The following is a 45,819-nucleotide window of genomic DNA, read 5'->3' as shown; positions in this document are numbered from 1 at the left end:
GTAGCGCGAGATTGGCAAGGACCGTCCGAAGTTCGTTCTGCATGACGGCCCTCCGTATGCCAACGGCACGATCCACATCGGTCACGCACTGAACAAGATTCTCAAGGACATGATCATCCGCTCGAAGACCCTGTCGGGTTTCGACGCGCCGTATGTTCCGGGTTGGGACTGCCACGGCCTGCCGATCGAGCACAAGGTTGAAGTGACCCACGGCAAAAATCTGGGCGCGGACAAGACCCGCGAACTGTGCCGTGCCTACGCCACCGAGCAGATCGAAGGGCAGAAGTCCGAATTCATCCGTCTCGGCGTGCTGGGCGACTGGGCCAACCCGTACAAAACCATGGATTTCAAGAACGAGGCCGGTGAAATCCGTGCCCTCGCGGAAATCGTCAAGGGCGGTTTCGTGTTCAAGGGCCTCAAGCCTGTGAACTGGTGCTTCGACTGCGGTTCGGCCCTGGCTGAAGCGGAAGTTGAGTACGAGAACAAAAAGTCCTCGACCATCGACGTTGCGTTCCCGATCGCTGACGAAGCCAAACTGGCTGCCGCGTTCGGTCTGCCATCGTTGAGCAAGCCTGCCTCGATCGTGATCTGGACCACCACCCCGTGGACCATCCCGGCCAACCAGGCACTGAACGTTCACCCGGAATTCAACTACGCACTGGTGGATGTCGGCGACAAGCTGCTGGTGCTGGCTGAAGAGCTGGTTGAAGCCTGCCTGGCGCGCTACGGCATCGAAGGTTCGGTCATCGCGACCACCACCGGTAAAGCGCTGGAGCTGATCAACTTCCGTCACCCGTTCTACGACCGTCTGTCGCCGGTGTACCTGGCTGACTACGTTGAACTGGGCGCTGGCACCGGCGTGGTTCACTCCGCTCCGGCTTACGGCGTAGACGACTTCGTGACCTGCAAAAAATACGGCATGGTCAACGACGACATCCTCAATCCAGTACAAAGCAACGGCGTTTACGTGCCGTCGCTGGAATTCTTCGGCGGCCAGTTCATCTGGAAGGCCAACCCGGCCATCGTCGACAAGCTGACCGAAGTCGGTGCGCTGATGCACACCACCGTCATCGAACACAGCTACATGCACTGCTGGCGCCACAAGACTCCGCTGATCTACCGCGCCACCGCGCAGTGGTTCATCGGCATGGACAAAGAGCCAACCAGCGGCGACACCCTGCGAGTACGTTCGCTCAAAGCAATCGAAAACACCAAGTTCGTGCCGGCCTGGGGCCAGGCGCGTCTGCATTCGATGATCGCCAACCGTCCGGACTGGTGCATCTCGCGTCAACGCAACTGGGGCGTGCCGATCCCGTTCTTCCTGAACAAGGAAAGCGGCGAGCTGCACCCACGCACCGTCGAGCTGATGGAAGAAGTTGCCAAGCGCGTTGAAGTCGAAGGCATCGAAGCCTGGTTCAAAATGGACGCTGCCGAGTTGCTCGGCGACGATGCGCCGCTGTACGACAAGATCAGCGACACCCTCGACGTCTGGTTCGATTCGGGCACCACGCACTGGCACGTCCTGCGCGGTTCGCACCCGATGGGTCACGAGAGCGGCCCGCGCGCCGATCTGTACCTGGAAGGTTCTGACCAACACCGTGGCTGGTTCCACTCGTCGCTGCTGACCGGTTGCGCCATCGACAATCACGCGCCGTACCGCGAACTGCTGACTCACGGTTTCACCGTCGACGAAGCCGGCCGCAAAATGTCCAAATCGCTGGGCAACGTGATTGCGCCGCAGAAAGTCAACGACACCCTGGGCGCCGACATCATGCGTCTGTGGGTCGCGTCGACCGACTATTCGGGTGAGATGGCAGTTTCCGATCAGATCCTGCAACGCAGTGCGGACGCCTATCGTCGTATCCGTAACACCGCGCGCTTCCTGCTCTCGAACCTGAGCGGTTTCAACCCGGCCACCGACATTCTGCCGGCTGAAGAAATGCTCGCGCTGGATCGTTGGGCGGTCGACCGCACCTTGCTGCTGCAACGCGAGCTGCAAGAACACTACGGCGAATACCGTTTCTGGAACGTCTACTCGAAGATCCACAACTTCTGCGTGCAGGAGCTGGGCGGTTTCTACCTCGACATCATCAAGGACCGTCAGTACACCACTGGCGCCAACAGCAAGGCTCGCCGTTCGGCGCAAACCGCGCTGTTCCACATCTCCGAAGCGCTGGTGCGCTGGATCGCGCCGATCCTCGCTTTCACCGCCGACGAACTGTGGGAATACCTGCCGGGCGAGCGTAACGAATCGGTCATGCTCAACACCTGGTACGAAGGCCTGACCGAACTGCCAGCTGACGTTGAACTGGGCCGCGACTACTGGGAACGCGTGATGGCGGTCAAAGTAGCGGTCAACAAAGAAATGGAAATCCAGCGCGCGGCCAAAGCCGTCGGTGGCAACCTGCAAGCCGAAGTGACGCTGTACGCCGAAGACGCCCTGAGCGCCGATCTGGCCAAGCTGAGCAACGAACTGCGCTTTGTCCTGATCACTTCGACGGCCAGCGTTGCGCCTTTTGTCAGCGCACCTGAAGACGCGGTCGTGACTGAAGTCAGCGGCCTGAAGCTGAAGATCGTCAAATCGGCCTTCCCGAAGTGCGCCCGTTGCTGGCACTGCCGTGAAGACGTTGGCGTGAACCCGGAGCATCCGGAAATCTGCGGTCGTTGCGTCGACAACATCAGCGGCGCTGGCGAGGTTCGTCACTATGCCTAATGCCGTTGGCCGTTTCGGACGGTTGAGCTGGCTCTGGTTGAGTTTGCTGGTTCTGGTCATTGACCAGGCCAGCAAGTTTTACTTCGAAGGCAAGCTCGAAATGTTCCAGCAGATCGTGATCATTCCTGATTACTTCAGTTGGACACTGGCGTACAACACCGGCGCTGCCTTCAGCTTCCTCGCTGACAGCTCCGGCTGGCAGCGCTGGCTGTTTGCCCTGATCGCCATTGTTGTCAGTGCCGTGCTGGTCGTCTGGCTCAAGCGCCTGGGCCGCAACGAAACCTGGCTGGCCGTCGCTTTGGCGCTGGTGCTGGGTGGCGCGCTGGGCAATCTGTACGACCGCATTGCCTTGGGCCATGTGATCGATTTCATTCTGGTGCACTGGCAGAACCGCTGGTACTTCCCGGCGTTCAACTTCGCCGACAGCGCGATTACCGTTGGCGCGGTGATGCTGGCACTGGACATGTTCAAAACCAAGAAAACCGAAGAGGCCGTTCATGACTGAACAGGTATTGGCTGAGCAACGCATCGGCCAGAACACGGAAGTCACTTTGCACTTTGCATTGCGCCTGGAGAACGGCGACACCGTCGACAGCACGTTCGACAAAGCCCCGGCGACCTTCAAGGTCGGCGACGGCAACCTGCTGCCGGGTTTCGAAGCGGCGCTGTTCGGCTTCAAGGCCGGCGACAAGCGCACGCTGACCGTCGAGCCGGAAAACGCTTTCGGCCAGCCGAACCCGCAGAACGTACAGATCATCCCGCGCTCGCAGTTCGTCGACATGGAGCTGTCGCCGGGTTTGCTGGTGATCTTCAACGATGCGGCCAATACTGAGTTGCCGGGCGTGGTGAAAGAATTCGACGACACGCAAGTGACCATCGACTTCAACCACCCGCTGGCAGGCAAGACGCTGACCTTTGACGTCGAGATCATCAACGTCAAAGCGATCTAACTGACTCTATGAAGTCAAATGTGGGAGCGAGCTTGCTCGCGAATGCGGTGTGTCAGCCAACAGTAATGTTGCAGGTGATGGCCTCTTCGCGAGCAAGCTCGCTCCCACAGTGTTTTTCATTGTTTTCGCGCGCAAGACACGAGGCATAGCATGCAAATCAAACTCGCCAATCCCCGTGGCTTCTGCGCCGGTGTGGACCGGGCGATCGAAATCGTCAACCGCGCCCTGGAAGTCTTCGGGCCACCGATCTACGTGCGCCATGAAGTGGTGCACAACAAGTTCGTCGTTGAAGACCTGCGCAGTCGTGGCGCGATTTTCGTCGAAGAACTGGATCAGGTGCCGGACGACGTCATCGTCATTTTCAGTGCCCACGGTGTTTCCCAGGCCGTGCGTACCGAAGCTGCTGGCCGTGGTCTGAAAGTCTTCGACGCCACGTGCCCGCTGGTGACCAAGGTGCACATCGAAGTCGCGAAATACAGCCGCGATGGTCGTGAGTGCATCCTGATCGGCCACGCCGGTCACCCGGAAGTCGAAGGCACCATGGGCCAGTACGACGCCAGCAATGGCGGCGCGATCTACCTCGTTGAAGACGAAAAAGACGTCGCCGAATTGCAGGTGCATAACCCGGAAAAACTCGCTTTCGTCACCCAGACCACGCTGTCGATGGACGACACCAGTCGCGTCATCGATGCCTTGCGCACACGCTTCCCGGCCATCGGCGGCCCGCGCAAGGACGACATCTGTTACGCCACGCAAAACCGTCAGGACGCGGTCAAGCAACTGGCCGACGAGTGCGACGTGGTTCTGGTAGTCGGCAGCCCGAACAGTTCCAACTCCAACCGCTTGCGCGAACTGGCCGAGCGCATGGCCACCCCGGCCTACCTGATCGACGGCGCCGAAGACCTGCAAAAGAGCTGGTTCGACGGTGTCGAGCGTATCGGCATCACCGCTGGCGCCTCCGCACCGGAAGTGCTGGTGCGTGGCGTGATTCAGCAACTGCAAGCCTGGGGCGCGACCGGCGCCGATGAGCTGGCCGGGCGCGAAGAGAACATCACGTTCTCGATGCCGAAAGAGTTGCGCGTTCGTTCGATCTGACGTTTTTGGCTTTCTGACACAACGCCTGTTCAGCGCTTTTGCTGCTCAGGCGCACGCGACCGGTCGCCGCCAGCACCACCTGGCGCTGGCTGACCGGCTCGTGAGCCGAGCAAATATGTAATGTCCCTGCCTGAAACGCCCGCCCGGGCATCAGCGGTTGTCCCAGACTGCTGAAGCGCACGTATCGACTCACTGATCGATTACCGACAATCGGCACCTTTGCGTCACTCGCACGTTCTGCCAACAAGGGATTGCTGCTGTCCGCAGATCCTTTGCCGCTGATATCCACAATGATCCGCCAGCCCTGACTCCAGTCACCGTTGATGCCATGAATCACCACGCTCTGATTGCGCGTGATGGCCAGGCTGCGTGCGTTGCGAATACCGTCGAGCAGCGATTGCGCGGCGAGATCCCGCTGGTTCGATTCGCGCAGCGTTGCGAACGCCGGATTGACCAACAGCAGAACAATTGCGCCGATCGCCAGTCCCATAAGCAGTTCTATCAGGCTGAAACCGTGTTGCGTCATGAAAACTCCCTCCGTGGAGTGTGATGAGCGGCGCGATCCTTACGCCGCGCAGGGCAAATCAACCGACGCGGGTCGGTTGAATGTTCTAGCGTGTAGAAGCAGGTATAGCCGACGGCAACGGAGGGCATCGATGGATCTTCGTACAAAAGGTTTCACGCTGATCGAGCTGTTGGTGGCGATGGCGATCTTCGTGGTGCTCATCACGCTTGCCGTGCCGGCGTTCACCAAGTCGATCCAGAGCAGCAAGGCCGATACCGAAATGGGCGATCTGCAACGGGCAATCAATTTTGCCCGGCTTGAAGCGATTGATCGTGGCGTGACCACTCGCTTGCGCCCGAGCGCCGGCGGCAACGTCTGGACGGGTGAATTGGCGGTTTACGACAGTACTGGCACGCCGGCGAATGTATTGCGGGTTGTTCCAGCGATGAGCAGCGGCGCCGCTCTGACGCTACCCTTTGGAGTGACCGCGCTGGATTTCAACAATCTCGGCGGTCTGGCGGCACCGTCCACGGCGGTGATCATCAGTTACACGCTGGGCACGCAAAGCAGGACGCTGAACGTGTGTTTGAACGGACGAATTCAATTGGGTGGAATTTGCGGATGAGGGCAGGGAGTCAACACGCACAGGAGGGCATGACGCTGATCGAGGTGCTGGTCGCGTTGCTGATTCTGACCGTCGGGTTGTTGGGCGCGGCGGCGGTGCAACTGAATGCGCTGAAGTACACCGACAGCTCGCGCATGACCAGTCAGGCCAGTTTTATCGCCTATGACATGATGGATCGCATTCGCGCCAACTCCGGCGCCGACTACACCGTGATGCCGCCGACCTCGGCCAATCTCAGCGTCGCCCGCGATCAGGATCTCTACGATTTCACCACCAACATCATTGCTTTCGGCGGGCCGACCGCCACTGGCAGCATCACGCTTAATCAGCGGGTGTACACCATCACCATCAACTGGAGTGACGCGCGGGCCGCCAACACCGCCAGCGCGCCGCGCAGTTTCGTCCTCAGCAGTCGCGCGGCGGTCGATCCGGTGGCCACGCCATGAAGCGCAATAACCGGGGTTTCGGCCTGATCGAATTGCTCGTGGCTCTCGCGCTGGGTCTGATCATCGTGCTGGGTGTCGTGCAGATTTTCATCGCGGCGAAAAATACCTATGTCAGTCAGAACAGCGCCGCCGCGATGCAGGAAGACGCGCGTTTTGTGCTGAGCAAAATGATTCAGGAAATCCGCATGGTCGGCATGTTCGGTTGCCTCGGCACGATTACCGATTCGAGCACGGCTGGGGATTTCAATGCCGCGCAGATCGCTCCGATCGGCTGGGATAACGCCAACCTCAAACTGACGCTGGTGACCGCCGATATCGGCAGCGGTGGTGGCACGCCGACCTGGACGGTACTCTCCGATTGCCGCAACAGCGCCACGGCGTATACCGGTTTACGAACGGCGGCGACCGGGCAGATTGCCTTTCCGATTCGCCGATTGATCTACAGCTTCAGCAACAACCAGATACTCATGGGCACCGGCAGCGGCACGCCGACCCAGCAGGTGCTGGTGAACAACGTCAGTGCTTTCACCGTCACCTTCGGCCTGGCGAGTTCTGCGACCGATGTGGCCGCTTCAACTTACAGCGCCAATCCCAGCGATCCGGCACGCATCCGCAGTGTGCGCCTGAGCCTGACCTTGCTCGACCCCAACAGCCGGGTCGCCCCACAAACCTTCAACGTGGTTGCCGCTTTGCGCAACCGCTTGCAGTGAGGGCCAGGGTGATGCGGATTTCTCTTCACAACAGGAAGGCCCAGCGCGGCATGGCATTGCTGGTCAGTCTGGTGTTTTTGTTGTTGCTGACGCTGATTGGTTTGTCGTCGATGCAGAGCGCCAACCTGCAGGAAAAAATGGCCGGTAGTGTGAGTTTGCGTAATCAGTCGTTTCAAACTGCCGAGGCCGCGTTGCGGGTGGGCGAAAGTGCGGTGCAACTCGATACTTACACCTTGGCGGTGTGCAGCGGCACGACGCAATGTGCGCCGCCGGCGGAATCTTCGGTGGTCAGTGCGGCAGGGCTCAATTCCACCTCGGGGGTGACGTGGATCGCGACCGGTAATGGTTTCTATGGTGTGCAAAACATTGGCACCACACTCACGGCGGTGAACGTGCCGAGCAATACCTCGGCAACGTTGTATCGAGTGACCGCCGTCGGCATCGCCGGCACTTCGCGCAGTGTGGTGGAGAGTGTTTATGCGAAGTATTGAGCGCTATGGATCGCTGCTGCTCGGCCTGTTGCTGAGCTTTTATCTGACGGCACCGGCGTATGCGTTCACGCCGTCGGACTCGCCGTTGTTGAGCGCTGCAGCGGTTCCGCCAAACGTGATGCTGTTGATCGATGATTCGGGGAGCATGAACAGCATCATCTATGCGTCCGGTTTCAACCCCGCCGACAATCCCACACCCGCACGACAATGCAACGCCTTGCTCGGCTTGTGTCTGAGTTCGACAGCGATCACCGGTGACACGATCTTTCTGTCGAGCCTGCCGACATCCGGCTGTTCCGGTGGCGCCTATGCGTTCTACAACAACAGCATCGCGCCGCTGTGCCTGAAACTGCCGGATCCCGTGGGCAGCGGCAACACGCGTTATTCGGGCGATTACATTTCTTACGTGGTCAGTCTGGCCATCAACAACGGCACCCGCGATTTCACCACCGGGGCGATTCCCAACGATTACCGGATCAACGTGGCGCGCAACGTGTCGACGGCACTGGTGACCAGCAACCGCACCTTGCGAATGGGTCTGTCGACCTTCAATCCCGCCACCAGCAACAACTCCGGCAATGGCGGATACATCGCGCGATCGATCAGCGATCTGGCACCGGTCTCCGGCAGCGTGACTCAGGCCCAGGCGGATACCAACTACAACGCGCTGATCTCATCGATCAACGCTTTGAGCGCCGTGGCCAACACGCCGTTGGCGGAAACCTATTACGAGATCACCCGCTATATGCGCGGCATGGCGCCGTACTACAACAGCACGCCAACGACCTACACCAGCCCGATTCAGTATCGCTGCCAGAAAAACTACGGCGTGGTGATCACCGATGGTTTGCCGACGTTTGACCGAACCTTTCCGACCAACGACCCGTTGGGCGGCACTCGTTTACCGAACTGGGATGGCGTCAATAATGACGGCAACAACCTCAATGGCGACAATGAGGGCGACACGCTGTATCTGGACGACATCGCCAAATTCGCCTTCGACATCGACATGCGTTCGACCGGCACCGACGCGGCGGGCAAGAGCTGGAACGCGGTGGATTTTCCCAAGCAAAACTTGAACACCTACACAGTCGGTTTCACGGCGGCCAACGACATGTTGTCGGATGCGGCCAGTTATGGGCAGGGCAAGTATTATCAGGCGACGGACAGCACGGGGCTGAATGCGGCGCTGTCGTCGGCGTTGAGTGATATCACTTCCAAGGCGGGCTCCGGCGGCAGCGGCGTCGCCAGCGGCACCACGCTGGCGAGCGGCACCAGCTATTTCCAGACCAGTTACGACCCCAAGGATTGGCGCGGCACCATCAAGTCTTTCGGCTTCACGTCTTCCGGGGCGGTGAATACGTCGACCACGCTTTGGACGACTGATACGACCATAGTGCCCGGAGCGACTGCGCCGACTTACCAATCCTGGAACACCACGAGCAACGCCGCCGTGACGCTGGCTTACGGCAACTTTTCCCCTGCGCAACAAAACACGCTCAGTCAGAGTCTGCCCACCGGAATCACCGGCAATGATCTGGTGGAGTGGAGCAAAGGCACCAACAAAACCGGGCTCAAGGTTCGCAACGTATTGCTCGGCGACATCATCAATTCGCCATTGGTGCTGGCGGCCCCCATGGACAAGACCGCTGCCGACTTGTCCGGCGATAGCACTTATAGCGCTTATCTGACGACCAAAGCCGCGAACATGAACGCCAATCTGGTGGTGAATGCCAACGACGGTTTCGTCAACATCATCAACTCGGCCAATGGCACCCGGCGATACGCCTACATGCCGTCCAGTGTGTTGCCGTCGCTACGGCTGATTGCTGATCCGACCTACATCAATGGCGTCAGCCACAAGTTTCTCGTCGACGGGCAGGTCGGAGTATTCGACGCGCAGTCCGGCACGGCCTGGAAAACCCTGGCCATTGGTGGCACGGGTGCCGGAGGTAAAACGTTCTACGGGCTGCAGTTGTTTGATGCATCAGCGGGTAATGTGATCAAGGCCTTGTGGGAAGTCAGTGCGCCGACCACCGCCAACAGCGCCAACGCTTTTAATGATCTGGGTTACGCCTACGCCCGACCAGAAGTGGCACGCTTGGCCGACGGGCGCTGGGCGGCGTTTATTTCCAACGGTTACGGCAGCAATTCTGGTGTGGCCGCGCTGTATGTGCTGGATGTACGCGACGGTTCGCTGATCAAGAAAATCGTCATCGACAGCACGGAAACCACCAACGGTTTGTCCTCGGTGAAGCTCAAGGTCAACTCTTCCAATGTCGTGCAGGCCGCGTACGGCGGTGACTTGAAAGGGCGCCTGTGGAAATTCGACCTGAGTGCGACGTCGACCGACAGTTGGGGCGTGGCGTTTTCCGGTAAACCGCTATTCACCACGGCGGGCGGCGCGACTCAGCCGATCACCGCGCAACCGTTACTGGCGGACAACTCAGTCGGCGGCAAACAGATTTTCTTCGGCACCGGCAAGTTCAACGAAACGGCGGACAAGACCAACAAGGATTTGCAGGCGTTCTATTCGGTGTGGGATGCCGATGGCGGTTCCGGACAATTGACCGTCAGCAGTTTGCAGGCGCAGGCAGTCACGGGCGTGTTCTCCGGCAGTAGCGGGCAGTTCGTGACAACGACGCAGAACGACACGACCTATCCAGGAGAGAAGGGCTGGTACTTGCCCTTGGTGTATAACAACGCGCTGATCGGTGAGCGCGTGATCAATCAGGCCAGTCTGGTGCTTGGGCGAATCGTCTTCACCACCGCCAGCGTCGATACCACCGATCCCTGTTCTAGTTTCGGAACCGGCAAAGTGGCCGAGCTCGATGCGTTCAGCGGTAAGATGCTCAACTATGCGGTGTTCGATACCAACGGGGATGGAGTGGTTGACAGCAGCGACACGATTTCCAGTGGTGTGATATTTACCGGTGGCATTCCGACCCTGAACGCCATCGTCAACGGCGCAACACGCAAAATTTTTAACGATTCCAGCGGTAACATCACTACCTTGGTGGAAAAGGGCGGCGGCGGCAGCCGTCGTATCATGTGGCGACAAATACAGTAAGTGAGAGTTTGAGGCATGCGCAGATCCAACCGCGGATTCACCCTGATCGAAATCATGATCGTGATTGCGATTATCGGGATCGTCATCACCATCGCCGCACCGAGCTACACCGAGTACCTGAAAAAGGGCCGCCGCGCCGAAGTGGTGTCGTTACTCTCGGAGCAGGCGCAGTCCCTCGAACGCTTCTACACCAAGAACAATGTCTACACCGGCATCACCGGGCTCAGCACGGGCAATGATTTCTACACCATCACCCCGACCATCGCTGACCAGACTTTCCTGCTGACCGCGACGCGTAAAACCGGTACGACCATGGCCACCGACAAGTGCGGGGATTTCACCCTGACCAACACCGGTGTCAGAAGCATGAACAACGCGACCACCGGGCTGACCACCAAGGATTGCTGGGGCCGCTGAGGCGCTTTCTTTCGGGCGCCTTTTGCGCCCACTGTCTTTTTTACGGTTGGATCAAACATGACCAGGCAACAGCAAGTGGTGATAGTCGGTGGCGGGGTGATTGGCCTGCTGACCGCCTACAACCTCGCCTCCGAAGTGCGCAGCGTGGTGCTGCTCGATCGTTCGAACCTCGGCCAGGAATCGTCCTGGGCGGGCGGCGGTATCGTTTCGCCGTTGTACCCGTGGCGCTACAGCCCGGCAGTCACCGCACTGGCGCACTGGTCGCAGGATTTTTATCCACAGCTCGGCGAGCGTCTGTTTGCTGATACCGGGGTTGATCCTGAAGTCCACACCACCGGCCTGTACTGGCTGGATCTGGACGATGAAGCCGAAGCGCTCGCTTGGGCTCAACGCGAGAACCGTCCGCTGCGGGCTGTGGATATCTCGGCAGCGCACGATGCGGTGCCGGTACTTGGCGGTGGGTTCGCGCGGGCGATCTACATGGCTGACGTTGCCAACGTACGTAATCCGCGCTTGGTGAAGTCGTTGAAAGCGGCGCTGCAAGCGATGCCGAACGTGACGATTCATGAGCAGTGCGAAGTCAGCGGGTTTGTTCGTGAAGGTGGGCAGGTCATCGGCGTCGAAACCTCCGGCGGCGTGATCAAGGGCGATCAGGTCGTGCTGACGGCGGGTGCATGGAGCGGTGATCTGCTCAAGACGCTGGATCTGACACTGCCGGTTGAACCGGTGAAAGGGCAGATGATTCTCTACAAGTGCGCGGCGGATTTCTTGTCGAGCATGGTGCTGGCCAAGGGGCGTTACGCGATTCCGCGTCGTGACGGGCATATTCTGATTGGCAGCACGCTGGAGCATGAAGGCTACGACAAAACGCCGACCGATGTGGCGCTGGAGAGCCTCAAGGCTTCAGCGGTCGAGCTGATTCCGGCATTGGCGGATGCCGAAGTGGTCGGGCATTGGGCGGGGCTGCGTCCGGGTTCGCCGGAAGGGATTCCGTACATTGGCCGGGTGCCGGGGTATGAAGGCTTGTGGCTGAACTGCGGGCATTACCGTAACGGATTGGTGCTGGCGCCGGCGTCGTGTCAGTTGTTTGCAGATGTGATGTTGGGTCGTGCGCCGATTATTGATCCGGCGCCTTATGCGCCTGCGGGCCGCATTTAAAGCAAGATCAAAAGATCGCAGCCTTCGGCAGCTCCTACCTTGGAATGGGTTTCCTGTAGGAGCTGCCGAAGGCTGCGATCTTTTGCGATCTAATCCAGACCGAGTTTTTTCAGTCTGTACCGCATCGACCGAAACGAAAGACTCAAGCGCTGCGCCGCCGCCGTGCGATTCCAGCGTGTTTCCTCCAGCGCCTGCAGAATCAACTTCCGCTCAACGTTCTCCAGATAATCCTCAAGATTGTCGATCTGCGTCAGATCCGCAATCCCGCCTTCCGCCGCGCAATTACCCTCGCTCAGGCGTAAATCCCCAGCCTCGATCGTGCGGTTCTCGCACAAGGTGTGCGCGCGTTCGAGCACGTTTTCCAACTCGCGCACATTCCCCGGAAAGCGATAATTCTTCAGCGCTTCCAGCGCCTGCGCATGCAAGCGTGCCGCCGGTTGCCCGGTGTCCTTGGCCAGACGCTTGAGCATGTGCGCCGCCAGCACTTCAATGTCATCGCGCCGTTCACGCAGGGACGGCACACGCAATTCAATGACATTGAGCCGGTAATACAGATCCTGCCGAAACCGCTCGGCAGCCACTTCCGCATCAAGATCCTTGTGCGTCGCGCAAAGAATCCGCACATCGACCACGGTTTCCTGCTGCCCACCGACGCTACGCACGGCTTTTTCCTGAATGGCGCGCAGCAGTTTCACCTGCATCGACAGCGGCAAGTCCGCCACTTCATCGAGAAACAAGGTGCCGCCATTCGCCGCCTGAAACAGTCCCGGCTTGTCTTCAACTGCGCCAGTAAAACTGCCTTTGCGATGGCCGAAAAACTCGCTTTCCATTAGTTCCGACGGAATCGCCCCGCAGTTCACCGGTACAAACGGCTGACTCGCGCGTGGCCCTTGTTCGTGGATCAGTCGTGCGACCAGTTCTTTACCGCTGCCGGACTCACCGCTGATGTACACCGGCGCCTGACTGCGGGCGAGTTTGTCGATTTGCTTGCGCAAGCTACGCATCGGCAGGGAGTCACCGAGCAAACGTCGATCAATCGACGTGCACACGGCGCCCGCCACCGGCATGCGCAGCGCGGTGGCGACCAGTTCGCGCAAGCGGGTGAGATCCACCGGTTTGGTGAGGAAGTCGAACGCCCCGGCCTTCAGCGCATTGATCGCCGTTTCAAGGCTGCCGTAAGCGGTGATCATCGCCACCGGCAGTTGTGGATAACGTTGTTGAATGTGCTGTACCAGATCCAGCCCCGTGCCGTCGGGCAGGCGCATGTCGGTCAGACACAGATCGAATTGCTCGCGCTGTAACAGCGCTTGGGCTTCAGCCAGATTGCGCGCGCTGAAGGTGTCGAGTTTCATCCGTCCCAGGGTGATTTCCAGGAGTTCGCGGATATCCGGTTCGTCGTCGACGATGAGAATTTTTTGCCGTGGGCTCGTGTTCAACTTTGTTTCCGTCCGTGAGCAAAGGTGATGCGAAAGCAGCCGCCGCCTTGGCGTGGTTTGAAGTCTAGGCGCGCTTGGTTGCTTTCGCACAGCTCACGGGACAGATAAAGCCCAAGGCCGGTGCCCTGGCTGCTGGTGGTGAAGAACGGTTCGAACAGATGCGCCTGCTCATCGACGGGCACGCCGGGGCCGTTGTCCTGCACTTCGAGCACTGCCAGTTGGCTTTCGGTGTCGACAAACAACGCCAGCCAGACCTCGGCCTGCTCGTGCAGCAGGGCGCTGTGGCGCCAGCCATTACGCAGCAGATTGTCGAGAATTTGCGTGAGCTGCGCAGGATCCATCAGCGTGGTGAAATCCCCAGAATTGATCCGCAGATGAATCTGTTGCTGTTCATTGGCCTGCTCGCGGCTTTCGTTGACGAAGTTTTCCAGCCACGGCTTGAGATCCAGCCGTTGCGGTGCGCTTTGCTGGCGGCGGGACAGTTGCAGGACGTTTTCGATGACTCGATTCATGCGTTTGGAGTGATCTTGAATGATCTGCGTCAGACGCCGGTCGGCGCCATCGAGTTCCTCGGATTCACCCAATAGCTGCGCGGCATGGCTGATGGCGCCCAATGGATTGCGGATTTCGTGGGAGATGCCGGCGGTCAGTCGCCCGAGCGCGGCGAGTTTGAGTTGCTGCGCTTGTTGAGCGATTTGCGCGAGGTCTTCGAGAAACACCAGGGTTTGCTGGTTCGGGCTCTGTTCGAGAGCGATAAAACTCGGCTGCAACTCCAGACCGTTACCGGGAATCTTCAGGCTTTGTGGGCGCAAGGTCGGGTTGTTCAGCCACAGTTGCAGGCGATCGACGAGGGCGGGCGAATAGTCGTCGATCAAATGGCCCTGAAGGTGTGTGCGCGCCAGCAAGGTCTGCGCGCTGTGATTGGCCAGTTGCACGCGGCGTTGTTCGTCGAGCACCAAAATGCCGGTGCGCATGCGTTGCAGGATCAGCGCATTGAGCGCCTCAAGTCCGACGACTTCGCTGGCGCGTTGTTCGGCCAGGGTCTCGCTGACCTCTAGGCGACGGATCAAGCCTTGCACCAGCAAAGCAGCGGCAAAGCACAACGCTCCAAGCGTGCCGGCCTGCAGGTATTCGTTGGCGCTGAGGGGATGGCTGAAACTCAGCAGGAAGCTCGAGCCGACAATGCCGAGCGCGCCAATGGCGGCAATCAGTAAACCGATGCGTCTGCGCAGCAGGGTGTTGCTGATCGCCACAGAAACGATCAGCAAGTTGCCGATGGCGCTGGCAACCCCGCCAGCGGCGTAGAACAAACCGCACAGCAGCAACACGTCGACCAGCGCGAGGCTGAACAACTGCGCCGGGCGCCGGGTGCTTTCGAGGAACACCACCAGCAGGATGTTCAGCACCAGGTACAGCCAACTGCCGCTGCGCAGCAAATCGTCGTCAATCGACGTCAGCAGGCGGTTGTCCATATTGCTGGAGATCAGCAGCACCAGCATGATGCCGACGCTTAAACGGTAGAGGTGATAAAGGCGCAGCAGGCGCTGAGCCTGTTTGCTGTCGGCGTTGGCCTCAGCGATCACGGGGGCCCGGGCCTTGCTCAAGGTGAGCCTGGCTGCAATACCACTGTTGTTGAACGCTCAATGCACGGTCGCGCGGCAGGTGCACGCCGCAGTGGGCGCAACGCACCATCGGCGCGGCGTCCTGTTCGCGAGGGGCGCGATTGGATTGATTGGCGGCGGGCGCCTTGAATTTACGCCACAGCCAGACAGCGGCGAAAATCAGGACGATCCAGAACAATATACGAAGCATGATGAGCGGCTTTCCGACTAATGATCCGGCAGTTTAGCCAAGCTCCCGACAAGCGCACAGCCTATTAACGCGCGGCAATAAAAAAGGGAGATCCTGAGATCTCCCTTTTTTTGTCCATCCGGTGTGATCAGTCGAACACGCCGAAGGTCATGTAGCTGAACCACGAACGGTCAGTGTCGCTCGACTCTGGCTCCGGCTCTTCGATCACGTCGCCGTTTTCGTCTTTAGGCTTCAGCTCGTTCGGGATCGCATCTTTCGCGTCCTGGTACTGCTTCTGCACGTCCTGGTTGGCGCGGGTTTCGCCCGGCGGCAGCGGTGGACGCGACTCGATCAGACCGAGGGTCGCCTTGCTCAGGAACGAACGGTTGTCCGCTTCAGCCACCGAAGGCACGAACTGGCCGTCTTGCAGGCTAGGGTGGTTCGGGTAGTTGAGCTTCAGGGTTTCCAGGCTGGTATTGGCCAGTTCGTCCAGGTGCAGACGCTGGTAAGCCTCGGTCATCACCGCCAGGCCGTCACCGACCGATGGGGTTTCCTGGAAGTTTTCCACCACGTAACGACCACGGTTGGCAGCGGCTACATAAGCCTGACGGGTCAGGTAGTAGTCGGCCACGTGGATTTCGTAGGCTGCCAGCAGGTTGCGCAGATAAATCATGCGCTGCTTGGCGTCCGGCGCGTAGCGGCTGTTCGGGTAGCGGCTGGTCAGCTGGGCGAACTCGTTGTACGAGTCGCGGGCAGCGCCCGGGTCACGCTTGGTCATGTCCAGCGGCAGGAAGCGCGCCAGCAGGCCGACGTCCTGGTCGAAAGAAGTCAGACCTTTGAGGTAATACGCGTAATCCACGTTCGGGTGCTGCGGATGCAAACGAATAAAACGCTCGGCGGCGGATTTTGCAGCTTCCGGCTCGGCGTTCTTATAGTTGGCGTAGATCAGCTCCAGCTGTGCCTGATCGGCGTAGCGACCGAACGGATAACGCGACTCCAGAGCCTTCAGCTTGGCTGTGGCGCTGGTGTAGCTGTTGTTGTCCAGGTCAGTCTGAGCCTGCTGATACAGCTCGGCTTCGCTGAGGTTTTCGTCTACGACTTCCTTCGATGAGCAAGCAGCGGTCAATGCGAGGATGGCGATCAGCAGCAGGTGTTTCACTTGCATGGCGGCTTGCGTCCCTATGACGGCCGCTGTCTTGGGCGGGGCCGTCCTGTTATGATGAGCGCCCCGTTGAAAAGCCTCGGGGCAAAAGACGCCGTATTTAACCACAAGCGCGCAGCCGAAACCAAAAGCTGTGCCGACGCACAGTCAGAGCATGTCCGATAAAATTGAACTTCGCGCAGAGGTGCCGTCCGAATTGGGCGGCCAACGCCTCGATCAAGTCGCTGCCCAACTCTTCGCTGAGCACTCTCGCTCGCGCCTTTCCGCCTGGATCAAAGAAGGTCGCCTGACTGTGGACGGGGCGGTCATCCGCCCTCGCGACATCGTGCACGGCGGTGCCATCCTTGAGCTGACTGCAGAGCAGGAAGCCCAGGGCGAGTGGATCGCCCAGGACATCGAGCTCGACATCGTCTATGAAGACGACGACATTCTGGTGATCAACAAGCCTGCGGGCCTGGTGGTGCACCCGGCTGCCGGTCACGCCGATGGCACGCTGCTCAACGCCTTGCTGCACCATGTGCCGGACATCATCAATGTCCCGCGCGCCGGTATCGTGCATCGTCTGGACAAGGACACCACCGGTTTGATGGTGGTGGCCAAGACCATTCAGGCGCAGACAAAGCTTGTTACTCAATTGCAGAGTCGCAGCGTCAGCCGCATCTATGAGTGCATCGTGATTGGCGTGGTAACGGCCGGTGGCAAGATCAACGCCCCGATCGGTCGCCATGGCCAGCAGCGCCAGCGCATGGCGGTGATGGAAGGCGGCAAGCCTGCCGTCAGCCACTACCGCGTGCTGGAGCGCTTCCGTTCCCATACCCACGTACGGGTAAAACTGGAAACCGGTCGTACTCACCAGATTCGCGTACATATGTCGCACATCAACTTCCCGTTGGTCGGCGATCCGGCGTACGGCGGTCGTTTCCGCATTCCGCCAGCGGCCAACCCGACGATGGTGGAATCGCTCAAGCATTTCCCGCGTCAGGCCCTGCACGCGCGCTTCCTTGAGCTGGATCATCCGACGACCGGTGAACGCATGAGCTGGGAGTCGCCGCTGCCAGAAGATTTCGTCTGGCTGCTGACCCTGCTCAAGCAGGATCGCGAGGCCTTCATCGGATGAACTGGCTGACGCCGGACTGGCCCGCGCCGGCCAGCGTCAAAGCCTGCGTCACCACCCGCGAGGGCGGTGTCAGCGAGGCGCCGTTCGACAGCCTCAATCTGGGCGATCATGTTGATGATCGTCCTGAGGCCGTTGCCGAAAACCGTCGCCGTCTCACCGAACACTTCTCTATACAGCCTGCCTGGTTGCAGCAAGTTCACGGGATTACCGTGGCGCATGCTGATCCGGGCATTGTTGCGACCGCTGATGCGAGCTGGACGGCAACGCCCGGTATTGCCTGCGCGGCGATGACGGCGGATTGCTTGCCGGCATTGTTCTGCGATCGCGCTGGCACTCGCGTGGCGGCGGCCCATGCCGGTTGGCGTGGTCTCGCGGCGGGTGTCCTTGAAGCGACGCTCGATAGCCTCGATATTCCGGCTAACGACGTTCTGGTCTGGCTCGGCCCGGCGATTGGCCCGAAAGCCTTTGAAGTCGGCCCGGAAGTTCGTGAAGTCTTCATCAGTCAGTTGCCGGAAGCGGCAAACGCCTTCGTGCCGAGCGCCAATGCCGGCAAGTTCATGGCGGACATCTATCTGCTGGCGCGCCTGCGTCTGGCAGCCCGTGGAGTCACAGCTGTTTATGGTGGCGGTTTCTGCACCGTGACCGATCCGCGCTTCTTCTCCTATCGCCGTGCTTCGCGCACCGGACGCTTCGCCTCCTTAGTTTGGCTCACCCGCTAGACTGTCTGATCTGCATCAACTCTCTGACGCTTGAATCTTCCAGAATCGACCGCATCTATAGGGGTATCTGGCAGGTTTCTTTATTCAGGATGGTTTCTTAGGTCCGGCCTGCTCAAAAGGAAGGTGACTTATGCGAATAGACCGTTTAACCAGTAAATTACAGTTGGCCTTGTCCGACGCCCAGTCGTTGGCAGTCGGCCACGATCATCCGGCGATTGAGCCGGCGCACTTGATGCAAGCCATGCTTGAACAGCAGGGTGGTTCGATCAAACCTCTGCTGATGCAGGTAGGCTTCGACGTCAACAGCTTGCGCAAAGAGCTGACCAAAGAGCTCGACCAATTGCCGAAAATCCAGAACCCGACTGGCGACGTCAACATGTCGCAGGATCTGGCACGCCTGCTCAATCAGGCTGATCGTCTGGCGCAGCAGAAGGGCGACCAGTTCATTTCCAGCGAACTGGTGTTGCTCGCGGCAATGGACGAGAACAGCAAGCTCGGCAAGTTGCTGCTCGGCCAGGGCGTGAGCAAAAAAGCTCTGGAAAACGCCATCACTAACCTGCGTGGCGGTGAAGCGGTGAATGACGCCAACCACGAGGAGTCGCGTCAGGCGCTGGATAAATACACCGTCGATCTGACCAAGCGTGCCGAAGACGGCAAGCTCGATCCGGTGATTGGCCGTGATGACGAAATCCGTCGCACCATTCAGGTACTGCAACGCCGCACCAAGAACAACCCGGTGCTGATCGGTGAACCTGGCGTGGGTAAAACCGCGATCGCCGAAGGTCTGGCCCAGCGCATCATCAACGGCGAAGTGCCGGACGGCCTTAAAGGCAAACGTCTGCTCTCGCTGGACATGGGCGCGCTGATCGCCGGTGCCAAGTATCGCGGTGAGTTCGAAGAACGCCTGAAATCGCTGCTCAACGAGCTGTCGAAGCAGGAAGGGCAGATCATTCTGTTCATCGACGAATTGCACACCATGGTCGGCGCCGGTAAGGGCGAAGGCTCGATGGACGCCGGCAACATGCTCAAGCCAGCACTGGCTCGCGGTGAGTTGCACTGCGTTGGCGCGACCACGCTTAACGAGTACCGCCAATATATAGAGAAGGACGCGGCGCTCGAACGACGCTTCCAGAAAGTCCTGGTGGATGAGCCGAGCGAAGAAGACACCATCGCGATCCTGCGCGGCCTTAAAGAGCGTTACGAGGTTCACCACAAGGTGGCGATCACCGACGGCGCGATCATCGCGGCGGCGAAGCTCAGCCATCGCTACATCACTGACCGGCAGTTACCGGACAAGGCCATCGACTTGATCGACGAGGCCGCGAGCCGTATCCGCATGGAAATCGATTCCAAGCCGGAAGTGCTCGATCGTCTGGAACGTCGCCTGATTCAGTTGAAGGTGGAATCGCAGGCACTGAAGAAAGAAAGCGACGAAGCGGCGATGAAACGTCTGGAGAAACTCCAGGAAGAAATCGTCCGCCTCGAACGCGAGTATTCCGATCTGGAGGAAATCTGGAATTCGGAAAAAGCCGAGGTACAGGGTTCTGCACAGATTCAGCAGAAGATCGAACAGTCGCGTCAGGAACTGGAAGCGGCACGCCGTAAAGGCGACCTGAACCGCATGGCGGAGTTGCAGTACGGGGTAATCCCGGATCTGGAACGCAGCCTGCAAATGGTCGATCAGCACGGCAAGAGCGAAAACCAGTTGCTGCGCAGCAAGGTGACTGAGGAAGAGATCGCTGAGGTTGTGTCGAAATGGACCGGCATCCCCGTGTCGAAAATGCTCGAAGGCGAGCGCGACAAGTTGATGAAGATGGAAAGCCTGTTGCACAAACGGGTGATTGGTCAGGAAGAAGCAGTGGTCGCCGTGGCCAACGCCGTGCGACGGTCACGAGCCGGGTTGTCTGACCCGAATCGTCCAAGCGGCTCGTTCATGTTCCTCGGCCCGACCGGTGTCGGTAAAACCGAGCTGTGCAAGGCGCTGGCCGAATTCCTCTTTGATACTGAAGAGGCGATGGTGCGGATCGACATGTCCGAGTTCATGGAGAAACATTCCGTGGCTCGCTTGATCGGTGCGCCACCAGGATATGTCGGCTACGAAGAGGGCGGTTACCTGACCGAGGCTGTGCGTCGCAAGCCTTATTCGGTGATCCTGCTGGACGAAGTCGAGAAGGCGCACCCGGATGTGTTCAACATCCTCCTGCAAGTGCTTGAGGATGGTCGCCTGACCGACAGCCACGGCCGTACCGTTGACTTCCGCAACACGGTGATCGTGATGACCTCGAACCTGGGGTCGGTCCAGATCCAGGAACTGGTCGGTGATCGTGAGGGACAGCGCGCAGCAGTGATGGACGCGCTGACGTCGCACTTCCGTCCGGAGTTCATCAACCGGGTCGACGAAGTGGTGATCTTCGAGCCTCTGGCGCGGGATCAGATCGCGGGCATCACCGAGATCCAGCTGGGTCGCCTGCGTACTCGCCTGGCTGAGCGTGAGCTGAAGCTGGAACTGAGCCCGGAAGCGATGGATAAGCTGATTGCGGTGGGCTACGACCCGGTCTATGGCGCACGTCCGTTGAAACGTGCGATCCAGCGCTGGATCGAAAACCCGTTGGCGCAGTTGATCCTGTCGGGGCATTTCCTGCCAGGTGACACGGCAACCGGCGTGGTTGAGAACGACGAAATCGTTTTCAACTAAGTCCAAACGCCAATGAAAATTGGCAGGCCCCACATTGTGGGGCCTTTTTTTTCGTTAGGCTGTTGAACTCAAAGGAAAAGGCTTGTAAAGTGCGCCCCGCAGTCAGTCGCCAAGACGGTTTCAACTCACTGAGCTGAAATCTGAAATAAGTTGCAAATCATTAACTTGAAAGCAATTTAGGGGGTTGACAGAGGTGTTCTAGGTTGTAGAATAGCGCGCCTCAGACACACGAACGCAGCGATGCGAACGAGTGACTGGAAGCAGTAAGTTTCACCGTTGTAAATTGAAATATGTAGTTCCGTGATAGCTCAGTCGGTAGAGCAAATGACTGTTAATCATTGGGTCCCAGGTTCGAGTCCTGGTCACGGAGCCAATTTCAAGCCGGGGTATAGCGCAGTCCGGTAGCGCGCCTGCTTTGGGAGCAGGATGTCAGGAGTTCGAATCCCCTTACCCCGACCATATTAAAAATCCTCGTATCGAAAGATACGGGGATTTTTTTTGTCCGCGAAAAACCTCAGCCACCTTCAGCAATCTCGAGGAGAAGAATTGTCTGTGTGTAACCCAGATCCACTGTAGGAGCTGCCGCAGGCTGCGATCTTTGGCTTTTAAGGGTTACAGCAGTTCAAAGCTCTGCTGCGTCAAGTCCTGTGAACCCAGGCCGATCAGAGCGAGATCAAAAGATCGCAGCCTTTGGCAGCTCCTACATTGATTGCGGTTGTCTGGCGGTTTTATGGGCAGCGCAAAAAAAAGTGGGAGCCAGCCTGCTGGCGATGGCGGTAGCACAGTCGAAATCAATGTCGACTGACACATCGCTTTCGCGAGCAGGCTCACTCCCACAGTTTTTAGATCATCAATGCAGCTTCAGGCGTGGCTCCGTGCCGCGACCAATCTTGCTGCCCAGCATCAGCATCGCCGTGCGGAACGGCCCGTACAGCGCCATCTGGTGCATGCGGTAGAGCGAGACGTAAAACATCCGCGCCAGCCAGCCTTCGAGCATCACGCTGCCTGTCAGGTTGCCCATCAAGTTACCCACAGCCGAGAAACGCGACAGCGAGATCAGCGAGCCGTAGTCGGTGTACTTGTACTCCGGCAGGGTTTTGCCTTCGATGCGCAGCTTCAGCGATTTGGCCAGCAACGACGCCTGTTGGTGCGCCGCTTGAGCACGCGGCGGTACGTTGCGATCCGATCCCGGTTGTGGGCAGGCCGCGCAGTCACCGAAGGCGAAGATGTTTTCATCGCGGGTGGTTTGCAGCGTCGGCAGCACTTGCAGCTGATTGATGCGATTGGTTTCCAGACCATCGATGTCCTTGAGGAAACCCGGCGCGCGAATCCCGGCGGCCCAGACTTTCAGACTGGCCTTGATCTCGTTGCCGTCGGCAGTGATCAGGCTGTCAGCCGTCACTTCGCTGACCGACGCGTTGGTCATCACATTGACCCCGAGTTTCTCCAGGGTCTTGTGCACCGGCCCGCTGATGCGCTCCGGCAGGGCAGGCAGCACCCGTGGCCCGGCTTCGATCAGGGTGATGTGCATGTTTTCCGGTTTGATCCGATCCAGCCCATACGCCGCCAGTTCATGCGCCGCGTTGTGCAGTTCAGCGGCCAGCTCGACCCCAGTTGCGCCAGCACCCACGATCGCCACGCTGATCTGCTCGACCACATCAGTTTGCCCGGCATGCGCACGCAGATAGTGGTTAAGCAGTTGCTGATGGAAACGCTCGGCCTGTTTGCGGGTATCGAGGAACAGGCAGTGCTGCGCCGCGCCCTGAGTGCCGAAATCGTTGGTGGTGCTGCCGACGCTGATGACCAGCGAGTCGTACTGCACTTCTCGCGCCGGCACCAGTTCGACGCCGTTTTCGTCGTAAGTCGCGGCCAGCTGGATTTTCTTCTGCGCGCGATCGAGCCCGCTCATGCGACCCAGCTGAAACTCGAAGTGGTTCCATTTGGCCTGGGCAACATAGTTGAGTTCGTCTTCGGAGGAGTTCAGCGAGCCGGCGGCCACTTCGTGCAGCAACGGCTTCCAGATGTGCGTCAGGTTGGCGTCGACCAGCATCACGCTGGCGGTGCCGCGTTTGCCCAGAGTCTTACCCAGACGGGTAGCCAACTCCAGACCGCCGGCGCCGCCGCCGACAATAACAATACGATGGGACATAGGGATAACTCGCAAGGTTTTTAAAGGAAATCGGTGCGGTTACCCAAGCGAGCGCCAAGCTGCTCATAGCGTCAGGTAACTGATAAATCGGCTCAACAGGCCCAGACCAATGGTCACTGCCAGCACCAGCACCAGGAGCATCCACGGCCGGAAAGGCCGGCGCTCGACTCGGTGTTGGGACAGTTGCAGGTACTCTTCGACATGTTTCTGGTCTTCGGGGTTCAGGCGGCTGGTCATAAATGCCTCGTCAGGTAGACGTTGCTGAATGGGCAGAAGCTACAGCGGTTTTTATCCGGGGTTGAACGCAGCATAGCCGCTGTCCGGAACCGGCTCGACAGACACGCCATCATCGAGGCGAATGATCCCGCTTTGTAACACCCGCGCGGTAATTCCGCCATGCCCGCGCACCGCTTGAAAGGTGCCGGGGCCGAGGTTGTTTTGCAGGCGTGCACAAGGCTGACACCAACAGGTGGTTTCGAAGATGGCCTGACCGATGCGAAAGCGCCGACCTTTCAGGCTAAACAAATTGATACCGCTGATAACGAGATTGCGCCGCAGATCTTCAGGCTTGACCGGTTGATCGTCGGGGCGGCCCATCAATGCATTGATCACCGCCAGATGCTCCCACTGAATCAGCGTCACCTGCCGCGCATTACGCACACCGGGGCGTGCATGATCGCCGGTCAGCCCGGCCTCAAGTCGTGCCTCGACGGCATCCAGCTCGATCATAGGCCCACGGGATTCGGGGCGCACGCCGATCCAGCGCACACGTCCGGTTTGCGGCACATCGGCGATCAACTGCTGAAGCGGCGTCACAGGCTGATCCCCACATCAAAAACAATACTGCGACCAAGGTTGCTGCGCAGAAAATCCGGCGCATCAGGATGGGCGAACAGTACGCGGGCGAAGGTCGGGCCGACCAGCGACAGCGAGCGCCAGCCCTGACGCAGATACTCGGTGGGCGGCGGGAAGTGGCTGTTCAAGTCGAGCACTTCGCGCTTGAGGCTGGCAAAGGCAATGATGTCCAGCTCACCCAGATCCATGCCGCGTTCTTTGTAGTTGTGGGCTTTTTTACGCAAAGTCGGCGCCAGTCGCATAAGGAATTCATTGGCCGGAATCCGTTTGGGCTTGGCCTCACGGCGCACCAGTTGGCTGAGCGAAAAAGCGCTGCGCCGACGCTGCAGTTCGTCGCGCCATTCATCGTTGAGGCGACGGCCTTCATCAAGAACGAAGAACACTTCGAAATTGGCATCACGAAACAATACGTCCGGCGGTTCACCGGCCGGGGCGAACTCGTCGGCGCGATAGGGGATGTTCAAGCCTTGCAGCAGGCGCTGGCAGACCCAACGCTCACGCTCCCATTTGCGGGCATTGGACAGGAACGCGTTGGCTTGCTCGGCCGCGATGGTCAGCAGGCGTAAATAATCTGAGTCATCCATAGGCCCAAGCTTAGCGTTCAAATGCGACAAGCAGAAAGCTTTGCTTGAACCGCCCGTTCACCTCGCCCTTGTAGGAGCTGCCGAAGGCTGCGATCTTTTGACTGTAAAAAGAACAAGATCAAAAGATCGCAGCCTGCGGCAGGTCCTACGGGGGGATGTGCGCAGAAAGGTGAGGGAGTCATGATTGGAGCTGAACTGCTGTCGACGGCAAGCCTGACGCTCGGCTGGCTGATTTATCTGCCGATGCTGCTCTGGGCGATTGTGCGTGCGCCGTGGGTCGAGTTGTTCAGCGACAGCCGCCGTCAGCATTTGCTGTTCGGCACGGTGTTCGCGTTATTTCTGTTGTGGCTGGTGCGCAGGGATTTCGACACCGGCGTGTCGTATCACTTTATCGGCATGACCGCAGTCACCTTGCTGCTCGACTGGCCACTGGCGATTGTAGGCGGGCTGGTCGCACAAATCGGTCTGGTGTTGCTCGGGCGTCAGGATCTCGCGGCGATGGGGGTCAACGGCTCGCTGTTTATTCTGCTGCCGGTGCTGATCACCGAGTGCGTGGCAATTCTGGTCGAGCGGGCACAACCGCGTAATCCCTTCGTGTATATCTTCTGTTCAGGGTTTCTGGCTGCTGCGCTGTCGGCGTTGTTTTGCCTGCTGCTGAGTCTGACGCTGCTGTGGTACGACGGCGTCTTCGCCATGCCGGAATGGCTGGAAGATTTCATCGGTTACCTGTGGCTGATCATTTTCCCCGAGGCGTTTATCAACGGCATGGTCATCAGCGCGCTGGTGGTCTTCAGCCCGGAATGGCTGGAGACCTTCAACCGCACACGCTACCTTTCGGCGCCGTGGAAGGACGACGATCCCAAGCGTTGATCCCCAGCCGATCTGCCCTCATCGCGATCAGTGACGAGGATCGAAATCGCCGGAAAACAGTTCGTCTTCAGCGTCTGGCGCGACCGGAATCTTGTGTTCTTCCGACGCCCAGGCGCCGAGGTCGATCAGTTTGCAGCGCGCGGAGCAGAACGGACGAAATTCGCTTTCAGGGGTGAATTCGACGGGTGCGCCGCAGGTTGGGCATTCAACGGTAGGAATCTGGCTCATGCTTGGCCTCCGGATAAAGTCAGGTAAAAGTGATGCAGACGCTCGACTTCGCTGTGCAGCCAGGCGAGGTCGCGGTCGTTGACCACCACGTCGTCGGCGCGGCTCACGCGGTCTTCACGGCTCGACTGGGCCTTGAGGATCGCCTGAACCTGCTGTTCGCTGGTCTGGTCACGCTGCAAGGTGCGTTCGATCTGCAATTGTTGCGGGGCATCGATCACCAGGATTCGCTGGGTCATCGCGTATTGCCCGGATTCGATCAACAGCGGCGACACCAGAATGGCATAAGGCGATTTTGCCAGCGCCAGATGATGAGCGATTTCCTCGCCGATCAACGGATGCAGCAAGGCTTCGAGCCAGCGCCGCTGTTCTGGAATCTCGAAGATCAGTTTGCGCAGGGCCGCACGATCCAGCGTGCCGTCCGCTTGTAACACGCCGGGGCCGAAATGCTCGGCAATCTTGGCCAGCGCCGGCCGGCCCGGTTCGACCACCCAGCGCGCGGCGTGATCCGCGTCGACGACATGAATGCCGAGGTCGATAAAGTGCTGGGCAGCGGCACTTTTGCCGCTGCCGATGCCGCCGGTCAGGCCGAGAATCCAGGGTTTTTCCACAGGGGTATTCATTTCAAACCGACAAACTGCCAATAGAAGTCGGTTATTTGACCACCCCAGAGCAAGGCAATCCAGCCGGCAATTGCCAGATAGGGGCCGAAGGGGATCGGCGTCGAGGTTTCCTGCTGGCGCAGGCGCAGCAAAATCACGCCGATGATCGCGCCGACCAGCGATGACAACAGAATGGTCAGCGGCAGAATCTGCCATCCGCCCCACGCGCCGAGTAGCGCCAATAACTTGAAATCACCGTGGCCGATGCCGTCCTTGCCGGTGAGCAATTTGAACAGCCAGAACACCGACCACAGCAGCAGATAACCAGCCACCGCGCCCCACAGCGCAGCGTGCAATGGCACGAACAAGCCGAAACTGTTGACGATCAACCCCAGCCACAACAAGGGCAGCACCAACACATCGGGCAGCAATTGATGTTCGGTGTCGATCAGGCTCATCGCCAACAGACCCCAGGTCAGGAAGATCAGCAGACACGCCTGCCAGCCAAAGCCGAAGTGCCAGGCGATAAATGCCGAGAGCAGGCCGCAGGCCAGTTCGGTCAGCGGATAGCGTTTGCTGATCGGCGCTGCACACGCGGAACAGCGGCCGCGCAGCCACAGGTAACTGAGCAGCGGAATATTTTCCCACGCCCGAATTCGATGCGCGCAATGCGGGCATTGCGAGTGCGGCAGCATCAGGTTGTAAGTGGGCAGCGGCGTTTCGCCGGGCAGGCCGAGGACGTCCTGGGCCTGCTGGCGCCAATCGCGTTCAAGCATCTTCGGCAGACGCCAGATCAGCACGTTGAGGAAGCTGCCGACCACCAGCCCGAGCAACAGCGCGGTGATGACAAAGGCCAGCGGATACAGGGCAAAGAGTTCGTCGATGGGCATATCAGATCGCTGAGCCGAGTTGAAAGATCGGTAAGTACATCGCCACCACCAGACCGCCAACAATCACCCCGAGCACCACCATGATGAACGGCTCCATCAGGCTGGTGAGGTTGTCGACCATGTTGTCGACTTCCTCTTCATAGAAACCCGCAACCTTGTCGAGCATCTCGTCGAGTGCACCGGACTCTTCACCAATCGCAGTCATCTGTACGGCCATGTTGGGAAAAATGCCTGTGGTGCGCATTGAGAAATTCAGCTGCATGCCGGTGGAAACATCCTGACGAATACGCAGAATCGCGCGCTTGAACACCACGTTGCCGGCGGCGCCAGCCACCGAGTCCAGCGCTTCAACCAGTGGCACGCCGGCGGCAAATGTTGTCGACAGCGTTCGGGCGAAACGCGCGACGGCGGACTTGTACATCATCGTGCCCACCAGCGGCAGTTTCAGTAGCCAGGTATCGCGCCGATCACGCAACGCCTGAGATTTTTTCAGCGCATGACGGGTGCCGAAAAACGCCGCGATCAGTAAGCCGAGAATCGCCCACCACCATTGCTGCATGAATTCTGAAAGGCTGATCACCATCAGAGTGAAGGGCGGCAGCTCAGCACCGAAACCGGAGAACACTGACTGAAATTGCGGCACCACTTTCACCAGCAGAATCCCGGTGACCACCGCAGCGACCAGCACCACGGCGGTCGGGTAGGTCATGGCTTTCTTGATCTTGGCTTTAAGCGCTTCGCTTTTTTCCTTATAGGTCGCGACGCGCTCCAGCAAGGTGTCGAGCGCACCGGACTGCTCGCCGGCGTCGACCAGGTTGCAATACAACTCGTCGAAATACTGCGGCTTCTTGCGCAACGCGGCGGCGAAGCTGTTACCGGCAGCAACTTCCTGCTTCACCTCGTCGACCAGTTTGCGCATGGCCGGGTTATCGAAGCCTTCGCCAATGATGTCGAACGACTGCAACAGCGGCACGCCGGCCTTCATCATCGTTGCCATTTGCCGGGTGAACAGGGCGATGTCCTGCGCCTTGATGCGTTTGCCCAGACTCAGCCACGACACGGATTTTTTGCGCACCTTGCCCGGGTTGATCCCTTGTTTGCGCAGCTGCGCCTTGACCAGCGCCGGATTCTGCCCGCTCAACTCGCCGGTGACTTTGCTGCCTTTGCGATCCGTGCCTTCCCAGGCATAGATGCTGATTTTCGCTGCCTTGACCGCCATGTTCAGTCCTTGGTGACCCGATTGATTTCTTCAAGGCTGGTAATGCCTTGCATGGCCTTGTGCAGACCCGAAGTGCGCAGGTCATCGAAGCCGTCGCGGCGCATTTGAATATCGATTTCCAGTGAGTTGCCTTCGGCCATGATCAACCGTTGCAGCTCGGGTGTGTTTTTCACCACTTCATAAATCCCCACGCGGCCTTTATACCCGCCGTTGCAATGATCGCAACCGACCGGCTCGTAGATCGTGAAATGACCGATGCGTTCCTCGGGGAAACCTTCCTTGATCAGGGTTTCACGGGGGATCTCGATGGGTTTCTTGCAGTGGCTGCACAATTTGCGCGCCAAGCGTTGGGCAATGATCAGGCTCACCGACGTGGCGATGTTGAAGCCGGGAATGCCCATGTTGTGCAGACGCGTGAGGGTTTCCGCGGCGCTGTTGGTGTGCAGGGTCGAGAGCACCAGGTGACCGGTCTGCGCGGCTTTGATCGCGATCTCGGCGGTCTCCAGATCGCGGATCTCACCGACCATGATCACGTCCGGATCCTGACGTAGAAACGAGCGCAATGCCTGAGCGAAGTCGAGGCCTTGGCGCGGATTGACGTTGACCTGATTGATGCCTTCCATGTTGATCTCCACCGGGTCTTCAGCGGTGGAGATATTGATGTCGACGGTGTTGAGGATATTCAGCCCGGTATACAGCGACACGGTTTTCCCCGAACCGGTAGGGCCGGTGACCAGAATCATCCCCTGTGGCTGCTTGAGTGCGGCCATGTACAAGTCTTTTTGCGCCGGCTCGTAGCCGAGCGCATCGATACCGATCTGTGCGCTGGACGGGTCGAGAATCCGGATCACCACTTTTTCGCCCCACAGGGTCGGCAGCGTGTTGACGCGGAAGTCGATCGACTTGCTCTTCGACAGGCGCATCTTGATCCGCCCGTCCTGCGGTTTGCGCCGCTCGGAGATGTCGAGGCTGGCCATGACTTTCAGGCGCGCGGCGATGCGCCCGGCCAACTGGATCGGTGGTTTCGCCACTTCGCGCAGAATGCCGTCGGTGCGCACACGCACGCGGTAGTTTTTTTCGTAGGGTTCGAAGTGCAGGTCGGACGAGCCGCTTTTGATCGCGTCGAGCAGCATCTTGTGCACGAAACGCACCACCGGCGCATCGTCGGCATCCGGGCCCATGCTCTCCTGTTTAGCATCGTCGATGGCCTCGACATCGAGGCCGTCGAGGTCGACGTCGGCCATGTCTTCGAGCCCCGATGCGTGGGTGTCGAAGAATTTTTCGATGGCATCGGTGAGCTTGTCGTCCTCCACCAGAATGGCTTCGGTGTTCAGCCCGGTGCTGAACTGAATGTCGTTGATCGCCTGATGATTGCTCGGGTCGGAAATGCCCACGAACAGTTTGTTGCCACGCCGCCACAAGGGCAGGGCGTGATGCTGGCGCACCAGTTTTTCGCTGACCAGGCCTTTGGGCTGGGTTTCCTTGTCCAGACAATTGAGGTCGAGGAACGCCATGCCGAAGTGTTCCGAAGCGATCTCGGCGACCTGCCAGCTCTTCACCAGTTTGTTCTGCACCAGGTAGCTGACCAGCGATAGCCGATTGCGCTGGGCCTGTTGCCAGGCTTGTTGGGCGCTTTTTTCCGTGAGCAGTTCGGCCTGCACCAATTGCTTGGCCAGACCGCTCAGAGCGATGTCATTCATGGGGATTCCGCACGCTTGCCGTTCATGACTTATAGCCTAGTCAACCGGCAGCGCCAAACATGCCGGGCGCAGGTGACAAAAAGTGTCAGATAGTGCGGTCAGAGGTTGTAGGAAACGGCGTCGCAAGCGCTGTGCGCCCAGCGTGCGGGGTCTGGCGGGCGTTGGCATGGGCTATGCTGCGTCCCTTGCAGATCATGAGATTTCGACTCATGCATGGAGCGTGTCTATGAAAAAACAACAAGGTTTTACGCTGATCGAACTGCTGATCGTAGTGGCGATCATCGGGATTCTGGCGACCATTGCCCTGCCGCAGTACACCAAGTATCAAGCGCGGGCGAAGGTCACGGCGGGTCTGGCGGAAATCAGCGCGCTGAAGATTCCGTTTGAAGACACGATTAACCAAGGGACTGACCCAACGCTTGCGCTAGTCGCCGGCAGCACTACGTTCACCACCACTAACTGCGGGAAAGTAGAGGCGTCAGGTACTGCCTCATCCGGGGCAGGCAGCATCGTTTGCACACTGGCCAACGCACCGGCTCCGGTGCTGGGCAAAACGATCACGCTGACTCGTTCGTCCGGGACTGGCTCGACAGCAGGCGTCTGGAGTTGCGCATCGACGGTCAACGCCGACTACGCGCCTAAAGGCTGCCCAGGTAGCGGCACTTAATAGCGATCCTACATTGACCTTCGACTGAAACATGCCCCGTTTACGGGGCATTTTCTTTGGCCGGGGCTAAATAAAAGCTTCAATAATTTCAGCGTCTTAGGAACTTTCCAAAAAACCGCAACTTGCATGCGATTAATCTGCAAGTCATGCAAATTGCATGAATCCGGAAATTTATGTTTTTGCTAAGCTATTGATTTATAAGGGTTTTATGTCGTCGAAAAAGTTGGCACAGCGTTCGCAATGTATATGGCAACCCTGCTGACAAGACACGCAGCAGACTTTCCAGAAAAACAGGAGTTACTCGTATGAAGAAGTTCGCTATCACTGCCGCTGCTGCTACCGCGCTGACCCTGACCATGGCTTCCGGCGCATTCGCCCAAACCACTCAGACTGCTCCAATGACTTTGGCTGCTGGTGAAGTTACCCAAGCTAAAGAAGCTACTTCCGATACCTGGATCACCACCAAAGTCAAAAGCGACCTGGTTACCGAAAAAGGCATCCCAGGCACTGACATCAAAGTAGAAACCAACAAAGGCGTCGTTTCGCTGTCGTCGACTGTAGCTGTGACTGAATCGCAGAAAGCTACCGCTGTTGCGATCACCAAGAAAATCAAAGGCGTCAAAGCGGTCTCCGCTGACGGCCTGAAAGCCGAGTAAGGCTAAGGCTTCTCGCCTGAACCGGGAGAAGACGCGACAGGCGGGCCGAGCAATACGTCTGCCGCACCTTTAGAGTTCATGCGAACGGCCACACGGATGTGGTCATTACGGGCCCCGACACTTGTGTCGGGGCCCGTTCTATTTCAGGCGCAAAAAAAGATCGCAGCCTTCGGCAGCTCCTACTTTGGAATGCATTTCCCTGTAGGAGCTGCCGAAGGCTGCGATCTTTTGATGTGTTTTAGTTACCGCGTTTGCTGGTGATCTGCCGCAGGCGGTTGCCTTCAAAGCGCAGGTATTGGTACATGCCGTTGTTCGGCCCGTACGTCCATTCCTCGACCTGAAACTCTTCACGCCGATTGGCGCTGCGCTTGTAACCCAGCGGATCGCGACCAACCGGTTCGCCGCACTTCTGCAGCACTTCGCTGGCGCGGTCGCCGAGGCTGACCAACTGGCTGCCGCAGCGCAACGTATCCGACGCCCAGACGTGGCTGGCAGCCAGCGTCAAGGCGATCGCCGCCAGCCACTTGCCTGTCATTATTCGGCGTCCAGATGCAGCGGTGTGATCACCCGACCATCGCTTTCAGCCTGACCGAGATTGGCGTCGATGAAGTACACGCGGTCATCGGCCAGTTGGCCTTTGTCGACCAGATAATCCTTGATGCTGCTGGCGCGATCCTGACCCAACTGACGCAGCAACACGTCGCTGCCACTCCAGAACTTGATCACGCCTTCGCGCATTTTCGCCGTGCGTTCTTCCTTGCCCAGATCCTTCCACTCAGCCGGCGGCTGGGTTTTCAGACGGGTGCGATAAATGCCTTCGAGCAGCGGGCCTTTTTCGCCTTCCGGCACTTCGATCAAAGATGCTTGAGCCGGGACTTTATCGCCACGGCGCTGGAGCATTTTGTAGTAGTTGTACTGATATTCACGTTCCAGACGCTGTTCGGCGATCAGCGGGCCATCGCTGCTTTGCGCGGCGGTGCCTTCGATTTCCAGACGCAGGGCAGGGCGTTCTTTCAGCGCTTGCGACAGTTTCACCAGCGCGCCTTCGGCGTCTTTGCTCAACTCACTGGAGCCCGGCGCGAACGACACGGTGCCAAGGTCTTCGGAACCGCCACCGCTGACCAAACCGCCAATCAGCTTGAACGGCGCCGCTGCGGCTTTGACGATCAGGTTGCGCAGGGTCTGCCAGACAATCGGCATCACGCTGAATTGCGGGTTGTTGAGGTCGCCGGTCACCGGCAATTCGATGGAGATTTTGCCGTCGACGTCCTTGAGCAGCGCGATCGCCAGTTTCAGCGGCAGGCTCACGGCATCCGGGCTGTCGACCTTCTCACCGAGCTGCAATTGTTCGACCACCACTTTGTTCTCGGCTTTCAGTTGGCCTTTGGTGATCAAGTAATGCAGGTCGAGATTGAGTCGGCCCTTGCGGATCCGGTAACCGGCGAACTTGCCGGAATACGGCGTCAGCGTGGTCAGCTCGACGCGTTTGAAACTGGTGGCGATGTCGAGGCTGGCCATCGGGTCGAAGGGATTGACCGCGCCCTTGATGGTCACCGGTGCATAGCGGTCGACCTTGCCCTTGATGTCGACGCTGGCCGGTTTCGCCTGACGGCTGTCGATGGTGCCGATCTGACCGTTCAGTTGTTGGATCGCAGTGGCGAAATTAGGCGTCAGGCTGAAGTCGGCGAAGTTGGCCGAGCCGTCATTGATCGCAATGCCGCCGATATGGATGCCCAGCGGCTTGTCCTTGCTGGCCGGTTTCGCCGCAGTGGATTTCGCGCCACTGTCGGCCGGTTGCGGGATCAGCAGATCGTCGATGTTGGTGGTGCGATCATCGTTGATCATGAAGCGCGCGTACGGCTGGAACAGGTTGACCTTGTCGATCGACAGGCTGTCGCCGTGCTGATAATTCAGGCCTTCGACCACCACTTGCTGCCACTTGAGGAAGTCGCGGGTTTTCAGGGTGTCGAGGGTGTGCAGTTGATCGATCTGCGCGCGGCCGGTCACGCTGAGGGCCAGCGGCTCGGTGCTCTTGAGGTTGACCTTGAGGTCACTGCCGAGCATGCCGCTGCGCAGTTCCAGACGAATAAACGGGTTGATGTAGGACTGTGCGACACGCAGGTCGATGTCCTGGGTTTTCACATTGAGCTGGGCGTTGACCGGCGCCAGATTGACCGTGCCATCGGCGCTGAGCTTGCCTGATTTGCCGACGCCGCTATCGAGTTTGACCTTGAAGGGCGAGCCGTTGAGGCTGTCGAAATCCTGCAGATCAATGTTCAGCGGCGTGATATCCAGCGCCACCGCAGGCGTGGCGGAACGGTCGGCGAGGTGAACGGTGTAGTCGCGCAGTTGCACGTCTTTGAGCAGCACTTGCCATGGCTTGCTTGGCGCCGTCGGTTCAGCTTTCGGCGAATCGGCAGCGGCCGGTGTGCTGGCCGGTTCGGCGGCGGCTTTGGCGGCGGGTTTTGACGGTTGGCTGGCGAACAGTTTTTGCCAGTCGAGCTGGCCGTCAGCTTCGAGAGCGGCCCAGGTTTCCAGTTTCTGGCTGCGGATCTTGCCGACCACCACGTGTTGCTTGGCCAGATCGATGCTGGTGTCGCTGACGTCGAGGCGCTCAAGCTTGGCCAGCGGGCGGCCATCCGGAGCGCTGATCGCGAACGGCGCGATGCTGACGTTGACGTTGTTCAGCAGCAGTTCGGTTTCTTTCGACAGGTTGAGTTTGTATTCGGTGCTGAGGCTGACCACGCCGTCGTTGAGTACCAAAGGCACCGAGTCACGCACGTAAGGCCAGAAGGCTTTCATCTTGCCGTCGGTGACTTTCAGGGTGCCTTCGGAGGTGAACGGGATCAGGCTGAAATTGCCGCTCCAGTCGATTCGTCCGCCGGCCGGGCCGATCGCGACGAGGGTCATGTCGGCGCTGTCTTCGGGCAGGGTGCTGAGGTTTTTCAGTTCGAAGCTGAGGTCGTCGTAAAGGAATTCGATCGGCTCGCTCGGACGCACGTCCTGAAAGTGCACGACGCCGCTGGCCAGTTTGATGTTGTCGATGCGCAGCGGGAACGGTTTGGCGTCGGGATCGGCCGGAACCGGTTCGCTGGCCGGCACGTTGAACAGGCCAAGCAGATTGAGCTTGCCGTCTTTGGCGAAGAGGATTTCGGTCTTCGGCTTGTCCAGTTCGATGTTCGCCAGATGCAGGGCTTTGGTCCACAGACTGTCGATTTGCAGGTCGGCGTACAGGCGTTCGAAGCCCACCTGCTCTTTGCCCGGTTCACCAATAACCAGGCCCCACAAGGTGACCTCAAGGCTGAACGGGTTGAGTTCGATGCGCTGGATATGCGCCGGCACCGTGGCGTAATTGGCCAGTTGCTGGTTGGCCACTCGCAGGGCAATGCCCGGCAAAATCAGAAACCCCAGCAGGCTGTAGAGGGCCAGCGCAGTCAACAAGGCGCCAATCGCGCGAATCAATCCTTTGGTCATGTGCGGCTTCATCTGTCTGAATCGAAGTGCCTTGGAGTATGGCACGCGAATCTGGTTCCGAAGTACATCGCATGGGTCAGGATTGTTCAGATTTGTCTGGAAATATGCACGACTGTGTAGGAGCTGCCGAAGGCTGCGATCTTTTGATCTTGTTTTAAAAAAAGACAAAATCAAAAGATCGCAGCCTTCGGCAGCTCCTACAGGGATCTTCTTATAGCTGCAGGATCAGGGTTTTCAGTGGCGGTTGCTGATCCATGGACGGGAAGTCTGCACCCGGGGTCATCACGCTCCACTCACGCACCGGGGGGCCGGCCTTTTCGGCGCAGCGCAGGACTTGTTCGCGCCAGTCGTCCATGCTGACTTTCGCCAGATTGTTGCAGCAAATGAGTACGCCGTTGTCGGCGGTGGTCAGCAGCGCGGGTTTCAGCAGGCTTTGATAATCGCGCAGCAGGTCAACGGTGCCGAACGCGCTCTTGGCCCAGGCCGGCGGATCGAGCAGTACCAGATCGTACTGACGCTGTTCGAGGCGCTGGTAGCTTGGCAGTTTCTGCCCGCGACGCTGGCTGATCGGCAGGCCGGCGAGTTGGCGGATGGCCGGGAAATAATCCGACTGAATGAATTCCATCTCCGGCAACTGTGGATTGAGCAGACCGTTTTCGCGACCGACCGCCAAGTTACCTTCGGCGAAATCCAGATTGCACACTTCACGGGCGCCACCGGCTGCGGCACTGAGGCCGACGCCGCAGGTGTAGGCGAACAGGTTGAGCACGGATTTGCCTTTGGCGTGCTCCTTGACCCAGCCACGCGTGTTGCGCAGGTCGAGGAACAGCAGCGGATCCTGCCCGGCGTGACGTCCGCGCACGCGGTAATTGAGGCCCCATTCGTGACCGACCAGATCAACCAGTGCGGCGTCTTCGGCTTTGTAGACGCTGTCTTCACGGTCGATGCGCGAGTTGCCACGGGAGCGGTCGTTGTAGACCAGCAGGGTTTCCAGGCCCAGGGTTTGATTGACCATCGCGTGCAGTTGCAGCAGGTCATCGCGCTCCAGCGTCTGGTGAAAACTCTGCACCAGCAGTTGCGGGCCATAGCGGTCGATGGTCAGACCGCCGGCGCCTTCCTGGCTGCCGTGGAACAGCCGATAGCAATCGGTGCCCTGGCTGTGCAGCACAGCGAGCAAGTCCTGGCGTTGATCGAGGGCGGCGCGCAGCGCCTGATTCAAGGAAGACATGCATGCGCCTTGCTGGAGAGAATTGGGGCGCGGGAGTTTAACAGTTACTGAGCTGCAAGCTCCAAGCTTCAAGCTTCAAGCTCAAAACTTGCAGCTCTGAGCGTCAGCTCAGCCCCATCCTGCGTTTCGCTCGTTGCACCGAGCCATTGCGCATGGCCCAGCGCAGCATCGGTGCGCTGCGTTTGACGCTGGCGCGAATCAACTGGCGTTGCAGCGAACTCTGCCGCACCTCGAGCATGTCGCTGGCCCAGTCCGGCAAAAGATCAATGCCCGCCTTCATCATCAGATCGCCAAACGGTCGCGCCAGAACACTCGGCGCCGGTGCGGCCAGCAGCAAACGTAAAACCTCGCGGCTGCGCTCATCGCACAGCAATTGCGGGCGCAGGCGTTGCAGATAATCGGCCACGGCCTGCCGCGACTTTGGCACATCGCGTGCGCCTAGGCGTTCGGCGACCACGGCGATCTCGGCGTAATAACGATCCTGATCAGCCAGCGACAATTGCGGATTGCGATAGCGCAAATGCGCCGCCAGAAAGTTGCTGACCTCGGCCACATGCACCCACGTCAGCAAGTCCGGATCACTGGCCGCATAAGGCCGGCCGTCCGGTGCGGTGCCCACCACTTGCAGGTGAATGGTGCGGACTTTCTCGATCAACCAGTCGGCATCCCGCCGCGAGCCAAACGTGGTGCCGGAGACAAACTGGCTGGTACGCCGCAAGCGCCCAAGCATGTCCTGACGAAAATTCGAATGATCCCAAACCCCGGCCAGCGCCAGCGGATGCAGGGCTTGCAGCAACAACGCGCTGATGCCGCCGATCAACATGCTGCTGAAATCGCCGTGCACCTGCCAACTGACCGAGTCGGGGCCGAACAGGCCGGGATCGCCCTTGGGGTTTTCCAGATCGAGCTGGCCGAGGGATAACCCGGTCAGGCTCATGAGTTGGTTTTCGATGCGACTGCGGATGAATTCCATGACCACTCAGTGAAGATGGGCGGGCGCGGCCGGTTGACCGCGCCCGACGTGTTACTGATTGAGGCGCTTGTCGATCAGGCCTTGCACCACGCTCGGGTCGGCCAGGGTCGAAGTGTCGCCGAGGCTGTCGAGTTCGTTGCAGGCGATCTTGCGCAGGATGCGGCGCATGATCTTGCCTGAGCGGGTTTTCGGCAAGGCCGGCGCCCACTGGATCAGATCCGGTTTGGCGAAGCTGCCGATTTCCTTGCTGACGTGGGCGAGCAATTCTTTCTTCAGTTCATCGTTGGGTTCAGTGCCGTTCATGGGCGTGACGAAGGCATAGATGCCCTGACCTTTGACGTCGTGCGGATAACCGACCACGGCGGCCTCGGCGATGCTGTCGTGCAACACCAAGGCACTTTCCACTTCAGCGGTGCCAATGCGGTGGCCGGACACATTGATCACGTCATCGATGCGGCCGGTGATCCAGTAATCGCCGTCCTCATCGCGTCGTGCGCCATCGCCGGTGAAGTAATAGCCGGGGTAGGGTTTGAAATAGGTGTCGACCATCCGTTGCGGGTCGCCATAGACGCTGCGAATCTGCGCCGGCCAACTCGATTTGATCGCCAGCACGCCGCTGCCGGCGCCTTGGATTTCCTTGCCTTGCTCGTCGAGCAACACCGGTTGCACGCCGAACATCGGCTGTGTGGCGCAGCCCGGTTTGATCCGCAGCGCACTGACCAACGGGCTGAGCATGATGCCGCCGGTTTCGGTCTGCCACCAGGTATCGACAATCGGGCAGCGCTGTTCGCCGACCACGTTGAAATACCATTCCCACGCTTCCGGGTTAATCGGCTCACCGACGCTGCCGAGTAATCTGAGGCTGGCGCGCGACGTTTCCTGCAACGGTTCGGCACCTTCGCGCATCAATGCGCGCAGGGCGGTGGGCGCGGTGTAGAAAATGTTGACCTTGTGTTTATCGATCACCTGCCAGAAACGTGAACTGCTCGGATAGCTCGGCACGCCTTCGAACATCAATGTGGTCGCACCGTTAGCCAACGGGCCGTAGACGATGTAGCTGTGGCCGGTCACCCAGCCGACGTCGGCGGTGCACCAGAACACTTCGCCGTCACGGTAATCGAGCACGTATTTGAAGGTCATCGCCGCTTGCAGCAAGTAGCCACCGGTGGTGTGCAGCACGCCTTTGGGTTTGCCGGTGCTGCCGGAGGTGTAGAGGATGAACAGCGGATCTTCGGCGTCCATCGGTTCCGGCGGACAATCGTCGCTGACGTCGCGCACGGCCTGGTGATACCAGAGGTCGCGACCTTCGACCCAGTCGACCTTGCCTTGAGAGCGTTCAACCACCACGACGGTGCTGACGTCCGGGCAACTTTGCAGGGCTTTGTCGACGTTCTGCTTCAGCGGCACAAACTTGCCACCGCGCACACCTTCGTCTGCGGTGATCACGGTGCGGCAGTCGGCATCGAGAATGCGGTCACGCAGGGAGTCGGGGGAGAAGCCACCAAACACCACCGAATGCACCGCGCCAATCCTCGTGCAGGCGAGCATCGCGTAAGCGGCTTCGGGGATCATCGGCATGTAAATGCACACCCGGTCGCCTTTTTTTACGCCACGGCTTTTCAGCACGTTGGCCAGGCGGCAGACATGGTGGTGAAGTTTTTTGTAAGTGATTTGTGCCGATTCGGCGGGGTCGTCACCTTCCCAGAGCAGGGCGGTTTGATCGCCGCCTTGTTCGAGATGGCGGTCGATGCAGTTGTAGCTGACGTTCAGTTGGCCCCCGGCAAACCAGGCGGCTTCACCGGTTTTCAGGTCACAGCGCTGAACGGTTTGCCACGGCGTGCTCCAGTCGAGGAAGCGCGTGGCTTGCTCGGCCCAGAAGGTGTCGGGGTGTTCAATGGATTCGCGGTACAGGCGCCGATAGTCATCCTGACTCAATTGCGCAGCCCGGCGGACGGCATCGGCTTTGGGGAACGTGCTGATATCGAACATGACGGTTCCTTATTCTTGTTGTGCGACAAGAGGGGAGCTGTACGACCCTCGTAGGAGCTGCCGAAGGCTGCGATCTTTTGATCTTGTTTTTTAAGGTCAAGATCAAAAGATCGCAGCCTTCGGCAGCTCCTACAGGGATCGTGTACGCCACCGATTCTGCGATTAGCCCGGTGCCGTGGAACTGTCGATGTTGCAAGCTGTAGGGGCAGGCAAACCGCCCCTTCAGCCTATCACCCGCGGTGACGACCGCGGAAGTAGTTGATCAGGCCTTGGGTGGACGGGTCGTCAGCGGTGGTTTCATCGCTGCCCACCAGACGGTTGTAAACGCCTTTGCCCAACTCCTTGCCCAACTCCACGCCCCACTGATCGAAGGCATTGATGCCCCAGACCACGCTCTGCACGAACACTTTGTGTTCATACATCGCCACCAATGCGCCGAGACGACGCGGGCTGATGCGTTCAACGACGAGGGTGTTGCTCGGACGGTTGCCCGGGATCACCTTGTGCGGTGCGAGTTTGTGCACTTGCTCTTCGCTCATGCCTTTTTCGCGCAACTCGGCTTCTGCTTCCGGCAAAGTCTTGCCGAGCATCAGCGCCTGGCTCTGCGACAGGCAGTTCGCGTACAGCCATTGATGGTGATCGGCGACCGGGTTGAAGCTGACGATCGGCACGATGAAGTCGGCCGGGATCAGTTGCGAACCTTGGTGCAGCAACTGGTGGTAAGCGTGCTGGCCGTTGCAGCCGACGCCGCCCCAGATCACCGGGCCAGTATCGGTCGACACCGGGGTGCCGTCCTGACGCACGCTCTTGCCATTGGATTCCATGTCCAGTTGTTGCAAGTGCTTGGTGATGTTGCGCAGGTAGTGGTCGTACGGCAGGATCGCGTGGCTTTGCGCGCCCCAGAAGTTGCCGTACCACACACCCAGCAAGCCCAACAGCACCGGCATGTTCTGCTCGAATGGCGCAGTCTGGAAATGCTGATCCATGGTGTAGGCACCGGACAGCAATTCCTTGAAGTTGGACATGCCGATCGCCAGCGCAATCGGCAAACCGATCGCCGACCACAGCGAGTAACGACCGCCAACCCAGTCCCACATCGGGAAGATGTTTTCTTCACGAATACCGAACGCCACAGCCGCGGCGTTGTTGCTCGAGACGGCGATGAAGTGGCGATACAGCTCGGCTTCCGAACCGCCCTGCGCCAGATACCAGGCACGTGCGGCCTGAGCGTTCTTCAGGGTTTCGAGGGTGTTGAAGGATTTCGACGAAACGATGAACAGCGTGGTCTCGGCGCGCAGTTTCTGCGTCAGCTCGTGGAATTCGCTGCCGTCAATGTTCGCCAGATAGTGGCAACGTACGCCTTTCTGCGCGTACGACAGCAGTGCTTCGGAGACCAGCTCAGGGCCGAGGAACGAGCCACCGATGCCGATGTTGACCACGTCAGTGATCGGCTTCTCGGTGTAACCGCGCCACAGACCGTCGTGGATGCGGCCCACGAGGTCGGTGATCTGGTTCAGTACTTTGTGGACTTCCGGCATCACGTTGACGCCGTTGACCGACAGCTTGTCGCCCACCGGGCGGCGCAGGGCGGTGTGCAGCGCCGGGCGGCCTTCGGAGGTGTTGACGATTTCGCCTTCGAACAGCGCTTTGATCGCGCCCTTCAGATCGACTTCATTGGCCAGACCCACGAGCAGATTGCGGGTCTCGGCGTTGATCAAATTCTTCGAATAATCGAGAAACAGGCCGCAGCTGCTGAGGGTGAACTGATTGAAGCGCTGCGGATCGGCGTTGAAGGCCTCGCGCATGCTGAAATCCTGCATGGCTTGGCGGTGATCTTTCAACGCTTGCCAGGCGGGCAGAGCGGTAACGTCTTGAGGAGTGAGGTAATACGCCATCGCTGCGGTTTTCCTTTTTACTTGAACGGCTTCTGAACACGGATCAGACCGGCGCGCCATGTTTGGGTGCGCGGTCAACTGCGTCTACACGATTTATCGACGCAGGGCGAATACAGTAAACCTCGCGCTGCGATCTGTCTTGACTTCTTCTGACCTGATCCCTGTACTTTTTTAACATTTAATACAGGGAGTGGCCGACAAACGGAGGGGAGGGCGAGGTCGGGCAAGCTGAACCTCCCGGGTTGGAATCGAACGGCGGGCAGTGTGCCCGAAGGCTCTGGGGGCGGCAATACAACGCAAAAGATCGCAGCCTTCGGCAGCTCCCACCGGGTTATGTAGGAGCTGCCGCAGGCTGCGATCTTTTGATTTTGCTGTTAAACCGGGGCGTCGAGATTCAGGTGCAGGTTGTCGATCAATCGCGTAGTACCGAGGAACGCGGCCAGCAGAATCACCAGATCACGGTCTTCAGTCGTCGCCGGACGCAACGTCAGCGCATGGCGGATTTCCAGGTAATCCGGACGCAGGCCCGCCGCTTCCAGCTGTTGCAGCTGGGCACTGATCAGCGCCGGGAAATCACGCTCGCCTTGCTTGATCGACTCGGCAATAGTGCTCAGCGTGCGATACACCACAGGGGCTACCGCGCGTTGTTCTTCATTAAGGAAGCCGTTGCGCGACGACAGCGCCAGACCGTCCGCAGCGCGTACGGTCGGTTCGCCGATGATCTGGATCGGCATGTTCAGGTCATGCACCAGCGCGCGGATCACCGCCAGTTGCTGGAAGTCCTTCTGACCGAAAATCGCCAGATCCGGCTGCACCATGTTGAACAGCTTGCTGACCACCGTCGCCACACCTTCAAAGTGTCCCGGACGGCTGGCGCCGCACAGGCCTTCGGACAGTTGCGGCACGCTGACCCGGGTCTGTCCGGCCATGCCGTCGGGGTACATTTCCTCAACGGTCGGCGCGAACAGCAGGGAGCAACCGGCTTCAAGCAGTTTTTCCTGATCCGCCGCCAGGGTGCGCGGGTACTTGTCGAGGTCTTCGCCGGCGCCGAATTGCAGCGGGTTGACGAAAATGCTCGCGACCACGAAGTCCACGCGTTGCGTGGCTTTGGTCACCAGGGCGACGTGGCCGCTGTGCAGGTTGCCCATGGTCGGCACGAAGCCGATGCGCTTGCCTTCACTGCGTGCGCGGGCGACGGCGGCGCGCAGTTCGCGTACGGTTTTTACGGTGTTCATGCAGAGAATCCGTGTTCGATGCCAGGGAACGTGGCAGCTTTGACTTCGCTAACGTAAGCCTTCAATGCGGACTGGATGTTGTCCTGGTCGTGCATGAAGTTTTTGACGAATTTCGGTACGCGGCCGGTGATCGACAGACCGAGCATGTCGTGCAGCACCAGCACCTGACCGTCGGTATCCGAACCGGCGCCGATGCCGATAACCGGAATCTTCACCGCTTGGGTGATTTCCGCAGCCAGTTCGCTTGGCACGCATTCGAGCAGCAGCATGGACGCGCCAGCCTGCTCCAGCGAGATCGCATCGGCACGCATCTGCCGCGCCTGGTTTTCGTTGCGGCCCTGCACTTTATAGCCACCAAGGATGTTCACCGCTTGCGGGGTCAGGCCCATGTGCGCGCACACCGGCACACCGCGTTCGGCGAGCAGACGAATCGACTCCGCCAGCCAAAGCTGACCTTCGACCTTGACCATGTGCGCACCGGCCTGCATCAGCATGGCGCTGTTCATCATGGTTTGTTCGAGGGTGGCGTTGGCCATGAACGGCAAGTCAGCCAGGATCAGGGCGTCGGTGTTACCGCGTTTGACGCACGCGGTGTGGTAGGCCATTTCTGCAGTGGTCACCGGCAAGGTGCTGTCGTGACCTTGCAGGACCATGCCGAGGGAGTCGCCCACCAGCAGCACTTCGACACCGGCCTCGTTGCAGGCGTGGGCGAAGGTCGCGTCATAGCAGGTCAGCATGGTGATCTTTTCACCTTTCTGCTTGAGGCTCTGGAGCGTGGTCAGGGTGATGGCTGGCATGTAAAAAATCCTCGTTCAGGCGCTCTGGAAACTACTGCGAGTAACGCGCGTGATTCTTCATTTACTCAGGCGCACGCTCTTTTGTCGTGCTTATAAGGCCTGGATTGCGCCCGTATGTGCCGGGTTGGCGGCAGCGGGACGCCTATAGTCGTGAGGAGAACCGAGGAAGTCAATTGCGTGTGTTACCGCATTGTTACGAGGCGAGTGTTACCGGCGTTACTGATGCGATTCAGCGGCGCGGCAGGCCTGATTCGAGGAATTTTTGTCCGACAATAAATCTGAATATAGAAGGCTATTCCCTGTAGGAGCTGCGGAACGCTGCGATCTTTTGATCTTGCTTTTGAAGATCAAAAGATCGCAGCCTCGTTTCACTCGACAGCTCCTACAGGGAGAGTTGTGTCAGGGGTGGGGCAGGCGTTCCAGGCCGATGAACGGGCAGGCGGCGAGCAGGTCGGCCAAGGTGCGGCCATCGGGCAGATGGAGATCCGCCGGCGCCAGTTCGGCGAGCGGATACAGCACGAACGCGCGTTCCTGAATCTGGTAATGCGGGACTTTCAGGCGTGGCTCGTCGATCAAGCGATCACCGAACAGCAGAATATCCAGATCCAGCGTACGCGGGCCCCAGCGTTCCAGACGTTCGCGGCCCTGATCATTCTCGATCGCTTGCAAGGCATCGAGCAACTGAATCGGGGAGAGCAAGCTGTCGAGCGCTGCAACCGCGTTGGTATATCGCGGTTGGCCCGGCAGCAATGAATCGCTTTGATAAAAGGCAGAAACGCCAGCGACCAGGGTTTGCGGCAATTGCCCCAGCGCCTCGACGGCGCTGCGCAATTGTTCGGCGGGGTCAGCGAGGTTGCTGCCCATGCCGATGTAGATGCGTGCCATGCTTTTACTCGCCGGTCGAAGCGCTCGGGGCGCCGGCGCGTTTGCGCTTGGAACCGCCGCTGCGGCGACGTTTGCGTGGTGCGCCGCTGGCGTCATCACCTTTGCCGCTGAGGTCGCGAATCATGTCGCGACGTTCGCTTTCGTTGGCGTCCTGATAATCCGTCCACCATTCGCCGAGGCCGTCAGTCTCTTCGCCGGCGCTTTCACGCAACAGCAGGAAGTCGTAACCGGCGCGGAAACGCGGATTGTCCAGCAACAGGTCGGCGCGTTTGCCGCTGCGGCGTGGCAAGCGTTCCTGCATGTCCCAGATCTCGCGGATCGGCATGGTGAAACGCTTTGGAATCGCGATGCGCTGGCACTGTTCGGCGATCAGCTCGTGGGCGCCTTCCTGCATCGCAGGGATTGGCGGCATGCCACGTTCTTGCAAGCGCAACACGCGGGCCGGCAAGGCTGGCCACAGCAGCGCGGCAAACAGGAACGCCGGGGTCACCGGTTTGTTCTGCTTGATGCGCAGGTCGGTGTTGGTCAGCGCTTCGCTGATCAGCGTGTGGGTGTATTCCGGGTTGTGTTCCAGTGCATCGGCACTGGCCGGGAACAGCGGGGCGAACAGTTGCAGATCGACCAGCATTTCGAAGGTGATCGCGCCGTGTCCCGAAAGGAACAGCTTGAGCACTTCTTCGAACAGACGCGCCGACGGGATCTCGCGCAGCATCGGCGCCAGCTCGCGGATCGGCTGCACGGTGTGCTTCTCGATGCCGAAGTTGAGCTTGGCGGCGAAACGCACGGCCCGCAGCATGCGCACCGGGTCTTCCTGATAACGCTGCTTCGGATCGCCGATCAGACGGATCAAGTGATTGCGGATGTCGTGTACGCCGTTGGCGTAATCGAGAATGCGCTCGCTGACCGGATCGTAATACAGGGCGTTGATGGTGAAGTCGCGGCGTTGCGCGTCTTCTTCCAGGGTGCCGTAAACGTTGTCGCGCAGAATCCGCCCGCTTTCGTTACGCGAGGACTGATTGCTGTCCTCGTCGTCTTCGTTGACCGGGTGATTGGCGCGGAAGGTCGCGACTTCGATGATTTCGCGACCGAAATGGATATGCACCAGTTTGAAGCGACGGCCAATGATCCGCGCGTTGCGGAATTCGGCGCGGACTTGCTCGGGCGTGGCGCTGGTGGCGACGTCGAAATCCTTGGGCGTGATGCCCAGCAGCATGTCACGCACGCAACCACCGACCAGATAAGCCTGGTAACCGGCACCTTGCAGGCGTTCGACAATATTCACCGCATAGCGGCTGAACTGCGTTTTCTGCAGCGAGTGTTGACCGCTGTTGAGCACTTCAGGGGTGCTACGGATGTGTTGCGTACGACGCACGGGAGTTCGGAATGACTGGAACAACTTCTTCAGCATGGGATGCACTGTTTGAAGGAATGTTCGGCCATACCAAAGAATGACCGCATGATGGGCGCAGATTCTAGCATTTAGTCGGGGGATGGTGTAGGACACGGCCGATTTGAGCTGCAAGCCGCAGGCTACAGGCATCGCGCGCGTTAAAAACAGGGGATTTTGCCGGGAGGGAGAAACTACAAGGGGAGCCGAAGCTCCCCAAGAAGTAGTTGCGTGCTCTTTTTATTATTGATTCGGGCTTCTTGTTTTTGTTGAGTGCCCTCGCCACGAAGCTTTTCCTTCGTGACCCTCCCAATCGGGAGCCAAGAGCAAACGGATTGCTTTGGTCGCTGAATTGCAGTGATCTTACGATCCAACCAGTACAGGCTCTGTCTTAGGTCAGTTTTTGTTGTTCTCGGCCTGGTCGTGGGGCAAGCCCCAA

General features: G+C 59.2%; 40 protein-coding genes, 2 tRNA genes and 1 pseudogene. 19 read left to right on the top strand and 24 right to left on the bottom strand.

The window, feature by feature from the left end; translation table 11 throughout:
* Positions 1-4 precede the first annotated feature (4 nt).
* From ileS to ispH, 4 genes and pseudogenes are all read left to right on the top strand, one after another.
* Positions 5-2,713 (top strand): annotated as a pseudogene (gene ileS / locus ACIP66_RS19965) (isoleucine--tRNA ligase); the annotation flags it as partial.
* Positions 2,706-3,218, top strand: a complete 513-nt coding sequence (gene lspA / locus ACIP66_RS19960) for a signal peptidase II (RefSeq protein ID WP_053123968.1) — start codon at positions 2,706-2,708, stop codon at positions 3,216-3,218. The pseudogene ileS and the gene lspA, both read left to right, overlap by 8 nt.
* Positions 3,219-3,225: 7 nt before the next feature.
* Positions 3,226-3,663, top strand: a complete 438-nt coding sequence (gene fkpB / locus ACIP66_RS19955) for an FKBP-type peptidyl-prolyl cis-trans isomerase (protein ID WP_172828167.1) — start codon at positions 3,226-3,228, stop codon at positions 3,661-3,663.
* A 150-nt stretch (positions 3,664-3,813) separates the two neighbouring features.
* A complete protein-coding gene (gene ispH / locus ACIP66_RS19950) occupies positions 3,814-4,758 on the top strand; it encodes a 4-hydroxy-3-methylbut-2-enyl diphosphate reductase (protein ID WP_038361699.1) in 945 nt (314 codons plus the stop codon).
* On the opposite strand, the gene ACIP66_RS19945 is transcribed toward ispH, so the two are convergent.
* Entirely contained in the window at positions 4,715-5,284 is a 570-nt protein-coding gene (locus ACIP66_RS19945) for a GspH/FimT family pseudopilin (RefSeq protein ID WP_400650233.1), read from the bottom strand. The two genes, ispH and ACIP66_RS19945, sit on opposite strands and share 44 nt — an antisense overlap.
* Positions 5,285-5,414: 130 nt before the next feature.
* Between ACIP66_RS19945 and ACIP66_RS19940 the strand changes: the two genes are divergently transcribed.
* Genes ACIP66_RS19940 through thiO form a run of 7 tightly spaced genes read left to right on the top strand, consistent with a single transcriptional unit; the run spans position 5,415 to position 12,180 of the window.
* Complete coding sequence (locus ACIP66_RS19940; RefSeq protein WP_400650230.1) at positions 5,415-5,888, top strand: GspH/FimT family pseudopilin; 474 nt, start codon at positions 5,415-5,417, stop codon at positions 5,886-5,888.
* Positions 5,885-6,334: a type IV pilus modification protein PilV gene (pilV, locus tag ACIP66_RS19935; RefSeq protein ID WP_400650227.1), complete on the top strand. Its 450-nt coding sequence runs from the start codon at positions 5,885-5,887 to the stop codon at positions 6,332-6,334. The genes ACIP66_RS19940 and pilV overlap by 4 nt, the downstream gene beginning before the upstream one ends.
* The gene (locus tag ACIP66_RS19930) at positions 6,331-7,044 is read left to right on the top strand and encodes a PilW family protein (protein WP_400650224.1); all 714 of its coding nucleotides are present in this window, start codon (positions 6,331-6,333) and stop codon (positions 7,042-7,044) included. Before pilV ends, ACIP66_RS19930 begins: the two co-directional genes overlap by 4 nt.
* 11 nt (positions 7,045-7,055) lie before the next feature.
* Entirely contained in the window at positions 7,056-7,535 is a 480-nt protein-coding gene (locus ACIP66_RS19925) for a PilX N-terminal domain-containing pilus assembly protein (protein ID WP_159815271.1), read from the top strand.
* A complete protein-coding gene (locus ACIP66_RS19920) occupies positions 7,522-10,605 on the top strand; it encodes a pilus assembly protein (protein ID WP_400650221.1) in 3,084 nt (1,027 codons plus the stop codon). The genes ACIP66_RS19925 and ACIP66_RS19920 overlap by 14 nt, the downstream gene beginning before the upstream one ends.
* Before the next feature lie 15 nt (positions 10,606-10,620).
* On the top strand, positions 10,621-11,022 hold the full coding sequence (locus ACIP66_RS19915; RefSeq protein ID WP_159815269.1) for a type IV pilin protein: 402 nt from the start codon (positions 10,621-10,623) through the stop codon (positions 11,020-11,022).
* Positions 11,023-11,079: 57 nt separating this feature from the next.
* Positions 11,080-12,180, top strand: coding sequence for a glycine oxidase ThiO (gene thiO / locus ACIP66_RS19910; RefSeq protein WP_400650218.1), 1,101 nt, complete (start codon positions 11,080-11,082; stop codon positions 12,178-12,180).
* An 89-nt stretch (positions 12,181-12,269) separates the two neighbouring features.
* Here the strand turns inward: thiO and ACIP66_RS19905 are convergent, their stop codons facing one another.
* From ACIP66_RS19905 to ACIP66_RS19890, 4 genes are all read right to left on the bottom strand, one after another.
* Positions 12,270-13,616, bottom strand: coding sequence for a sigma-54 dependent transcriptional regulator (locus tag ACIP66_RS19905; protein ID WP_053123950.1), 1,347 nt, complete (start codon positions 13,614-13,616; stop codon positions 12,270-12,272).
* On the bottom strand, positions 13,613-15,199 hold the full coding sequence (locus tag ACIP66_RS19900) for a sensor histidine kinase (RefSeq protein ID WP_400650215.1): 1,587 nt from the start codon (positions 15,197-15,199) through the stop codon (positions 13,613-13,615). The genes ACIP66_RS19905 and ACIP66_RS19900 overlap by 4 nt, the downstream gene beginning before the upstream one ends.
* A complete protein-coding gene (locus tag ACIP66_RS19895; RefSeq protein WP_212545808.1) occupies positions 15,189-15,428 on the bottom strand; it encodes a PP0621 family protein in 240 nt (79 codons plus the stop codon). Before ACIP66_RS19895 ends, ACIP66_RS19900 begins: the two co-directional genes overlap by 11 nt.
* A 127-nt stretch (positions 15,429-15,555) precedes the next feature.
* The gene (locus ACIP66_RS19890) at positions 15,556-16,572 is read right to left on the bottom strand and encodes an outer membrane protein assembly factor BamD (RefSeq protein ID WP_053123943.1); all 1,017 of its coding nucleotides are present in this window, start codon (positions 16,570-16,572) and stop codon (positions 15,556-15,558) included.
* Positions 16,573-16,723: 151 nt separating this feature from the next.
* On the opposite strand from ACIP66_RS19890, the gene rluD reads away from it, so the two are divergent.
* From rluD to ACIP66_RS19865, 5 genes are all read left to right on the top strand, one after another.
* Entirely contained in the window at positions 16,724-17,686 is a 963-nt protein-coding gene (gene rluD, locus ACIP66_RS19885) for a 23S rRNA pseudouridine(1911/1915/1917) synthase RluD (RefSeq protein ID WP_034153865.1), read from the top strand.
* The gene (gene pgeF / locus ACIP66_RS19880) at positions 17,683-18,405 is read left to right on the top strand and encodes a peptidoglycan editing factor PgeF (protein ID WP_400650212.1); all 723 of its coding nucleotides are present in this window, start codon (positions 17,683-17,685) and stop codon (positions 18,403-18,405) included. Before rluD ends, pgeF begins: the two co-directional genes overlap by 4 nt.
* Positions 18,406-18,535: 130 nt before the next feature.
* Positions 18,536-21,100, top strand: a complete 2,565-nt coding sequence (clpB, locus tag ACIP66_RS19875; RefSeq protein WP_400650209.1) for an ATP-dependent chaperone ClpB — start codon at positions 18,536-18,538, stop codon at positions 21,098-21,100.
* 297 nt (positions 21,101-21,397) lie between these two features.
* Positions 21,398-21,473 (top strand) — tRNA-Asn (locus ACIP66_RS19870).
* 9 nt (positions 21,474-21,482) lie between these two features.
* Positions 21,483-21,559 (top strand) — tRNA-Pro (locus ACIP66_RS19865).
* 391 nt (positions 21,560-21,950) lie between these two features.
* Here the strand turns inward: ACIP66_RS19865 and ACIP66_RS19860 are convergent.
* From ACIP66_RS19860 to ACIP66_RS19845, 4 genes are all read right to left on the bottom strand, one after another.
* On the bottom strand, positions 21,951-23,249 hold the full coding sequence (locus ACIP66_RS19860; RefSeq protein ID WP_159815266.1) for an NAD(P)/FAD-dependent oxidoreductase: 1,299 nt from the start codon (positions 23,247-23,249) through the stop codon (positions 21,951-21,953).
* 63 nt (positions 23,250-23,312) lie between these two features.
* On the bottom strand, positions 23,313-23,486 hold the full coding sequence (locus tag ACIP66_RS19855; RefSeq protein ID WP_007909875.1) for a DUF3094 domain-containing protein: 174 nt from the start codon (positions 23,484-23,486) through the stop codon (positions 23,313-23,315).
* Positions 23,487-23,537: 51 nt separating this feature from the next.
* Positions 23,538-24,065: an MOSC domain-containing protein gene (locus ACIP66_RS19850; protein ID WP_400650204.1), complete on the bottom strand. Its 528-nt coding sequence runs from the start codon at positions 24,063-24,065 to the stop codon at positions 23,538-23,540.
* The gene (locus ACIP66_RS19845; RefSeq protein ID WP_008078503.1) at positions 24,062-24,688 is read right to left on the bottom strand and encodes a DUF1780 domain-containing protein; all 627 of its coding nucleotides are present in this window, start codon (positions 24,686-24,688) and stop codon (positions 24,062-24,064) included. The genes ACIP66_RS19850 and ACIP66_RS19845 overlap by 4 nt, the downstream gene beginning before the upstream one ends.
* A 180-nt stretch (positions 24,689-24,868) precedes the next feature.
* Here ACIP66_RS19845 and ACIP66_RS19840 point away from each other — a divergent pair, with 180 nt between their 5' ends.
* Positions 24,869-25,558, top strand: a complete 690-nt coding sequence (locus tag ACIP66_RS19840) for an energy-coupling factor ABC transporter permease (protein WP_400650203.1) — start codon at positions 24,869-24,871, stop codon at positions 25,556-25,558.
* 27 nt (positions 25,559-25,585) lie between these two features.
* On the opposite strand, the gene yacG is transcribed toward ACIP66_RS19840, so the two are convergent.
* The 5 genes from yacG to pilB are packed head-to-tail and all read right to left on the bottom strand — an operon-like array spanning position 25,586 to position 30,194.
* Positions 25,586-25,786: a DNA gyrase inhibitor YacG gene (yacG, locus tag ACIP66_RS19835; protein ID WP_186625120.1), complete on the bottom strand. Its 201-nt coding sequence runs from the start codon at positions 25,784-25,786 to the stop codon at positions 25,586-25,588.
* The gene (coaE, locus tag ACIP66_RS19830; protein ID WP_212550797.1) at positions 25,783-26,406 is read right to left on the bottom strand and encodes a dephospho-CoA kinase; all 624 of its coding nucleotides are present in this window, start codon (positions 26,404-26,406) and stop codon (positions 25,783-25,785) included. The genes yacG and coaE overlap by 4 nt, the downstream gene beginning before the upstream one ends.
* A complete protein-coding gene (locus ACIP66_RS19825) occupies positions 26,403-27,275 on the bottom strand; it encodes an A24 family peptidase (RefSeq protein WP_053123925.1) in 873 nt (290 codons plus the stop codon). Before ACIP66_RS19825 ends, coaE begins: the two co-directional genes overlap by 4 nt.
* A gap of 1 nt (position 27,276) precedes the next feature.
* Positions 27,277-28,494, bottom strand: coding sequence for a type II secretion system F family protein (locus tag ACIP66_RS19820; RefSeq protein ID WP_053123923.1), 1,218 nt, complete (start codon positions 28,492-28,494; stop codon positions 27,277-27,279).
* A gap of 2 nt (positions 28,495-28,496) precedes the next feature.
* The gene (gene pilB, locus ACIP66_RS19815; RefSeq protein WP_282358702.1) at positions 28,497-30,194 is read right to left on the bottom strand and encodes a type IV-A pilus assembly ATPase PilB; all 1,698 of its coding nucleotides are present in this window, start codon (positions 30,192-30,194) and stop codon (positions 28,497-28,499) included.
* 226 nt (positions 30,195-30,420) lie between these two features.
* Between pilB and ACIP66_RS19810 the strand changes: the two genes are divergently transcribed.
* Together ACIP66_RS19810 and ACIP66_RS19805 are read left to right on the top strand one after the other, a co-directional pair.
* Positions 30,421-30,861 (top strand): pilin, encoded by a 441-nt coding sequence (locus ACIP66_RS19810; RefSeq protein WP_400650197.1) that lies wholly within the window; start codon positions 30,421-30,423, stop codon positions 30,859-30,861.
* Positions 30,862-31,166: 305 nt separating this feature from the next.
* Complete coding sequence (locus ACIP66_RS19805) at positions 31,167-31,517, top strand: BON domain-containing protein (RefSeq protein ID WP_053123917.1); 351 nt, start codon at positions 31,167-31,169, stop codon at positions 31,515-31,517.
* Positions 31,518-31,755: 238 nt separating this feature from the next.
* Here ACIP66_RS19805 and ACIP66_RS19800 read toward each other — a convergent pair whose 3' ends face one another.
* From ACIP66_RS19800 to ACIP66_RS19755, 10 genes are all read right to left on the bottom strand, one after another.
* A complete protein-coding gene (locus tag ACIP66_RS19800; RefSeq protein ID WP_159815142.1) occupies positions 31,756-32,052 on the bottom strand; it encodes a DUF2845 domain-containing protein in 297 nt (98 codons plus the stop codon).
* Entirely contained in the window at positions 32,052-35,003 is a 2,952-nt protein-coding gene (locus tag ACIP66_RS19795; RefSeq protein WP_400650194.1) for a DUF748 domain-containing protein, read from the bottom strand. Before ACIP66_RS19795 ends, ACIP66_RS19800 begins: the two co-directional genes overlap by 1 nt.
* A 199-nt stretch (positions 35,004-35,202) precedes the next feature.
* Positions 35,203-36,219 (bottom strand): class I SAM-dependent rRNA methyltransferase, encoded by a 1,017-nt coding sequence (locus tag ACIP66_RS19790; RefSeq protein WP_400650191.1) that lies wholly within the window; start codon positions 36,217-36,219, stop codon positions 35,203-35,205.
* Positions 36,220-36,322: 103 nt separating this feature from the next.
* The gene (locus tag ACIP66_RS19785; RefSeq protein ID WP_053123908.1) at positions 36,323-37,192 is read right to left on the bottom strand and encodes an oxygenase MpaB family protein; all 870 of its coding nucleotides are present in this window, start codon (positions 37,190-37,192) and stop codon (positions 36,323-36,325) included.
* A gap of 51 nt (positions 37,193-37,243) precedes the next feature.
* Positions 37,244-39,181, bottom strand: coding sequence for an acetate--CoA ligase (gene acs, locus ACIP66_RS19780; RefSeq protein ID WP_400650188.1), 1,938 nt, complete (start codon positions 39,179-39,181; stop codon positions 37,244-37,246).
* A gap of 230 nt (positions 39,182-39,411) precedes the next feature.
* Entirely contained in the window at positions 39,412-41,076 is a 1,665-nt protein-coding gene (gene pgi, locus ACIP66_RS19775) for a glucose-6-phosphate isomerase (protein ID WP_053123903.1), read from the bottom strand.
* A 374-nt stretch (positions 41,077-41,450) separates the two neighbouring features.
* Positions 41,451-42,311, bottom strand: coding sequence for a pantoate--beta-alanine ligase (gene panC / locus ACIP66_RS19770; RefSeq protein ID WP_400650185.1), 861 nt, complete (start codon positions 42,309-42,311; stop codon positions 41,451-41,453).
* Positions 42,308-43,108 carry a 3-methyl-2-oxobutanoate hydroxymethyltransferase gene (panB, locus tag ACIP66_RS19765; protein ID WP_053123900.1) on the bottom strand — a complete coding sequence of 267 codons (801 nt, stop codon included), beginning with the start codon at positions 43,106-43,108 and terminating at the stop codon, positions 42,308-42,310. Before panB ends, panC begins: the two co-directional genes overlap by 4 nt.
* A 399-nt stretch (positions 43,109-43,507) precedes the next feature.
* A complete protein-coding gene (folK, locus tag ACIP66_RS19760; protein ID WP_400650182.1) occupies positions 43,508-43,993 on the bottom strand; it encodes a 2-amino-4-hydroxy-6-hydroxymethyldihydropteridine diphosphokinase in 486 nt (161 codons plus the stop codon).
* Positions 43,994-43,997: 4 nt separating this feature from the next.
* On the bottom strand, positions 43,998-45,401 hold the full coding sequence (locus tag ACIP66_RS19755) for a polynucleotide adenylyltransferase PcnB (RefSeq protein WP_053123896.1): 1,404 nt from the start codon (positions 45,399-45,401) through the stop codon (positions 43,998-44,000).
* Positions 45,402-45,819 lie beyond the last annotated feature (418 nt).

The sequence above is a fragment of the Pseudomonas sp. NPDC088429 genome, assembly GCF_044753305.1.
Taxonomy (GTDB): Bacteria; Pseudomonadota; Gammaproteobacteria; order Pseudomonadales; family Pseudomonadaceae; genus Aquipseudomonas; species Aquipseudomonas rustica.
The sequence above is the reverse complement of the archived record's forward strand: the minus strand, read 5'-3'. Positions and strand labels throughout refer to the sequence as shown.

Coding starts and splice junctions, on each gene's coding strand:
- lspA (WP_053123968.1), top strand. CDS start 2,706: ATGCCTAATGCCGTTGGCCGTTTCGGACGGTTGAGCTGGCTCTGGTTG.
- ispH (WP_038361699.1), top strand. CDS start 3,814: ATGCAAATCAAACTCGCCAATCCCCGTGGCTTCTGCGCCGGTGTGGAC.
- ACIP66_RS19945 (WP_400650233.1), bottom strand. CDS start 5,284: ATGACGCAACACGGTTTCAGCCTGATAGAACTGCTTATGGGACTGGCG.
- ACIP66_RS19940 (WP_400650230.1), top strand. CDS start 5,415: ATGGATCTTCGTACAAAAGGTTTCACGCTGATCGAGCTGTTGGTGGCG.
- pilV (WP_400650227.1), top strand. CDS start 5,885: ATGAGGGCAGGGAGTCAACACGCACAGGAGGGCATGACGCTGATCGAG.
- ACIP66_RS19930 (WP_400650224.1), top strand. CDS start 6,331: ATGAAGCGCAATAACCGGGGTTTCGGCCTGATCGAATTGCTCGTGGCT.
- ACIP66_RS19925 (WP_159815271.1), top strand. CDS start 7,056: ATGCGGATTTCTCTTCACAACAGGAAGGCCCAGCGCGGCATGGCATTG.
- ACIP66_RS19920 (WP_400650221.1), top strand. CDS start 7,522: ATGCGAAGTATTGAGCGCTATGGATCGCTGCTGCTCGGCCTGTTGCTG.
- ACIP66_RS19915 (WP_159815269.1), top strand. CDS start 10,621: ATGCGCAGATCCAACCGCGGATTCACCCTGATCGAAATCATGATCGTG.
- thiO (WP_400650218.1), top strand. CDS start 11,080: ATGACCAGGCAACAGCAAGTGGTGATAGTCGGTGGCGGGGTGATTGGC.
- ACIP66_RS19895 (WP_212545808.1), bottom strand. CDS start 15,428: ATGCTTCGTATATTGTTCTGGATCGTCCTGATTTTCGCCGCTGTCTGG.
- ACIP66_RS19890 (WP_053123943.1), bottom strand. CDS start 16,572: ATGCAAGTGAAACACCTGCTGCTGATCGCCATCCTCGCATTGACCGCT.
- rluD (WP_034153865.1), top strand. CDS start 16,724: ATGTCCGATAAAATTGAACTTCGCGCAGAGGTGCCGTCCGAATTGGGC.
- pgeF (WP_400650212.1), top strand. CDS start 17,683: ATGAACTGGCTGACGCCGGACTGGCCCGCGCCGGCCAGCGTCAAAGCC.
- clpB (WP_400650209.1), top strand. CDS start 18,536: ATGCGAATAGACCGTTTAACCAGTAAATTACAGTTGGCCTTGTCCGAC.
- ACIP66_RS19860 (WP_159815266.1), bottom strand. CDS start 23,249: ATGTCCCATCGTATTGTTATTGTCGGCGGCGGCGCCGGCGGTCTGGAG.
- ACIP66_RS19855 (WP_007909875.1), bottom strand. CDS start 23,486: ATGACCAGCCGCCTGAACCCCGAAGACCAGAAACATGTCGAAGAGTAC.
- ACIP66_RS19845 (WP_008078503.1), bottom strand. CDS start 24,688: ATGGATGACTCAGATTATTTACGCCTGCTGACCATCGCGGCCGAGCAA.
- ACIP66_RS19840 (WP_400650203.1), top strand. CDS start 24,869: ATGATTGGAGCTGAACTGCTGTCGACGGCAAGCCTGACGCTCGGCTGG.
- yacG (WP_186625120.1), bottom strand. CDS start 25,786: ATGAGCCAGATTCCTACCGTTGAATGCCCAACCTGCGGCGCACCCGTC.
- coaE (WP_212550797.1), bottom strand. CDS start 26,406: ATGAATACCCCTGTGGAAAAACCCTGGATTCTCGGCCTGACCGGCGGC.
- ACIP66_RS19825 (WP_053123925.1), bottom strand. CDS start 27,275: ATGCCCATCGACGAACTCTTTGCCCTGTATCCGCTGGCCTTTGTCATC.
- ACIP66_RS19820 (WP_053123923.1), bottom strand. CDS start 28,494: ATGGCGGTCAAGGCAGCGAAAATCAGCATCTATGCCTGGGAAGGCACG.
- pilB (WP_282358702.1), bottom strand. CDS start 30,194: ATGAATGACATCGCTCTGAGCGGTCTGGCCAAGCAATTGGTGCAGGCC.
- ACIP66_RS19810 (WP_400650197.1), top strand. CDS start 30,421: ATGAAAAAACAACAAGGTTTTACGCTGATCGAACTGCTGATCGTAGTG.
- ACIP66_RS19805 (WP_053123917.1), top strand. CDS start 31,167: ATGAAGAAGTTCGCTATCACTGCCGCTGCTGCTACCGCGCTGACCCTG.
- ACIP66_RS19800 (WP_159815142.1), bottom strand. CDS start 32,052: ATGACAGGCAAGTGGCTGGCGGCGATCGCCTTGACGCTGGCTGCCAGC.
- ACIP66_RS19795 (WP_400650194.1), bottom strand. CDS start 35,003: ATGAAGCCGCACATGACCAAAGGATTGATTCGCGCGATTGGCGCCTTG.
- ACIP66_RS19790 (WP_400650191.1), bottom strand. CDS start 36,219: ATGTCTTCCTTGAATCAGGCGCTGCGCGCCGCCCTCGATCAACGCCAG.
- ACIP66_RS19785 (WP_053123908.1), bottom strand. CDS start 37,192: ATGGAATTCATCCGCAGTCGCATCGAAAACCAACTCATGAGCCTGACC.
- acs (WP_400650188.1), bottom strand. CDS start 39,181: ATGTTCGATATCAGCACGTTCCCCAAAGCCGATGCCGTCCGCCGGGCT.
- pgi (WP_053123903.1), bottom strand. CDS start 41,076: ATGGCGTATTACCTCACTCCTCAAGACGTTACCGCTCTGCCCGCCTGG.
- panC (WP_400650185.1), bottom strand. CDS start 42,311: ATGAACACCGTAAAAACCGTACGCGAACTGCGCGCCGCCGTCGCCCGC.
- panB (WP_053123900.1), bottom strand. CDS start 43,108: ATGCCAGCCATCACCCTGACCACGCTCCAGAGCCTCAAGCAGAAAGGT.
- folK (WP_400650182.1), bottom strand. CDS start 43,993: ATGGCACGCATCTACATCGGCATGGGCAGCAACCTCGCTGACCCCGCC.
- ACIP66_RS19755 (WP_053123896.1), bottom strand. CDS start 45,401: ATGCTGAAGAAGTTGTTCCAGTCATTCCGAACTCCCGTGCGTCGTACG.